The organism is Streptomyces desertarenae, assembly GCF_042681365.1.
GTDB lineage: Bacteria > Actinomycetota > Actinomycetes > Streptomycetales > Streptomycetaceae > Streptomyces > Streptomyces desertarenae.
This window is the reverse complement of sequence record NZ_JBHUFU010000006.1, coordinates 281,400-336,722: the sequence shown is the minus strand read 5'-3', so window position 1 is coordinate 336,722 and position 55,323 is coordinate 281,400. Positions and strand designations below refer to the sequence as shown.

The 55,323-nt window shown below is 72.8% G+C and carries 55 protein-coding genes (2 of these 55 running past the window's edge); 24 read left to right on the top strand and 31 right to left on the bottom strand.

Features of this window, described 5'->3' with window-relative positions; genetic code table 11:
* Window positions 1-440, bottom strand: the 5' portion of a protein-coding gene (trhA, locus tag ACFSJS_RS13065) for a PAQR family membrane homeostasis protein TrhA (RefSeq protein WP_380899647.1). 328 nt of this gene lie to the left of the window's left edge; 440 of the gene's 768 nt are visible here — the first part of the coding sequence; it begins with the start codon at window positions 438-440; the stop codon falls past the left edge of the window.
* Window positions 441-676: 236 nt separating this feature from the next.
* Between trhA and ACFSJS_RS13060 the strand changes: the two genes are divergently transcribed.
* The gene (locus tag ACFSJS_RS13060) at window positions 677-2,512 is read left to right on the top strand and encodes a phosphoenolpyruvate carboxykinase (GTP) (protein WP_380899645.1); all 1,836 of its coding nucleotides are present in this window, start codon (window positions 677-679) and stop codon (window positions 2,510-2,512) included.
* A gap of 72 nt (window positions 2,513-2,584) precedes the next feature.
* On the opposite strand, the gene ACFSJS_RS13055 is transcribed toward ACFSJS_RS13060, so the two are convergent.
* Together ACFSJS_RS13055 and ACFSJS_RS13050 are read right to left on the bottom strand one after the other, a co-directional pair.
* Window positions 2,585-3,010: an SCO4983 family protein gene (locus ACFSJS_RS13055; protein WP_380899643.1), complete on the bottom strand. Its 426-nt coding sequence runs from the start codon at window positions 3,008-3,010 to the stop codon at window positions 2,585-2,587.
* Window positions 3,011-3,132: 122 nt separating this feature from the next.
* Window positions 3,133-4,344, bottom strand: a complete 1,212-nt coding sequence (locus ACFSJS_RS13050) for a pyridoxal phosphate-dependent aminotransferase (RefSeq protein ID WP_380899641.1) — start codon at window positions 4,342-4,344, stop codon at window positions 3,133-3,135.
* Window positions 4,345-4,586: 242 nt separating this feature from the next.
* Between ACFSJS_RS13050 and ACFSJS_RS13045 the strand changes: the two genes are divergently transcribed.
* Window positions 4,587-5,213 (top strand): TetR/AcrR family transcriptional regulator, encoded by a 627-nt coding sequence (locus ACFSJS_RS13045; RefSeq protein ID WP_380899639.1) that lies wholly within the window; start codon window positions 4,587-4,589, stop codon window positions 5,211-5,213.
* Window positions 5,214-5,267: 54 nt separating this feature from the next.
* Here the strand turns inward: ACFSJS_RS13045 and ACFSJS_RS13040 are convergent, their stop codons facing one another.
* Together ACFSJS_RS13040 and ACFSJS_RS13035 are read right to left on the bottom strand one after the other, a co-directional pair.
* Entirely contained in the window at window positions 5,268-7,319 is a 2,052-nt protein-coding gene (locus ACFSJS_RS13040) for a thioredoxin domain-containing protein (RefSeq protein ID WP_380899637.1), read from the bottom strand.
* A 97-nt stretch (window positions 7,320-7,416) separates the two neighbouring features.
* Complete coding sequence (locus ACFSJS_RS13035; RefSeq protein WP_380899635.1) at window positions 7,417-7,992, bottom strand: MarR family winged helix-turn-helix transcriptional regulator; 576 nt, start codon at window positions 7,990-7,992, stop codon at window positions 7,417-7,419.
* Between the two features lie 239 nt (window positions 7,993-8,231).
* Here ACFSJS_RS13035 and ilvA point away from each other — a divergent pair, with 239 nt between their 5' ends.
* The 3 genes from ilvA to ACFSJS_RS13020 all read left to right on the top strand — a co-directional run bounded on the left by ilvA (window position 8,232) and on the right by ACFSJS_RS13020 (window position 11,574).
* A complete protein-coding gene (ilvA, locus tag ACFSJS_RS13030; RefSeq protein ID WP_380899633.1) occupies window positions 8,232-9,476 on the top strand; it encodes a threonine ammonia-lyase in 1,245 nt (414 codons plus the stop codon).
* Window positions 9,477-9,688: 212 nt separating this feature from the next.
* Window positions 9,689-10,714, top strand: a complete 1,026-nt coding sequence (locus ACFSJS_RS13025) for an ATP-binding cassette domain-containing protein (protein WP_380899631.1) — start codon at window positions 9,689-9,691, stop codon at window positions 10,712-10,714.
* Window positions 10,711-11,574 (top strand): ABC transporter permease, encoded by an 864-nt coding sequence (locus ACFSJS_RS13020; protein ID WP_380899629.1) that lies wholly within the window; start codon window positions 10,711-10,713, stop codon window positions 11,572-11,574. The genes ACFSJS_RS13025 and ACFSJS_RS13020 overlap by 4 nt, the downstream gene beginning before the upstream one ends.
* Window positions 11,575-11,661: 87 nt before the next feature.
* Here the strand turns inward: ACFSJS_RS13020 and greA are convergent, their stop codons facing one another.
* Window positions 11,662-12,159 carry a transcription elongation factor GreA gene (gene greA / locus ACFSJS_RS13015; protein ID WP_380899627.1) on the bottom strand — a complete coding sequence of 166 codons (498 nt, stop codon included), beginning with the start codon at window positions 12,157-12,159 and terminating at the stop codon, window positions 11,662-11,664.
* Window positions 12,160-12,299: 140 nt separating this feature from the next.
* Window positions 12,300-12,728, bottom strand: a complete 429-nt coding sequence (locus ACFSJS_RS13010) for a DUF4307 domain-containing protein (protein ID WP_380899625.1) — start codon at window positions 12,726-12,728, stop codon at window positions 12,300-12,302.
* Window positions 12,729-12,825: 97 nt separating this feature from the next.
* On the opposite strand from ACFSJS_RS13010, the gene mca reads away from it, so the two are divergent.
* Window positions 12,826-13,698 (top strand): mycothiol conjugate amidase Mca, encoded by an 873-nt coding sequence (mca, locus tag ACFSJS_RS13005; RefSeq protein ID WP_380899623.1) that lies wholly within the window; start codon window positions 12,826-12,828, stop codon window positions 13,696-13,698.
* Window positions 13,699-13,702: 4 nt separating this feature from the next.
* Window positions 13,703-13,918, top strand: coding sequence for a hypothetical protein (locus tag ACFSJS_RS13000; RefSeq protein WP_380899621.1), 216 nt, complete (start codon window positions 13,703-13,705; stop codon window positions 13,916-13,918).
* Window positions 13,919-14,041: 123 nt separating this feature from the next.
* On the opposite strand, the gene secD is transcribed toward ACFSJS_RS13000, so the two are convergent.
* The 3 genes from secD to ACFSJS_RS12985 all read right to left on the bottom strand — a co-directional run bounded on the left by secD (window position 14,042) and on the right by ACFSJS_RS12985 (window position 18,443).
* Window positions 14,042-16,393: a protein translocase subunit SecD gene (gene secD / locus ACFSJS_RS12995; RefSeq protein WP_380899619.1), complete on the bottom strand. Its 2,352-nt coding sequence runs from the start codon at window positions 16,391-16,393 to the stop codon at window positions 14,042-14,044.
* Window positions 16,394-16,517: 124 nt separating this feature from the next.
* Window positions 16,518-16,964, bottom strand: a complete 447-nt coding sequence (locus ACFSJS_RS12990) for a hypothetical protein (RefSeq protein ID WP_380899617.1) — start codon at window positions 16,962-16,964, stop codon at window positions 16,518-16,520.
* A gap of 312 nt (window positions 16,965-17,276) precedes the next feature.
* The gene (locus tag ACFSJS_RS12985) at window positions 17,277-18,443 is read right to left on the bottom strand and encodes a cystathionine gamma-synthase (protein ID WP_380899615.1); all 1,167 of its coding nucleotides are present in this window, start codon (window positions 18,441-18,443) and stop codon (window positions 17,277-17,279) included.
* 38 nt (window positions 18,444-18,481) lie between these two features.
* Here ACFSJS_RS12985 and ACFSJS_RS12980 point away from each other — a divergent pair, with 38 nt between their 5' ends.
* From ACFSJS_RS12980 to ACFSJS_RS12960, 5 genes are all read left to right on the top strand, one after another.
* The gene (locus ACFSJS_RS12980; protein WP_380899613.1) at window positions 18,482-19,702 is read left to right on the top strand and encodes a hypothetical protein; all 1,221 of its coding nucleotides are present in this window, start codon (window positions 18,482-18,484) and stop codon (window positions 19,700-19,702) included.
* A gap of 72 nt (window positions 19,703-19,774) precedes the next feature.
* Window positions 19,775-20,437 carry a peptide-methionine (S)-S-oxide reductase MsrA gene (gene msrA / locus ACFSJS_RS12975; protein WP_380899705.1) on the top strand — a complete coding sequence of 221 codons (663 nt, stop codon included), beginning with the start codon at window positions 19,775-19,777 and terminating at the stop codon, window positions 20,435-20,437.
* Between the two features lie 106 nt (window positions 20,438-20,543).
* Window positions 20,544-20,900, top strand: coding sequence for a DUF6247 family protein (locus ACFSJS_RS12970; RefSeq protein ID WP_380899611.1), 357 nt, complete (start codon window positions 20,544-20,546; stop codon window positions 20,898-20,900).
* Complete coding sequence (locus ACFSJS_RS12965; RefSeq protein WP_380899609.1) at window positions 20,897-21,169, top strand: hypothetical protein; 273 nt, start codon at window positions 20,897-20,899, stop codon at window positions 21,167-21,169. The genes ACFSJS_RS12970 and ACFSJS_RS12965 overlap by 4 nt, the downstream gene beginning before the upstream one ends.
* Window positions 21,170-21,335: 166 nt before the next feature.
* Complete coding sequence (locus ACFSJS_RS12960) at window positions 21,336-22,454, top strand: IS630 family transposase (protein ID WP_380899607.1); 1,119 nt, start codon at window positions 21,336-21,338, stop codon at window positions 22,452-22,454.
* A gap of 60 nt (window positions 22,455-22,514) precedes the next feature.
* Here ACFSJS_RS12960 and ACFSJS_RS12955 read toward each other — a convergent pair whose 3' ends face one another.
* The 3 genes from ACFSJS_RS12955 to ACFSJS_RS12945 form a co-directional block, all read right to left on the bottom strand.
* Window positions 22,515-23,147: a DUF6368 family protein gene (locus ACFSJS_RS12955; protein WP_380899605.1), complete on the bottom strand. Its 633-nt coding sequence runs from the start codon at window positions 23,145-23,147 to the stop codon at window positions 22,515-22,517.
* Between the two features lie 251 nt (window positions 23,148-23,398).
* Complete coding sequence (locus ACFSJS_RS12950; protein WP_093852345.1) at window positions 23,399-23,869, bottom strand: NUDIX domain-containing protein; 471 nt, start codon at window positions 23,867-23,869, stop codon at window positions 23,399-23,401.
* 3 nt (window positions 23,870-23,872) lie between these two features.
* Window positions 23,873-24,589 (bottom strand): XRE family transcriptional regulator, encoded by a 717-nt coding sequence (locus tag ACFSJS_RS12945; RefSeq protein ID WP_380899703.1) that lies wholly within the window; start codon window positions 24,587-24,589, stop codon window positions 23,873-23,875.
* Window positions 24,590-24,733: 144 nt separating this feature from the next.
* Here ACFSJS_RS12945 and ACFSJS_RS12940 point away from each other — a divergent pair, with 144 nt between their 5' ends.
* The 3 genes from ACFSJS_RS12940 (at window position 24,734) to ACFSJS_RS12930 (ending at window position 25,762) form a co-directional block, all read left to right on the top strand.
* Window positions 24,734-24,973 (top strand): hypothetical protein, encoded by a 240-nt coding sequence (locus ACFSJS_RS12940; RefSeq protein WP_380899603.1) that lies wholly within the window; start codon window positions 24,734-24,736, stop codon window positions 24,971-24,973.
* Entirely contained in the window at window positions 24,970-25,215 is a 246-nt protein-coding gene (locus tag ACFSJS_RS12935; RefSeq protein WP_380899601.1) for a DUF7848 domain-containing protein, read from the top strand. Before ACFSJS_RS12940 ends, ACFSJS_RS12935 begins: the two co-directional genes overlap by 4 nt.
* Before the next feature lie 256 nt (window positions 25,216-25,471).
* Entirely contained in the window at window positions 25,472-25,762 is a 291-nt protein-coding gene (locus tag ACFSJS_RS12930; protein ID WP_380899599.1) for a hypothetical protein, read from the top strand.
* A 171-nt stretch (window positions 25,763-25,933) separates the two neighbouring features.
* Here the strand turns inward: ACFSJS_RS12930 and ACFSJS_RS12925 are convergent, their stop codons facing one another.
* On the bottom strand, window positions 25,934-26,479 hold the full coding sequence (locus ACFSJS_RS12925) for a GIY-YIG nuclease family protein (RefSeq protein WP_380899597.1): 546 nt from the start codon (window positions 26,477-26,479) through the stop codon (window positions 25,934-25,936).
* A 369-nt stretch (window positions 26,480-26,848) separates the two neighbouring features.
* Between ACFSJS_RS12925 and ACFSJS_RS12920 the strand changes: the two genes are divergently transcribed.
* The 3 genes from ACFSJS_RS12920 (at window position 26,849) to ACFSJS_RS12910 (ending at window position 28,826) form a co-directional block, all read left to right on the top strand.
* A complete protein-coding gene (locus tag ACFSJS_RS12920) occupies window positions 26,849-27,376 on the top strand; it encodes a hypothetical protein (RefSeq protein WP_380899595.1) in 528 nt (175 codons plus the stop codon).
* Between the two features lie 533 nt (window positions 27,377-27,909).
* On the top strand, window positions 27,910-28,137 hold the full coding sequence (locus ACFSJS_RS12915; protein WP_380899594.1) for a hypothetical protein: 228 nt from the start codon (window positions 27,910-27,912) through the stop codon (window positions 28,135-28,137).
* A 257-nt stretch (window positions 28,138-28,394) separates the two neighbouring features.
* Entirely contained in the window at window positions 28,395-28,826 is a 432-nt protein-coding gene (locus tag ACFSJS_RS12910; protein WP_380899592.1) for a hypothetical protein, read from the top strand.
* 31 nt (window positions 28,827-28,857) lie between these two features.
* Here the strand turns inward: ACFSJS_RS12910 and ACFSJS_RS12905 are convergent, their stop codons facing one another.
* From ACFSJS_RS12905 to ACFSJS_RS12860, 10 genes are all read right to left on the bottom strand, one after another.
* On the bottom strand, window positions 28,858-29,733 hold the full coding sequence (locus ACFSJS_RS12905) for a recombinase family protein (protein ID WP_380899701.1): 876 nt from the start codon (window positions 29,731-29,733) through the stop codon (window positions 28,858-28,860).
* Window positions 29,734-29,787: 54 nt separating this feature from the next.
* On the bottom strand, window positions 29,788-30,309 hold the full coding sequence (locus ACFSJS_RS12900) for a recombinase family protein (RefSeq protein ID WP_380899590.1): 522 nt from the start codon (window positions 30,307-30,309) through the stop codon (window positions 29,788-29,790).
* Window positions 30,310-30,396: 87 nt separating this feature from the next.
* On the bottom strand, window positions 30,397-30,876 hold the full coding sequence (locus ACFSJS_RS12895; RefSeq protein ID WP_380899588.1) for a hypothetical protein: 480 nt from the start codon (window positions 30,874-30,876) through the stop codon (window positions 30,397-30,399).
* Window positions 30,877-31,021: 145 nt separating this feature from the next.
* The gene (locus ACFSJS_RS12890) at window positions 31,022-31,741 is read right to left on the bottom strand and encodes a hypothetical protein (protein ID WP_380899586.1); all 720 of its coding nucleotides are present in this window, start codon (window positions 31,739-31,741) and stop codon (window positions 31,022-31,024) included.
* 231 nt (window positions 31,742-31,972) lie between these two features.
* Window positions 31,973-32,437 (bottom strand): NUDIX domain-containing protein, encoded by a 465-nt coding sequence (locus ACFSJS_RS12885; protein ID WP_380899699.1) that lies wholly within the window; start codon window positions 32,435-32,437, stop codon window positions 31,973-31,975.
* A gap of 42 nt (window positions 32,438-32,479) precedes the next feature.
* On the bottom strand, window positions 32,480-34,540 hold the full coding sequence (locus tag ACFSJS_RS12880) for a restriction endonuclease (RefSeq protein ID WP_380899584.1): 2,061 nt from the start codon (window positions 34,538-34,540) through the stop codon (window positions 32,480-32,482).
* Window positions 34,541-34,866: 326 nt separating this feature from the next.
* Complete coding sequence (locus ACFSJS_RS12875) at window positions 34,867-35,214, bottom strand: DUF1330 domain-containing protein (protein ID WP_380899582.1); 348 nt, start codon at window positions 35,212-35,214, stop codon at window positions 34,867-34,869.
* Between the two features lie 187 nt (window positions 35,215-35,401).
* Complete coding sequence (locus ACFSJS_RS12870; RefSeq protein WP_380899697.1) at window positions 35,402-35,944, bottom strand: type 1 glutamine amidotransferase domain-containing protein; 543 nt, start codon at window positions 35,942-35,944, stop codon at window positions 35,402-35,404.
* 254 nt (window positions 35,945-36,198) lie between these two features.
* Window positions 36,199-39,486 carry a S8 family serine peptidase gene (locus ACFSJS_RS12865; RefSeq protein ID WP_380899580.1) on the bottom strand — a complete coding sequence of 1,096 codons (3,288 nt, stop codon included), beginning with the start codon at window positions 39,484-39,486 and terminating at the stop codon, window positions 36,199-36,201.
* A gap of 480 nt (window positions 39,487-39,966) precedes the next feature.
* Complete coding sequence (locus tag ACFSJS_RS12860; RefSeq protein WP_380899578.1) at window positions 39,967-41,247, bottom strand: L,D-transpeptidase; 1,281 nt, start codon at window positions 41,245-41,247, stop codon at window positions 39,967-39,969.
* A 393-nt stretch (window positions 41,248-41,640) separates the two neighbouring features.
* On the opposite strand from ACFSJS_RS12860, the gene ACFSJS_RS12855 reads away from it, so the two are divergent.
* A complete protein-coding gene (locus tag ACFSJS_RS12855; protein WP_380899576.1) occupies window positions 41,641-42,000 on the top strand; it encodes a hypothetical protein in 360 nt (119 codons plus the stop codon).
* On the opposite strand, the gene hutH is transcribed toward ACFSJS_RS12855, so the two are convergent.
* The 5 genes from hutH to ACFSJS_RS12830 form a co-directional block, all read right to left on the bottom strand.
* Window positions 41,981-43,537: a histidine ammonia-lyase gene (gene hutH / locus ACFSJS_RS12850; RefSeq protein WP_380899574.1), complete on the bottom strand. Its 1,557-nt coding sequence runs from the start codon at window positions 43,535-43,537 to the stop codon at window positions 41,981-41,983. The genes ACFSJS_RS12855 and hutH overlap by 20 nt on opposite strands.
* A 106-nt stretch (window positions 43,538-43,643) precedes the next feature.
* Entirely contained in the window at window positions 43,644-44,831 is a 1,188-nt protein-coding gene (locus tag ACFSJS_RS12845) for a GGDEF domain-containing protein (RefSeq protein WP_380899572.1), read from the bottom strand.
* A 140-nt stretch (window positions 44,832-44,971) separates the two neighbouring features.
* A complete protein-coding gene (locus ACFSJS_RS12840; protein WP_380899695.1) occupies window positions 44,972-45,823 on the bottom strand; it encodes an enoyl-CoA hydratase/isomerase family protein in 852 nt (283 codons plus the stop codon).
* Between the two features lie 158 nt (window positions 45,824-45,981).
* On the bottom strand, window positions 45,982-47,073 hold the full coding sequence (locus ACFSJS_RS12835) for an adenylate/guanylate cyclase domain-containing protein (protein ID WP_380899570.1): 1,092 nt from the start codon (window positions 47,071-47,073) through the stop codon (window positions 45,982-45,984).
* 76 nt (window positions 47,074-47,149) lie between these two features.
* A complete protein-coding gene (locus ACFSJS_RS12830) occupies window positions 47,150-48,037 on the bottom strand; it encodes a biotin--[acetyl-CoA-carboxylase] ligase (protein ID WP_380899568.1) in 888 nt (295 codons plus the stop codon).
* Between the two features lie 122 nt (window positions 48,038-48,159).
* Here ACFSJS_RS12830 and ACFSJS_RS12825 point away from each other — a divergent pair, with 122 nt between their 5' ends.
* The 5 genes from ACFSJS_RS12825 to ACFSJS_RS12805 all read left to right on the top strand — a co-directional run bounded on the left by ACFSJS_RS12825 (window position 48,160) and on the right by ACFSJS_RS12805 (window position 53,179).
* A complete protein-coding gene (locus ACFSJS_RS12825; RefSeq protein ID WP_380899566.1) occupies window positions 48,160-49,773 on the top strand; it encodes an acyl-CoA carboxylase subunit beta in 1,614 nt (537 codons plus the stop codon).
* 96 nt (window positions 49,774-49,869) lie between these two features.
* Entirely contained in the window at window positions 49,870-50,082 is a 213-nt protein-coding gene (locus tag ACFSJS_RS12820) for an acyl-CoA carboxylase subunit epsilon (RefSeq protein WP_380899693.1), read from the top strand.
* 81 nt (window positions 50,083-50,163) lie between these two features.
* Window positions 50,164-50,283 (top strand): morphogenic membrane protein MmpB, encoded by a 120-nt coding sequence (gene mmpB, locus ACFSJS_RS12815; RefSeq protein WP_380899564.1) that lies wholly within the window; start codon window positions 50,164-50,166, stop codon window positions 50,281-50,283.
* 66 nt (window positions 50,284-50,349) lie between these two features.
* Entirely contained in the window at window positions 50,350-50,991 is a 642-nt protein-coding gene (locus ACFSJS_RS12810; RefSeq protein WP_380899562.1) for a nucleoside triphosphate pyrophosphatase, read from the top strand.
* A gap of 412 nt (window positions 50,992-51,403) precedes the next feature.
* Window positions 51,404-53,179: an acetyl/propionyl/methylcrotonyl-CoA carboxylase subunit alpha gene (locus ACFSJS_RS12805; RefSeq protein ID WP_380899560.1), complete on the top strand. Its 1,776-nt coding sequence runs from the start codon at window positions 51,404-51,406 to the stop codon at window positions 53,177-53,179.
* A 98-nt stretch (window positions 53,180-53,277) separates the two neighbouring features.
* Here the strand turns inward: ACFSJS_RS12805 and ACFSJS_RS12800 are convergent, their stop codons facing one another.
* Together ACFSJS_RS12800 and ACFSJS_RS12795 are read right to left on the bottom strand one after the other, a co-directional pair.
* Window positions 53,278-54,306: a DeoR/GlpR family DNA-binding transcription regulator gene (locus ACFSJS_RS12800; RefSeq protein WP_380899691.1), complete on the bottom strand. Its 1,029-nt coding sequence runs from the start codon at window positions 54,304-54,306 to the stop codon at window positions 53,278-53,280.
* A gap of 258 nt (window positions 54,307-54,564) precedes the next feature.
* A protein-coding gene (locus ACFSJS_RS12795) for an NAD(P)H-quinone dehydrogenase (protein ID WP_380899689.1) crosses the window boundary here: on the bottom strand, window positions 54,565-55,323 show its 3' portion. It continues 690 nt past the right edge of the window; the window shows 759 of its 1,449 coding nt (coding positions 691-1,449); its start codon lies beyond the right edge, outside the window; its stop codon occupies window positions 54,565-54,567.

Genomic DNA, 55,323 nt, shown 5'->3' with positions numbered 1-55,323 from the left:
CCCCACAGCAGCACCTGGCCGCGTCCGCCGGGGACCAGCATGATCGTCAGCGGCGTGTAGGTGCCGGCGATGATCAGGAAGATGTTCGCGTGGTCCAGCCGGCGGAGCACCGCCGTGGCGCGCGGGCCCCAGTCGCCGCGGTGGTACAGGGCGCTGACGCCGAAGAGCAGACAGGCCGTCAGGGTGTAGACGGCGCAGGCGACCCGGCCGCGCGGGGTCTGCGCGAAGGCGGTCAGGAAGAGTCCGGAGACCAGCACGGCCGGGAACATCCCGGCGTGCAGCCAGCCCCGCAACCGGGGTTTGAGCGGGGCGAACTGGGCCAGCGGACCGGAAGCGGAGTGTCCGGGGGAGCCGGCGCTCACGCCCCGGCCGCCGTCGGTGCTGCCGCCGCCGCCGGCGGCGGAAACGGACCTGGGAACGTCGGGCACTGCGGCACTCATACGGTTCATCGTACCTACGTAACCGTAGGTTTCCCCCGGCGCGTGGCGCTGCTCACGGCATGGTCGTCTGGACAGAAACGCTCGAAAGGCGGAGTATCAAATGAGCGTGGTCGGCACCGGATGAGCAACGCCGCAGCATCCGGGTCGCAGCCCCCAAGGGGCCGAAGTCTGCTGTGAATACGACAGAACCGGATATTTGTGCGATATCCGGTCAACCCTCAACCTCTGGAGCGATTGTGGCGCGCAGTACTGCGGCTCCCGACAACACGACCCCGACCCGGCACCGGGAACTGATCGCCTGGGTGGACGAGATCGCCGCCCTCACCCGGCCCGACCGCGTCGTCTGGTGCGACGGCTCCGAGGCCGAGTACGAGCGGCTGTGCGGGGAACTGGTCGAGAAGGGCACCTTCCGCAGGCTCGACCCGGTCAAGCGCCCCAACTCCTACTACGCCGCCTCCGACCCGAGCGACGTGGCCCGCGTGGAGGACCGCACCTTCATCTGCTCCGAGAAGGAGGAGGACGCGGGCCCGACCAACAACTGGATGGCCCCCGCGAGGATGCGCGAGGTCTTCACCGGCACCGGCGGCGAGGGCGGCATCTTCCGCGGCTCGATGCGCGGGCGCACCATGTACGTCGTCCCCTTCTGCATGGGCCCGCTGGGCTCCCCGCTCTCCGCGCTGGGCGTGGAGATCACCGACTCCGCCTACGTCGCCGTCTCCATGCGGACCATGACCCGCATGGGCAGCGCCGTACTGGAGGAGCTGGGCGAGGACGGGACGTTCGTCAAGGCCGTCCACACCGTCGGCGCCCCGCTGGAGCCGGGCCAGGAGGACGTGCCCTGGCCGTGCAGCTCCACCAAGTACATCTCCCACTTCCCCGAGACCCGCGAGATCTGGTCCTACGGCTCGGGCTACGGCGGCAACGCCCTGCTGGGCAAGAAGTGCTACGCGCTGCGCATCGCCTCGGTGATGGCCCGCGACGAGGGCTGGCTCGCCGAGCACATGCTGGTCCTGAAGCTGACCCCGCCGCGCGGCGAGGCGAAGTACGTGGCCGCCGCCTTCCCCAGCGCCTGCGGCAAGACCAACCTGGCGATGCTGGAGCCGACCATCCCCGGCTGGACGGTCGAGACGATCGGCGACGACATCGCCTGGATGCGCTTCGGCGAGGACGGCCGCCTCTACGCGATCAACCCCGAGGCGGGTTTCTTCGGCGTGGCGCCGGGCACCGGGGAGCACACCAACGCCAACGCCATGAAGACCCTGTGGGGCAACGCGATCTTCACCAACGTCGCCCTCACCGACGACGGCGACGTGTGGTGGGAGGGCATGACCGAGGAGCCCCCGGCCCATCTGACGGACTGGCGCGGCAACGACTGGACGCCCGCGTCCGGCACCCCGGCCGCGCACCCCAACGCCCGCTTCACCGTGCCGGCGTCGCAGTGCCCGACCATCGCGCCGGAGTGGGAGGACCCCCGCGGCGTGCCGATCTCGGCGATCCTCTTCGGCGGCCGCCGGGCGAGCGCGGTGCCGCTGGTGACGGAGTCGTTCGACTGGCAGCACGGCGTCTTCCTCGGTGCCAACGTGGCCTCCGAGAAGACGGCCGCGGCCGAGGGCAGGGTCGGCGAGCTGCGCCGCGACCCGTTCGCCATGCTGCCGTTCTGCGGCTACAACATGGGCGACTACATGGGCCACTGGCTGGAGGTCGGCGCCAAGGCCGACCGGGCCAAGCTGCCGAGGATCTACTACGTCAACTGGTTCCGCAAGGACGACTCGGGCCGGTTCGTGTGGCCGGGCTTCGGCGAGAACGGCCGCGTGCTGAAGTGGATCGTCGAGCGCCTGAACGGCGAGGCGCACGGCGTCGAGACGCCCATCGGCATCGTCCCGACCCCGGACGCGCTGGACACCGACGGCCTGGAGCTGCCCGAGGAGGACCTGCGGTTCCTGCTGACGGTGGACCGGGAGGCCTGGCGCGAGGAGGCCGCCCTCATCCCCGAGCACCTGAACACCTTCGGCGACCACACCCCGAAGGCCCTGTGGGACGAGTACCGCGCCCTGGTCGAGCGGCTCGGCTGAGCCGGACGGCGGGAAGCGGCCGGGGCCCGCTCGGACGCCCGCGTCCGGGCGGGCCCCGCCTCCGTGTCCGGCTCAGCCGACCTCGGCCAGACCGAGCGCCCGGGCGTGGGCCTCCATCCGCTCGGCGGCCAGGGCGGCGGCCTCCTCGTCCGAGCGGGAGGTGGCCACGACCAGGGCCTGGCCGGCGAGGGTGTGGGCCCTCTGGTGCAGGGCCGCGGCGCGGGCCTCGTCCCAGGCGGCGGCGGACGGCGCGGCCCGCAGCGGGGCGCGCCCGGCGCGCAACCCGGTGACCTGGGCGTCCAGCCGCGCGGCGGCGTTGTCCAGTTCCGCGGCCGGGGTGAGGACGCGGAGCTCGTCGGTCACGGTCAGCAGGGCGGTCAGGTGCCCGGCGAGCCGGATGGACAGCTCCTCCTCACGGGAACGGCGTGGAACGGCCCCCTCGGCACCGGCCGGATCGGCCATGGTGTGGACCGACGGCCTGCGAATCGGTTCGTACATGGGATGGCCTCCTGGCAGCTACAGGAGTCCATCTTAACTTAGACGATGTCTAAAGTTGCGGCCGCGTCAAGGCTTCTTCCGCACCTTTCACCCCTGCCGCCCAGCCGGCCCCGGGGACCGCCTCAGTACTGCCCGTAGCCGTCCAGGAACTTCCCGATCCGCCGCACCGCGTCGGCGAGGTCCTGCGCGGCGGGCAGCGTGACGATGCGGAAGTGGTCCGGCTCGGGCCAGTTGAAGCCCGTGCCGTGCACGACCATGATCTTCTCGGCCCGCAGCAGGTCGAGGACCATCTGCCGGTCGTCCTTGATCTTGTAGACCTGCGGGTCCAGCCGCGGGAAGAGGTACAGCGCCCCCTTCGGCTTCACGCACGTCACACCGGGGATGGAGGTCAGCAGCTCGTAGGCGGCGTCGCGCTGCTCCAGCAGCCGCCCGCCCGGCAGCACCAGGTCGTTGATCGACTGCCGGCCGCCCAGCGCGGCGGCCACCGCGTACTGGGCCGGCATGTTGGCGCACAGCCGCATGTTCGCCAGGATCGTCAGGCCCTCGATGTAGCTGGCGGCGTGGGCCTTGGGGCCGCACACGGCCATCCAGCCGCAGCGGTACCCGGCCACCCGGTAGGCCTTGGACAGGCCGTTGAAGGTGACGGTCAGCAGGTCCGGGGCGATGGCGGCGGTGGGGGTGTGGGTGGCGCCGTCGTAGAGGATCTTGTCGTAGATCTCGTCGGAGTAGACGATCAGGTCGTGGCGGCGGGCGATGTCCGTCAGCCCGCGCAGCATCTCGTCGCTGTAGACGGCGCCGGTCGGGTTGTTGGGGTTGATGACGACGATCGCCCTGGTGCGGTCGGTGACCTTGCGCTCGATGTCGGCCAGGTCGGGCATCCAGTCGGACTGCTCGTCGCAGCGGTAGTGCACCGCCGTGCCGCCCGACAGGGAGACCGCGGCCGTCCACAGCGGGTAGTCCGGCGCGGGCACCAGCACCTCGTCGCCGTCGTCGAGCAGCGCCTGCATCGCCATCTGGATCAGCTCGGAGACGCCGTTGCCGATGTAGACGTCCTCGACGTCCAGGTCGACGCCCCTGGTCTGGTAGTGCTGCATCACCGCGCGCCGGGCCGCGAGCAGGCCCTTGGCGTCGCCGTAGCCGTGCGCCGACCCGACGTTGCGCAGCATGTCCTCGAGGATCTCCGGCGGGCACTCGAAGCCGAAGGGCGCCGGGTTGCCGGTGTTGAGCTTGAGGATGCGGTGGCCCGCCGCCTCAAGCCGCATGGCCTCCTCGAGAACCGGCCCCCGGATCTCGTAGCAGACATTGGCGAGCTTCGTCGACTGGATCACCTGCATACCGGTCACTGTACGGGTGCTCCGCACGGCCCGCCCCGTGTTTTTCCCCACGCGGGTGACCGGCGGCCCCCGCCGGCGCCGCGGCCGCGGGCCTTCGCCGGGTCCCTCGGGCAGGGACCCGGCAGCCGTCCGGAGCGACCGCCTCCGCCGGCGGCCCGCCGTCCGCCCCGCGCGGGCTCGGCATGCCGTCGCCATTCCCGGGGCATGGTGCCGACCGGCGCCGATGGCCGACAATGAGCTGCATGGCTCCTGCACGCACCTCCTCCGCCTCCGCCGCGCCCGCGCTCGGACTGCGGGAGCGGAAGAAGATCCGGACCCGCCGCGCGATCCGGCAGGCCGCCTACCGGCTCTTCGCCGAGCAGGGGTACGACGCCACCCCCGTCGACCGGATCGCCGAGGCCGCGGAGGTCTCCCCCAGCACCGTCTTCCGCTACTTCCCCACCAAGGAGGACATCGTCCTCACCGACGAGTACGACCCGCTCGTCGAGGAGGAGCTGCGGGCGCGCCCGGCCGGCGAGTCCCCGGTGCGGGCCCTGCGGGAGGCGCTGTGCTCGGCCCTGGCGCGGATGGCCGAGGACGGCGAGGTGCTGGCCGAGACCCACCAGCGGCTCCGGCTCGTCCTGGACGTGCCGGCCGTCCGCGCCCGCATGGGGGAGCACACCGCCGACACCTGCCGGGTGCTGACGCGGGCGATGTCGGAGCGGACGGGACGGCCGCTGGACGACCCCGAGCTGCGCGTCGTCACCGCCTCGATGCTGGCGGCCCTGACCGAGGCCCTGCTGATCTGGGCCGAGAGCGGACTGCACGGCACGCTGGAGGACGAGGTCCGCCGCGCCCTGGACGTGCTGGAGCGCGGCCTCACCCTCTGACCCCGGGCGGCCCGGCCCCCGCGGGCCGGCCCTCCGGCGTCCGGCCCCGGGCCGTCACCCTCCGGTCGGCGCCGCCGCCCCGACGGCCTCCGCCAGGCGCGCGGGATCGGCCGTGGGGGCCTCGCAGGTGAAGTGCCGGCACACGTACGCCGCCGGGCGGCCGTCCAGCAGCGGCCGGTCGCGCAGCAGCGGCCCGGCCCCCTCCGCCCCCGGCTCCCCGACGGCCACCACCGCGCCCGGCGCGGTGGCCAGCAGGGCGGTGCGGTGGAGGACGGCGGTGGCCGGGTCGCCCGGCGGTCCGACCACCGCGATCTCGCGCGGCCCGTCCAGGGCGGCCTCGGCGGCCGCCAGCCCCCAGCCGGTGAAGCGCGGGACGCGCGGGGCCAGCGCCCGCACCACGCCCAGCGCCCGCTCGGCCGCCTCGCGGTGGCGGGCGCTGCCGGTGAGGGCGGCGTAGGTCAGCAGGGCCGCGGCGGCGGCCGTCCAGCCGGAGGGGGCGGCGTTGTCGGTGGGGTCCTGGGGGCGGCGGATGAGCCGCTCGGCGTCGTCGGCGGTGTCGTACAGGGTCCCGTCGTCGGCGGCGAAGCGGTCCAGGACGGTGTCCAGCAGGGTGCCGGCCAGCTCCAGCCAGCAGGTCTCGCCGGTCACCGAGTACAGGGCGAGGAAGCCCTCGGCCACGTCGCCGTGGTCCTCCAGCACTCCGGCGCCCGGGCCGGCCGTCCCGTCGCGGGAGGTGCGCGCCAGCCGCCCGTCCTCGCCGAGGTGGACGGCGAGCAGCAGGTCGGCGGCGGCGGTGGCGGCCTCGACCAGGTCGGGGCGGTCGAAGTAGGCGCCGGTCTCGGCGAGGGCGGCGATCGCCAGCCCGTTCCAGGCGGCGACGACCTTGTCGTCCCGGCCGGGGCGGGGCCGCTCCTCCCGGGCGGCCAGCAGGCGCCGCCGCACCGACTCGATCCGCTCGGCGTCCACGGGGGCGTCGGTGTCGGGGAGCCGGAGGACGGAGGCCCCCTCCTCGAAGGTGCCCTCCTCGGTCACCCCGAAGTACCCGGCGGCCAGGACGGCGTCCTCCTCGCCGAGGACCTCGCGCAGCTGCGCGGGCGTCCACACGTAGTAGGCGCCCTCCCGGTGGCGGCCGGTGCCGTCGTCGCTGTCGGCGTCCAGCGCGGAGGCGAACCCGCCCTGCGGGGTGCGCAGTTCGCGGACCATGAAGCCGGCGGTGTCCAGCGCCACCCGGCGCGCCCGCTCGCTGCCGGTGGCGCGCCACAGGTGCGCGTAGACCCGGCACAGGAGGGCGTTGTCGTAGAGCATCTTCTCGAAGTGGGGCACGCGCCACTCCCCGTCCACCGAGTAGCGCGCGAAGCCGCCGCCGAGCTGGTCGTGGATGCCGCCGCGCGCCATCGCCTCGCAGGTGGCCTCGGCCATCTGGAGCGCGCCCTCGGAGCCGGTGCGGGCGTGGTGGCGCAGCAGGAACTCCAGCACCATCGACGGCGGGAACTTCGGCGCCCCGCCGAAGCCGCCGTGCCGCGCGTCGAACTCGCGGGTCAGCGCGAGCAGCGCGGCGCCCAGCTCCTCGGGGCCGGGCGGCCGCACCGCGTCGCCGTACCCGATGCTCCGCCCCGCCAGCTCCCGCGTGATCCGGCCGGCCACCTCGTCGACCTCCTCGCGCCGGTCGGACCAGGCGGCGCGGACGCCCTCCAGGACCTGCCGGAAGGACGGCATCCCGCCGCGCGGGGCGGGCGGGAAGTAGGTGCCGAAGTAGAAGGGCTCGCCGTCGGGGGTGAGGAAGACCGTCATGGGCCAGCCGCCGTGCCCCGTGGCGGCCTGGACGGCCTCCATGTAGACGGCGTCGACGTCGGGCCGCTCCTCGCGGTCGACCTTGACGGGCAGGAAGTGCGCGTTGAGGTACTCGGCGGTGGCCTCGTCCTCGAAGGACTCCTCGGCCATCACGTGGCACCAGTGGCACGAGCTGTAACCGACGCTGAGCAGGACGGGCACGTTCCGCCTGCGCGCCTCCTCGAAGGCCTCGGGCGACCAGGGCCACCAGTCGACCGGGTTGTCGGCGTGCTGGAGCAGGTAGGGGGAGGTCTGGGCGGCGAGTCGGTTGGCCATACCTCCATCCTGCCCCTCCCCGTCCCTTTGCCCGTCCCCGGCCGCCGCGGCGACCGGGGACGGGGGCGGGCGAGCGGGGGCGGCGGACGCCGGGACGTCAGGAGCCGGACGCCTGCAGATCGGAGAGCGCCTGGTTGAAGCGGGTGAGCAGGTCGCAGAAGACGGTCTGCTCCTCCTCGCTCCACTCCCTCGTCAGCAGGGCCATCAGCTCGCGCCGCGAGGCGCGCACCTGCTCCAGGCGCGAGACGCCGCGCGGGGAGAGCTGGAGGACGACCGCGCGGCCGTCGTCGGGGTGCGAGGTCCGTTTGACCAGGCCGGACTCGACCAGCGGCGCGACCTGCCGGGTCACGGTCGAGGAGTCGATCCCCATGCCCGCCGCGAGCGCCTTGACGCCCGTCGGCCCGTCCTGGTCGAGGCGGTTGAGCAGCAGGTAGGCGGCGCGGTCCATGGAGTTGCGGGCCTGTCCGACGCCGCCGAGCCGGGTCTGCTCCGCGCGGCGGGCGAAGAGGGCCACCTGGTGCTGCATGGCGTCGAGGAGGTCTGCCGCGGGTCCCGTCCGGTCCTGGTCGCCGGGGTCCGGGCCGCCGGCTGTGGGGGGCATGCTGGCCTGCACGCTTGCGTCGCTCGTTTCGTCGTGGGGGTGGGCGGTCGTCATGTCCGGGTGCGTGGGCATGGCCGGTTGCTCGCTTCTTCGAAGTACGGGGTACGACGGGCTGAGGGTTTGCCACAGAGTACGCGCCCGGGGCCCACCGCGTACCGGTGCCGGACGAATAGACCGGACCTGCCGCGAGCAGCCCTGCGGACCCTCTCGTTCCGGTCGCGGCCGGCCGTCCGCGGCCGGGCGGGCGGGGGGCGGGGCGGCGGCGCGGTCCGCGCGGCACGGTCCCGGGGCCGTGCTGTCAGACTGGCGGCATGGTCGCCAGTACTGCCGAGCACGACGCCTCCGACGGCGTGTCCGTGCCCACCCTCGACGACGTCCGGGCCGCCCAGAAGACGCTCTCCGGGGTGGCCCGGACGACCGCGCTGGAGGGCAGCCGCCACCTCAGCGAGATGGTCGGCTCGCCGGTCCACCTCAAGTGCGAGAACCTCCAGCGCACCGGGTCGTTCAAGGTCCGCGGCGCCTATGTGCGGATCGCCGCGATGCCCCCCGGGGAGCGCGCCCGCGGCGTGGTCGCGGCCAGCGCGGGCAACCACGCGCAGGGCGTCGCGCTGGCCGCCTCCCTGCTGGGGGTGCGCTCGACGGTCTTCATGCCGGTGGGCGCGCCGCTGCCGAAGGTGGCCGCGACCCGCGACTACGGCGCCCGGGTGCGGCTGCACGGGCAGGTGGTGGACGAGACGCTGCGGGCGGCGCAGGAGTACGCGGCCGAGACGGGCGCGGTGTTCATCCACCCCTTCGACCACCCCGACGTCGTCGCCGGCCAGGGCACGGTCGGGCTGGAGATCCTGGAGCAGTGCCCGGAGGTGCGCACGATCGTCGTCGGCATCGGCGGCGGCGGACTGGCGGCCGGGCTGGCGCTGGCGGTGAAGTCGCTGCGCCCGGACGTGCGGGTGGTGGGGGTGCAGGCCGAGGGCGCGGCCGCGTACCCGCCCTCGCTGGCCGCCGGGCGCCCGGTGGCGCTGGAGTCGGTCTCGACGATGGCGGACGGCATCATGGTCGGCCGCCCGGGCGACGTGCCGTTCAAAATCGTTGGCGCACTGGTGGACGAGGTCCGTACGGTGTCCGAGGACGCGCTCTCCAGCGCTCTGCTGCTCTGCCTGGAGCGGGCCAAGCTCGTCGTGGAGCCGGCCGGCGCCAGTCCGGTGGCGGCGCTGCTGTCCGATCCGGCCGCCTTCGAGGGGCCGGTGGTGGCCGTGCTCTCCGGCGGCAACGTCGATCCCCTGGTGCTCCAGCGGACGCTGCGGCACGGCATGGCGGCCGCCGGCCGCTACCTGTCGCTGCGGCTGCGCCTGACGGACCGTCCGGGGGCGCTGGCCGCGCTCCTGAGGGAGCTGTCGGTGGCGGACGCCAACGTCCTCGACGTGAGCCACGTACGGACCGATCCCCGGCTCGGACTCACCGAGGCGGAGGTGGACCTGCACCTGGAGACCAAGGGTCCGCAGCACTGCGCGGAGGTCAAGGCGTCGCTCGTCAGGGCCGGCTACACGGTGATCGGCTGAGGTCGCGGAGACGGCGGGCGGGCGGGGCGCGGACCGGCGGACGACGCGCACAACCTCCGTGCACCGCACGGTGATTGACGCGATATATCGCGTTGCTGCATAGTACTGACCCACACCGTGCCCGCGGTGTGTCCACGGGCTCCTCCACCCCGGGGGCGCCCGGCGCGGGCACACCCTCCTTCCCGACCACCCACACCCATGGGAGAGCCTCCATGCCAGGTGCCATCTACGCCGAGGGGCTGGTCAAGACCTTCGGTGACGTCCGGGCTCTGGACGGTGTCGACCTCGACGTCCCCGAGGGCACCGTGCTGGGCCTGCTGGGGCCCAACGGCGCCGGCAAGACGACCACCGTCCGCGTGCTGACGACCCTGCTGCGGCCCGACAGCGGCCGTGCGGTCGTGGCGGGGATCGACGTCCTCGCCCAGCCCCACGAGGTGCGCCGCTCCATCGGGCTGTCGGGGCAGTTCGCCGCCGTCGACGAGTACCTGACCGGCCGCGAGAACCTCCAGATGGTCGGCCGCCTCTACCAGATGTCCGCGCGCGACGCGAAGCGGCGGGCGGACGAGCTGCTGGAGCGGTTCGACCTCACCGGGGCGGCCGACCGGACGGCCAAGACGTACTCGGGCGGCATGCGCCGCCGGCTCGACCTCGCCGCCGCGCTGGTGGTCAGCCCGCCCGTGATGTTCATGGACGAGCCGACCACCGGCCTGGACCCCCGCAACCGCCAGGCGCTGTGGGAGGTCATCGAGGAGCTGGTCGCCGGCGGCACCACGCTCCTGCTGACCACCCAGTACCTGGAGGAGGCCGACCGCCTCGCCCACGACATCGCCGTGGTCGACCACGGCCGGGTCATCGCCCGCGGCACCTCCGACGCCCTCAAGGCCCGGATCGGCGGCGAGCGCATCGAGGTGGTCGTGCACGAGCGCGACCGGATCGCCACCGCCGAGGAGGTCCTGCGCGGACTGGGCCGGGGGGCCGTCGCCGTCGAGGAGCACACCCGCAAGCTGACCGTTCCGGTCGTCGGCGGGGCCAAGCTGCTCGCCGAGGCCATCCGGGAGCTGGACTCCCGGGGCGTGGAGCTCGACGACGTCGGCCTGCGCCGCCCCACCCTGGACGACGTGTTCATCTCGCTGACCGGCCACGCCGCCGAGGGCGGCGGCCCCGGCGGGGACGGCGGGGACGCCCCGGCCGGCGCACGGACCGGCGAGACCGCCGGACGGAAGGAGAACGCCAAGTGAGCACCGCCACCAAAGTGCCGTCCGGCACCACCGCGCCCCGCTCGGGCGGCGGCGGGATCCGCCAGTCCCTGACGGACTCGCTGATCATCGCCAAGCGCAACCTGCTCAGGATGCTGCGGATCCCCGAAATGGTGATCTTCGGCCTGATCCAGCCGATCATGTTCGTGGTGCTGTTCAGCTACGTCTTCGGCGGATCGATCAACATCCCCGGCGCCGGCCTGGACGCGGACGCCTACCGGGAGTTCCTGATGGCGGGCATCTTCGCCCAGACGGTCACCTTCGCCACGGCCGGCGCCGGCGCGGGCATCGCCGAGGACATGCACAAGGGCCTCATCGACCGCTTCCGCTCCCTGCCGATGGCACGCGGCGCGGTGCTGACCGGCCGCACCCTGGCCGACCTCGTCCAGACCGCGCTGACCCTGGTGGTGCTGGCGGTCGTGGCGCTGCTCGTCGGGTGGCGGGCCCACGAGGGCGTGGTCAAGGCGCTGGCGGGCTTCGGGCTGCTGCTCCTGCTGGGCTACGCCTTCACCTGGATCGGCGCGCTGATCGGACTGTCGGTGCGCACTCCGGAGGCGGCCACCTCCGGCGGGCTGATCTGGCTGTTCCCGCTGACCTTCATCTCGATCGCCTTCGTGCCGTCCGAGAACATGCCGTCGTTCCTGCAGCACGTGGCGGAGTGGAACCCGTTCAGCGCGACCGTCCTGGCGGCGCGCGAGCTCTTCGGGAACCTCCCGGAGGGCTACCGGGCGCCCGACGCCTGGCCCATGCAGAACCCGGCCCTGGCCTCGCTGCTGTGGTCCGTGGTGATCATCGCGGTCTTCCGGACGCTGGCGGTGCGCAAGTACCGCTCGGCGGCCTGACCGGGGCCCCGGCCGAAACGGCCCCCGGCCGCCGCGGGAGCGAAGTCCCGCGGCGGCCGGGGGCCGCGCCGTGCGCCGCGCCGCGGCTCAGCCCCGGTACGGCTTGGCCGCCACGATCCGGACCATCGCCGTCTTGCCGTTGGGCAGCTCGTACTGCGCGTCGTCGCCGACCTTCTTGCCGTTCACACCGGTGCCCAGCGGAGACTGCGGGGAGTAGGTCTCGATGTCCGAGCTCGCGTACTCACGGGAGGCGAGGAGGAACGTGAGCGTGTCGTCCTCGTCACCGTCGAAGGCGACGGTGACCACCATGCCGGGCTCGACCACGCCGTCGTCCGCCGGGGCCTCGCCCACCTTGGCGTTCTCCAGCAACTGGGTGAGCTGGCGTACCCTCAGCTCCTGCTTGCCCTGCTCCTCCTTGGCCGCGTGGTAACCGCCGTTCTCACGGAGGTCGCCCTCCTCGCGGGCCGCCTCGATCTTCTTCGCGATCTCGACGCGGGCAGGACCCGACAGGTACTCCAGCTCGGCCTTGAGCTGGTCGTACGCCTCCTGGGTGAGCCAGGTGACGTTGTCGCTGGTCTGGGTCACAGGTGCTCCTCGTAGGTGCTCTCGGATATAAAGCAACGCCCTACCCGAAGGGTGCGCCTTCACGGGTGGGCGAAACCACGAGCCTAACAATTCCGGCGGAAAAGGGAAGAAGACAAAGCCGCCGGGGCCCGGGGCGGCCGTCAGTGCCCGTCCGCCGCCGTACAGCCGACCAGCCGGGCGGTGGTGGCGCGCCGGGTGGTGCGCACGGTGACGACCTCGTCGATCCGGCTGTGCGGCTGCTCGAAGGCGAAGTCGGCGCGTCCGACCCCTCCGCCGTCCTCCGCGAGCGTGCTCACGGTGCACACGCCCGTGACGTCCGCGTCCTTGCGGACCTCCAGGTGGACGGCGACCTCCCGGTCCGAGACGACGTCGAACTTGATCAGCTCCGCGCTGACCTGCGTCCCGCCGACGTAGGAGACCCCGAACCAGCCGATCACCGCCAGGAACGCCACACCCAGTACCGAGCCGATCACCGTCAGACGCCGGTTCGTGCGGGCGTCACCGGAACGCCCGTACCGCCCCGGGGGCGGCGCGCCGCTCGGGGAGGGCGCCGGAGTCGCCTCGGTCATGGGGTCACGTCCTGTCGGTCCTGTTGGGAATACAAGCGGATGCCGGTTCGGTCACTATAGAAGCCGTCTCCCGTGACCACGCAACGAGGATCGAGCCTTGACTGAACAGCTCAGACTGATGGCCGTGCACGCGCACCCCGACGACGAGTCGAGCAAGGGCGCGGCGACCATGGCGAAGTACGTGTCCGAGGGGGTGGACGTGCTGGTCGTGACCTGCACGGGAGGGGAGCGCGGCTCCATCCTCAACCCCAAGCTCCAGGGCGATGCCTACATCGAGGAGCACATCCACGAGGTCCGGGCCAAGGAGATGGCCGAGGCCCGCCAGATCCTGGGCGTGAAGCAGGAGTGGCTGGGGTTCGTCGACTCCGGCCTGCCCGAGGGCGACCCGCTGCCGCCGCTGCCGGAGGGCTGCTTCGCCCTCCAGGACGTGGACGAGGCCGCCGGGCGCCTGGTGCGGCTGATCCGCTCCTTCCGTCCGCAGGTGATCACCACCTACGACGAGAACGGCGGCTACCCGCACCCGGACCACATCATGACCCACAAGATCACGATGGTGGCCTTCGACGCCGCGGGGGACCCCGAGCGCTACCCGGAGGCGGGCGAGCCCTGGCAGCCGCTGAAGCTCTACTACAACCAGGGCTTCAACCGCCCCCGGACCCTCGCCCTGCACGAGGCGATGCTGGAGCGCGGCCTGGAGTCGCCCTACGGCGAGTGGCTCAAGCGCTGGGAGGAGTTCCAGCGGCCCGAGCGCACGCTGACGACGTACGTGCCCTGCGCCGACTTCTTCGAGGTCCGGGACAAGGCGCTGATCGCCCACGCCACCCAGATCGACCCGGACGGCGGCTGGTTCAAGGTGCCGCTGGAGGTCCAGCGGGAGGTCTGGCCGACGGAGGAGTACGAGCTGGCCAAGTCCCTGGTGGAGACCTCCCTCCCCGAGGACGACCTCTTCGCGGGCATCCGCGACAATTGATGCCATGAGCCCGACCACCGCCCTCGCCCACGCCCACACCTCCGGCCTCGTCGACCTCGCCAAGGAGTTCGACGAGACCAAGGTCTCCCCCGGGATCCTCGGCTTCCTCGTCTTCGCCGCGCTGGGGCTGGCCGTCTGGATGCTGCTGAAGTCGATGAACCGCCACATCGGGAAGGTCGACTTCGACGACCGCGCCGAAGGGGGCGCGAAGCGGCCCTGAGGCCCCGACCCCGGGCGGGCTCCCCCGCCGGCCCGCCGCACGGCTCCGCGCGGCCCGGCCGCCCGCCGTTCCGCCCCCGAGGGAGCGGCGGCGGGCGGCCGGGCCGCGCACGCGCTCAGCCCCTCACACCTGGGCGCCGGTGTCCCCGCGCCGTCCGCCGCGCGGGCGGTCGGCGCGCGCGGCCGCGGCCGCGGCGTAGGACTTCGACGAGGACGGGCGGGGCGGCGGCGCGCTGCTGCGGGCCTCCAGCTCGATGGCGACGGGCGTCGCGGTGAACATCGAGGACCAGGTGCCCACGGTGATGCCGACCAGCAGCGCCAGGGCGAAGTCGGTCAGGCTGTCGCCGCCGAGGAGGGCGAGCGCGGCCAGGATGAACAGCGCCCCCAAGCCGGTGTTCACGGTGCGCGGCACGGTCTGGACGATCGCGGTGTTGGCCACCGTCGGGAAGGGCATCTTCCGGTTGGCCCCCCACAGCTCCCTCACCCGGTCGAAGACCACCACCGAGTCGTTGACCGAGTAGCCGATCACGGTGAGCAGGGCCGCCAGGAAGACCCCGTCGATCGGCTTGCCCAGCCAGGCGAAGACGCCGACGAGGATCAGCACGTCGTGGGCCATCGCCACGACCGCCGCCGCGCCGAACGTCCAGCGGAACCGGATGGCCAGGTAGAGCATCTGGGCGGCCAGGGCGATGCCGAGGGCGATCAGGGCGCCCCGGCGCAGCTCGTCGCCGAGGCTGGGGCCGATCAGCTCGTCGCGGATCTTCTCCGTCTCCCCACCGACCTCCTCGACGGTCTCCTGCACCTCGGCCGCCTGGGCGTTGGACAGCTCGTCGACGCGCACCGAGACGTCGTCCTCGCCCGAGGACTGGACGACGGCGCGGGGGAAGCCGGCGTCGGCCAGCGCCGAGCGGACCTCCTCCGGGTCGACGGGCCGGGCCGTGGAGTACTCGATCAGCCGGCCGCCGGTGAACTCCACCCCGAAGTCCAGGCCCCTGACCGCGATGCCCGAGCCGGCCAGCACCACGGCGGCGGCGGAGACCGCCAGCCAGCGCCGCCCGTGCCGCATCAGGTCCGGCTGCCGCCGGGCGAGCCACTCGCGCACCCGGCCCTCGCGGGAGATGCCGGTGACGGCCGGGCGCGTGCGGACCGCGCGCCGGGAGACGGCGAACTCCACCAGCACCCGGGTGATGATCAGGGCGCTGATCATCGAGGCCAGCACACCGATGGAGAGCGTCACACCGAATCCGCGCACCGGTCCGGAGGCGAAGAAGAACAGCAGGCCGGCGGCGAGCAGCGTGGTGATGTTGGAGTCGGCGATGGCGCTGAAGGCGTTGCGGAAGCCCTCGGTCGCGGCGGTGCGCAGACTCCGCGCGCCCTTGCCGCGGCGGGCGGCGTACTCCTCGCGGGCCCGTTCGAAGACCAGCACGTTGGCGTCCACGGCCATGCCGATCGCCAGGACGAAACCGGCCAGGCCCGGCAGGGTGAGGGTGGCGCCCAGAGCGATCAGCGCCGCGTAGGAGATGAGCCCGTAGCAGACCAGGGCCACGGCGGCGAGACCGCCCAGGAGCCGGTAGACGACGATGATGAAGAGCGCGGTCAGCGCCGTGCCGATGACGGCGGCCCGGGCACTGGCGTCGATGGCCTCCTCGCCCAGCGTGGGGCCGACGGTCCGCTGCTCGATGATCTCCACCGGGACCGGCAGGGCGCCCCCGTCGATGAGCAGGGCCAGCTCCTTGGCCTCCTCCTGGGTGAAGCTGCCGGTGATCTGCGTGGAGCCGCCGGTGATGCCGACGTCGCAGGCGACCGAGGGATCGACCTGCGGCGCGGAGATGATCCTGTCGTCCAGGACGATCGCGACCCGACGCTTGGGGTCGCCCGCCGGCGAGCAGGCGGCCTGGCCGGTCAGCTCGGCCCAGGCGCCCTTGCCGCCGCCCCGCAGGTCCACGGTGACGTACCAGCCGCCGCCGGTCTGCTGGTCGATGGCGGCCTCGGCGTTCTCGACCCCCTCGCCGGTCAGCTCGGCCGGGCCCAGCCGCAGCCGCTGCCCGGACTCGTCGGGCAGGACGCGCTCCTCCTCCTGGGGCTTCTCCTCCTTCTCCCCCTTCTCCTGCTTCTCGGCGCCCGCGGCGCCCAGGACGGGGTGGAAGGTGAGCTGCGCGGTGCGGCCGAGCACGTCGGCGGCCTCGCGCGGATCCTGGAGGCCGGGCAGCTCGACGATGATGCGGTTGTCACCGGACCGGGCGATGTTGGGCTCGGCGACGCCGAGCGCGTCGACGCGGCGGCGCAGCACCTCCAGGGTGCGGTCGGTGGCCTCGCGGTCGGCCTGCGTGGTGGGCGAGTCGCGGGTCTCCAGCACGATCTGGGTGCCGCCGCGCAGGTCGAGGCCGAGTCTGGGCGAGGTGGTCACCGTCAGGTACACGGAGACGGCGACGACGGCGAGGGCGAGGAGCGCCCGCACCAGGTTGGCGCGTTTCAAGGGATTCCTCCGGCAGGGCACGCCGCGGCCGGGCACCGGCCGTACGGACGTCGCGCGGTGCGGTCGCGGCGTTGGTCTGTGGGCGTCGCGGCGGTGGCCGCGGTGGCGGGGGGAAACGGCGGTGTCAGCCGCCCGGCCGGAGCGGCGGCGCCCTGCCCTGCTGGAGCGCGGTGTGCCGGAGCCGGACGGCCGGGTCCGGGGGGAGGGCGGACCGGCGGGTGCCCGCGGTGGGGCGCGGCAGGAGGGCGCGCGGCGGCACGGCCGCCCCCGCCGGGTGGAGGGCGTGCCGCTCACCGGTGGCGTCCCGGTGCAGCAGCGGCGTGCGGTCGCATCCGGCCGCGCACGGCGCGCTGACCGCGTGGGGGCCGCCGCGCACGCCGGTGTGGGGAACGGGGTGCGGATGGGGGCGCGGCGAGGCGCCCGCCTGCCCGCCGGGGAGCGCGGGGGCCAGCACGCCGGCCAGGAGGGCCGCCACCGCGAGGAGCGCCCTGGCCGCCCGGCGGTTCCAGGGCGGCGGGGCGGCCGGGGGAGGATCCCGGAACGGGGGCACGGCGGCGGTCCGCTGGACCATGCCGCCTCCTCCCTCGGAGCCCGTGGCCCCCTGCGTTCCCGTGTCCCGGCGCGGCCGCGCACCCGGCGCCGGATGCGGACGGGCCTCGCCCGCACCGCGTACCGGACCGGCTCCGGCCGGTCACGCGGGCCGGACCCGTGGAGCATGGTCGCACGGTGTCCCGCGGCCGTCCCGGCGCTGCCGGACAGTGTTCCGGCGATCCCCCCGCGGGAACACCCCCGGCGGCCGCCTCCAGGTCCGGCCCGCCCCGCCGCGGCCCCGGCGCGCGGACCCCGCCCGCACCGCCCCGGCCGGCGTGCGGGCGGGCCGGGATCAGCCCAGGGCCTGCGTGAGGTCCGCCACGAGGTCGTCGACCGCCTCGATGCCGACCGACAGCCGCACCAGGTCCGAGGGCACCTCCAGGGCCGAACCGGCCGCCGAGGCGTGGGTCATCCGGCCGGGGTGCTCGATCAGGGACTCCACACCGCCCAGCGACTCGCCGAGGATGAACAGCTTCGCCCGGTTGCACACCTCGACCGCCGCCTCCTCACCCCCCGCCACCCGGAAGGAGACCATGCCGCCGAAGCCGCGCATCTGCTTGGCCGCCACCTCGTGCCCGGGGTGGGACTCCAGGCCCGGGTAGTACACCCGGGTGACCTTCGGGTGGGCCTCCAGCAGCTCGGCGATCCGGGCGGCGTTGGCGCAGTGCCGGTCCATCCGCACCGCCAGCGTCTTGATGCCGCGCATCACCAGCCAGGAGTCGAACGGGCCGGCGATGGCGCCCATCGCGTTCTGGTGGAAGGCCAGCTCCTCGCCCAGGGCGGCGTCGGAGGTGACCAGGGCGCCGCCGACCACGTCGGAGTGGCCGCCCATGTACTTCGTGGTGGAGTGGACGACGACGTCCGCGCCGAGCGCCAGCGGCTGCTGGAGGTAGGGGCTGGCGAAGGTGTTGTCGACCACCAGCCGGGCGCCCGCCGTCCGGGCCACGTCGGCGACGGCGGCGATGTCGGTGACGCCCAGCAGCGGGTTGGACGGGGTCTCCACCCACACCGCCTTGGTGCGGGGCCGCAGCGCGGCGCGCACGGCGTCCGGCGCGGAGGAGTCGGCGACCGACCACTCCACGCCCCACCGCTCGGCCACCTTCGCGAAGAGCCGGAAGGTGCCGCCGTAGGCGTCGTTGGGGATGACCACGTGGTCGCCGGGCGTCAGCAGCGTCCGCAGCAGGCAGTCCTCGGCGGCCAGCCCGGAGGCGAAGGCCAGCCCCCGCCGGCCGCCCTCCAGCGCGGCGAGGTTCTCCTCCAGTGCGGTGCGGGTCGGATTGGCGCTGCGGCTGTACTCGTAACCGCCGCGCAGGCCCCCCACCCCGTCCTGCTTGAAGGTGGACACCTGGTGGATCGGCGGCACCACCGCTCCGGTCGCGGCGTCGGGCTCCTGCCCGGCGTGGATGGCGAGGGTCTCGAAGTGCGGCGCCGCATTCTGGGCGGTGTGCTGGTCGCTCATGCCCCCGAGCGTAACGGGCGGGCCGTACCGTGGAGTCCATGGAAGCCCTGCTGTTCCTCATCGCCATCGCCGCCGTCGTCGGCCTGCTGGTCGTGCCCGCGGTCCGCCGCCGCCGGGAGCTGGACGCCGCCGGGGGGCTCGCGGCCCGGGCCGCCGACCCCGACCGCTACGGCTTCGTCCCGCCCGAACGACTCGACGTGCGGCTGCCCGGCCCCGATCCGGAACTGGTCGAGGCGCTGGAGGAGGCGCAGCGGACCCGGGACTGGCAGCCCGTCGCCCGGCTGCTCGCCCTGACCGGCGACGACTGGGAGCTGCGCTGGCAGCGCGTGCAGTCGCTGGCGGGCGCGGCCTCCGTGGAACTGGCGCAGTCGCGCACGGCCCCCGCCCCCGCACAGGGCGGCTCCGGCGTGCCGGAGGGCCGCCCGGGCGCCGCGGGCCTCTCCCTCTCCAAGGCCCCCGCGGACGCCGCCGGCCCGGCCCACCCGGAAGGCGCCCCCGAGGGCGCCCGCTGGCTGCGGGACTGGCGCTCCTCCTCCCCCCGGGACGCCGGCTGCGCCCAGGTGTACGCGCAGTTCCTGGTCTGGCAGGCGCTGGGCGCCGGGCCGGCCGAACGGCGGATCATCCTGGAGGAGGCCCGCGAGGTCGCCCGCGAGGCGATCCGGCTGGCCCCGGCCGACCCCACGGGGTACATCACCGACCTGTTCGCCGCCCGGGTCCTGGGCGTGCGCCGCGCCGACTTCGAGGAGCTGTGGCAGGAGGTGTGCAGGCGGGCCCCGCACCACATGGGCGCGCACCTGGTGGCGCTGCCGTACTGGTCGGCCGGGGGCCACGGCTCCCGGGAGGACGCCTACGCCTTCGCCCAGCGGGCGGCCGGCCAGGCTCCCGAGGGCAGCCTGCTGCCGGCGCTGCCGCTCTTCGCCGTCTACGACCACCTGCCGGAGGCCAACATGGTGCGCGGCCTCTACCGCAGCGCGGTCGTGGAGCAGGCCGTCGAGGGCGCCGGGTACGCCCTCCACCACGCCCCCGCCGGCCATCCCGTCGCCCCGCACGTGCGCCACCTGCTGCTGTGCTTCCTGGTGCGCGCCGAGCGGTACACCGAGGCCCTGGAACAGGTGCGGGCCGTCGATGGTTATGTCGGTGCGCTCCCCTGGGTCGACGGCGCCGACCCGGCGGCGGAGTACGCGGCGTACCGCGCCCTGGCGGTCGCGGGCCACGAGAGCCTGGGCGGCGGCGCGGCCCCCGCTCCGCCGGCGCACTGAAAGCACGCCGAGACGCGACATCCGGCCCGCGCGCCGCGCCGGGCCCGGCCCGCCCCGTGAGGAGAGTTGAGCATGCTGTTCGGCCACCACAGGAAGTCCCTGCCCACCGCGGAGGAGGCGCTCGCGGGCCGCCCGGAGCGCCCGTACACCGTCCCCGAGAGGCACACCGTCCTGGGCACCCCCCTGCTCGGCCCCTACCCCGAGGGCCTGGAGGTCGCCGACTTCGGCCTGGGCTGCTTCTGGGGCGCCGAGCGGAAGTTCTGGCAGACGCCGGGCGTGTGGACGACCCTGGCCGGCTACCAGGGCGGCCACACCGAGAACCCCACATACGAGGAGGTCTGCTCGGGCCTGACCGGGCACGCCGAGGTCGTCCGGGTCGTCTTCGACCCCTCCAAGGTCTCGTACGAGGAGCTGCTGAAGGTCTTCTGGGAGGCCCACGACCCCACCCAGGGCTTCCGGCAGGGCAACGACGTGGGCACCCAGTACCGCTCCGCGGTCTACACCCACTCCCCCGCCCAGCAGGCCGCGGCCGAGGCCTCGCGGCAGGCGTACCAGAAGGTCCTGGAGTCCTCGGGCTACGGGGAGATCACCACCGAGATCCTCCCGGCGGACACCCGGCCCTTCTACCCGGCCGAGCCGTACCACCAGCAGTACCTGGACAAGAACCCGGGCGGCTACTGCGGCATCGGCGGCACGGGCGTGTCCTGCCCGGTGGGCGTGGCCAGGGCGGAGTGACCGATCGGCCCGGCCGCCCGCCGCTGTCACTCGTTCGAAGGACGGCGGGCGGCCCCCGCCGGATACGCTGCCCGCAGTGAGCGGAATCCCGCCCATGGGAGACGCCGTGACCACCTCTGCCGCAGGCCGACCACTCATCCCCCAGCCGCCCGCCACCGTGGCCGCGCTGCGGCAGGCCGTCGCCCAGATCGCACCGGCGGCTCTGCCCGCCTTCACCCGGGAACTGGATCAGGCCGCCGACCAGGCACGGCAGGGCTCCGACCTCGCGCCGCTGCGGCGCTTCGTCGCCCAGTGGGCCGTCTACGTCCACATCCAGCGGCAGCCGCGCCTTGCGGAGCGACTGCGGCAACTGGAGGAACTCGCCGTCACCGGCGACGCCGACCAGGCCCGCAAGGCGGCCTCCGAGATCGGCCGCATCCTGGACGGCGCGCACGCCGCGCTCGCCGCCCCGCCCCAGCGGTGAGCGGCGCATGGCGCGGGGAGTACGACCCGGACGGCGCCCACGTCACCGGCGGCGTACCGGCCGAGATCGTCTCCGAGGTGGAGCGCCTCGCCGGCCGGCTCCCCGAACTGGCCGACGTGGGCGTCGACATCGGCGACATGGGCAACGGGCCGCGTACCGGAGGACTGCGCCGCATGGACGCGGCCGGCGGCTGGTTCTGTTTCCTGGTCTCTCCCAGGGATCACCTGGTCATCGTCGTAAGGATCGTTCCACCCTTCGACCAGCTGTGAGCGGCAGTGTGCAGGCGACCCCAGCCAGCAGCAGTACCTGGACAAGATGCCGGGCGGCTACTGCGGCATCGGCGGCAAGCTAGTGCTATGACCGCATAGGTTCACCGGGTTGGCGGTCGTAGCGGTTGGATGTGCGGTGACATCCGATCCGACCGCTGGAGGCGCGGTGGCCGAGCCCGTCCGTGTGCGCAGACTGACCGATCAGGAGGGTCAGAAGCTGCAGCAGATCGTGCGCCGAGGCAGCGCCAGTTCGGTTCGCTACCGGCGGGCGATGATGCTGCTGGCCTCGGCCGGCGGGAACCGAGTGTCGGTGATCGCCCAGCTGGTGCAGGCCGACGAGGACACCGTCAGGGATGTGATCCACGCGTTCAATGAGAAGGGCCTGGCCTGCCTGGACCCTCAGTGGGCGGGAGGCCGTCCCCGCCGCCTCAGCGATGACGACGAGGACTTCGTCATCGCGACGGCCACTACCCGCCCGGTCAACCTCGGCCAGCCGTTCACCCGCTGGTCGCTGCGCAAGGTGGTCGCCTACCTGCGCAAAGTGCACGGCCGGGTGATCCGCATCGGCCGTGAGGCGTTACGGTGCTTGCTCGCCCGCCGCGGCGTCACCTTCCAGCGCACCAAGACCTGGAAGGAGTCCCCGGACCCCGGACGGGAGGCGAAGCTGGACCGTATCGAGCAGGTCCTGGACCACTTCCCGGACCGGGTCTTCGCCTTCGACGAGTTCGGCCCACTCGGAATCCGGCCCACCGCGGGCTCGGGCTGGGCCGAACAACGGCGTCCCGACCGGCTGCCGGCCACCTGCCACCGCACCCACGGAGTCCGATACTTCCACGGCTGCTACTCGGTGGGCGACGACCGGCTGTGGGGCGTGAACCGGCGAAAGAAGGGAGCCGTGAACACGCTGGCCGCGCTGAGATCGATCCGTGCCGCCCGGCCCGACGGCGCACCGATCTACGTGATCCTGGACAACCTGTCCGCCCACAAGGGCGCCGACATCCGTCGCTGGGCGAAGAAACACAAGGTCGAGCTGTGTTTCACCCCAACCTACGCCTCGTGGGCGAACCCGATCGAAGCGCACTTCGGACCGCTGCGGCGGTTCACCACCGCCAACTCGAACCACCCCAATCACATCGTGCAGACCCGGGCCCTGCACGGCTACCTCCGCCGGCGCAATGCCAATGCCCGCCACCATGACGTCCTGGTTGCCGAACGCAAGGAACGCGCCCGTATCCGAAGCGAGAAAGGCATCCGTTGGGGCGGCCGACCCGCTCTCGCCGCATGATCAGGCGACCGGGCGAACGTTTCAGGTCACAGCACCACGTCCGCAGCGAATCTGTCTGGGCTACTTGACCAGCCGGAAGGCGGGGTGCCCAGCCCAGGCCCGCAGGAACTCCGCCGATCCCAGCGCCATCCAGTCGTCGCCCGCGATCCCCAACACCCCCGGAAAGCCAGCGACGACCGACGCCTGTCCATCCAGCAGCTCGGCTTTGGCCACGCCCCCGATGACGTCCATGACAGCGGCGGTCAGCAGGGCCGTGGTCACGTGGTCGATCTCGCGATTGCAGCCGGCGCTGACATTGACGGCATGGGTCGGTCTGAAGCCGAGGATGGCTTCCACCTCGGGCTCGTCCGCGTGCTCAGCCTCGAAGGTGCTTTCGTCGCCGACGCCCGGCCCCATCAAGTAGACCAGGAAGGGCCGACGCCAGTCCTCGCGCTGCGGATTGAATCCCACCAAGGCTGTGAACTCCTCGTCTGCGGAGGTGTTGCCGAGGAGTGGCAGCGGGAACGGCTTTCGCCAGTCCTTCTCTCGCCTGTCCTCGACGCCCAGTCGCTCTGCGGGCACGTTGACGTCGAAGAACCCGGGCCGCTTCTCGTCGAAGTGGGAGGAGAGCTCCACCATCAACGCGCGGAACTCCCGCAGCGCAGCCGGGGGGAGCGGCTCCGCCAACTCGATCACCAACGTCGGACCAGACATGCTGGGAGCCTAGTTTGATCGGCTCCGCGACCGCTCGCATTGTTCCCACACCGAGTCCAGCCGGTCCGAGCACCGACGCCGCCAACCCGGCGAACCTATGCGGTCAGAGCACTAGATGCTCCGTCCGAGACGAACCGGGGCCGCTCCTGCCCGACCGGCATCGCCCCGGTCGACGGCTGATCCGGCCCTGCCACCCCGGTGCCCCCGGCCTGCTCGCACAGGACCGGGGGCATCGTCGTCTCGCTGGTGGGTCAGCCGAGGTAGGGCCGGTCGCGGTGCTCCAGGAAGTGCCGGAGCCTGAGCCGCTGGGTGTGGTGCATCGGCAGGGAGTCGATCTCTCCGGGCGGGACGAACCGCAGCTCGGTGGACTCGTCCGAGATCGCCGGCTCGCCTCCGGTGACGCGGGCGGTGAAGCAGACGTTGAACTGCCGCCTGACCTCGCCGTCGCTGTAGGCGATGACGTGGCGGGGGTCGGTGTAGGTGCCGACCAGGCCGGTGATCTCCACGTCGAGTCCGGTCTCCTCCTTCACCTCGCGCACGGCCGTGCCCGGCAGGGAGTCGGTCATCTCCATACCGCCGCCGGGCAGGGCCCACAGGTCGTTGTCGCGGCGGCGCTGGAGCAGGATGCGGCCCTCCTCGTCGGTCACGACGGCGGAGGCGGCGACGACCAGACTGTTGGGCTCGGGGGCGTCGGGGTCGTCGTAGTACTCGGTCCGTGCCATGCCTCACTCTTCCCGTACCGGTGTCGCCGTTGCCCAGACGGCGTCGAAGCTCTGCGCGTAGGTGTCGAAGATCCTGCCGCTGTCGTGGCGGCGCAGGTGCCACACGGGTGCCCCGTAGGCGTTGACACCCCACACGTGGGTGTTGACCAACATCTGGTCGTCCGCCCGGTAGAGGGAGTTGTAGAGCGTGGTCCCGTGTGTGCGGATCTCGATGCCCGGCACACCGACCAGGGGCCGGTAGTGCATGAGCGCGAGTCGGCAGCGGGACTCGATGCCGTGGCCGAACTTCTCCTCCCGTCCTCGCTGCTGGACGTTCTCGCTGTCGGCGTCACCGATGGCGATGCGCACACCGCACCCCTCGGCCGCCCGCTCCCGCAGCAGGTCGTTGAGGCGGGGGTACGCCTCGTGCAGGAAGACGGCCGCGTAGACCAGTACGTCGATGTGCTCGCGGGCCCGGGCGAGCATGTCCGTGATCACCGATACGGGAACGTCCGCGCGCTGGTCGTACAGGGCCATCAGTTCGGGACTTATGGCTCGTGCGCTGCGGGCCTGGCGCAAGGCCGGCCAGAGTGCGTGCACGTCTTCTCCTAAGGCTTCGGCAGCCAGCATCGCCGTCATACGGCGCGGGGTGCGGCCGAGATTGACCCACCGCTCAACGGACTTGGGGTCCACCTCCGCCTTCGCCGCGAGAGTGGCGTAGGTCCACCCACCGGCTGCCATGGCGGCTCGTAGTCGCTCGTTCTGCACCGAGTCTCTCCCTGGTTGTGGGGACGTAGCCAGGGACGTTCTACCAACTCCGGGACGTCCCCAAATGGGTTTTGGGGGAGGTATCAACGTCCGTGGTACCGGCGTGATCCTCACTGCATGAGCGACAAGGGAGCCCTCGACGTGGGCACGCTGGCGCTGGACGAACGGACGGGGTGCGTGGGCCGGGTGATGGACCACCTCGGCTCGCACGTACAGCTCAGACCGCCCGGCGGCGGTCTGGAGTGGGACGCGGACCCGGGCCATGTACGGCCCGTCACCCTGAAGGAGCGGCTGACGGCGCGGCTGGCCGAGGTCAACGCCTACAGCAGGAACCCGTACGGCAAGGACGCCCTGTGACGCGCTCGGTCTTCCGCTACATCACGTGGACGATGGCGCCGCACGTCACTGCGGACGCCCCCGAGATGCTGCACGAGCTGGAGTGCTCCTCGTGCCTGGCCTCCTCCGACACGGAAGCGGACTTCAACGAGGCGCGCGCCTGGGCCTTCTCCCACACGGGAAGCCACCCGTCCCACCGTACGTACCGGGAGATCGTCACCCGCAACTGGCGCATGATCCCTGCCGAGGGGGAGTACCTGTGAGGCAGCGCCTGTTCTGTGTGCTGATGGTCGTCTTCTGGGCCGCGGTGGTCATACTGCTGGCGGTAGCCGGCGATCCCTATCCACGCTGACCGGCAAGACATGTGAAGAAGTCGGACCACCCCTCGCCTGGCAGTATCCGGGTGGTCCGGCCCTGGGAGCCCTCGCGGACTCCGGTGCCTGATGGGACCGGGGCCGCCGTCATGCCTGATCGTCGGCGCGAACGGCACGGTGCCCAACCTCATTCGCAGGAAGTTCAGTGCAGCACGACCCGATAGGCCCTGCCTCCGAGAGCGGCGAACTGGACCCGGACGGCTGGCTCTGGGTGCGTGGCGTGGACTACGTGGCGGGCTGGCGAGACGCGACGAATGCGGCGGCCGACCTGGCCGACGCCCTGTCCTCCGCCGGCATCGACACCACCGAGCTGGCAACCCGCGCCGACACGGACGCCGACGGCTCAGGCATCCTCCACCTGCGCCTACCGGCCCCCGTGGCCCAGGAGGTAGCCCGCATGCTGCGAGCAACCGAACGCGTCGACGGCCTGCGGTAGCTACCCCAGGCCGTGTGCTGGCCACCGCTTTACAAGTTCGATCACCGAGCTGCACGTCCTGCCCGGCTCTCGTGTCTGACGGCTCTTGGTCCTCGTACGACCGTCCCGCTTCGCTGCTGTCCGGGGACGTTGATGTCATCTGCTGATGTCAACCGCCCGACTGCCGCCTCCTCAGAAGCCGATGGGCATTTCCCTGGCCCGCTGGCGTGCCTGGGCACGTATCTCGGTGAGTCGGGCGTGGAAGTTGTTGTGCCGGTTCTGGTCGAGATTCAGGGGCAGGTCGAGTCTGGTGATCAGGTCGGACTCCACCATCCACGGCTCCGGGTGCTCCACCCAACACACGCAGGCGTGCTCCGCCATCCACCGGGTGAGTTCGGCTTCCCCGGCCTCGCCGAAGGTCATGCGCCGGCCGCTGCCTACCCGGCGCAGCTCCAGGCCGAGCAGGCAGCCCAGGGTGAGCCGGAGCGTGGAACCCTCCGCGTTGCCCCGGAAGTGGTACCGCACTCGCGTCCGCAGGTTCTGGGTGCTTGTCCGGTTCGCCATGTGCCGCGGGGCGATACCCACGTAGAGGAGCTGTCCGGCGGGTAAGTCCGGGGAGGGAGCCTTCGTGAAGTGCCATCCGTACACGCCGGGGGCAGCGGGTACCGGGCCGGGACGTGCCAGGACCTCGTCTGCCGACCAGAGTCGAGCTGGGCTGGTGAGCGCGGCAGCGTGCATGGGACCTCCCGGAGCCGACGACGTACGCGATCGCACGCTATCCGATAGCGCTGACGGAGCGCCTGGCTTTGGAGGCCTCTTGGCTCCCGGGCGATGTAGCAGGTCACGGCATCACGCACCGTCCATCTTGGGGTGTGTCCACACGTAGTCCACAGCCCTCTGAAGGGGTCCGAGTGGCCTCTTCGTCTCAAATGGGCCTGATGGTGGAGGTTGAGCCCCGTGCGGCATGAGGGCAGGATGAGTGCGAAGCACGGGGCACCTGGGGGCGGGCTGCTGGGCACGGTGCCGCGTGCCTGATCGGCCGGGATTCCCTTGGGGGCGGGCAGCATGGTGCAGCGTGGTTACTGGCGGGAGTCCGATGGCTCTCCCATGAAGGCGGCGGAAGCCCGCGACATCTGGGCTGAAGAGGCGTATTCGCTGCTCATTGACGTCGCACGCACCTATCACGCGGTCATCACCTACAAGGAGCTCGCGGAAAAGGTCCAGAAGACCTCCGGCATCCGCACTTCGGCTCTACTCCACAACTGGATCGGTGCCGTGCTTGGCGTGGTCGTCCGTGAAGCGCACCGCCGTGGTGACCCGCCGCTGACCGCTCTGGTGGTGCACAGCGACGACGGCATGGTGGGCGAGGGGTACAAGGAAGTTCTCCGGGTTGCGGGAGAGCCCCCGCTGGAGGACGTGTTCGAGCGCGAGCATCACGCGGCCGAGGCACGGTTGGCTTGCTACCGCCGTTTCGGCGCGACGCTGCCGCCCGACGGTGGTACGGCGGCACTCGCTCCTCGATTGCAGGCAACCGTTGAGCGCCGGCGCGCACGTGAGGGCGGCCCACCCCCGCAGGTCTGTCTCACCTGCTTCGTTCAACTCCCTGTGACGGGAGTCTGTGACTCGTGCGGCTAACGCCACGTCTTGTGAACAAGTCGGTCCTGCCTTGGACTGTGAAGTAGTTGTTCTGGACATCTTCTAGCAGGCCGGCGAAGGGAGACAACCTGTCGAGGACCTGATCTCTTCCTTGTAAGCCTGGCGCCCCTCGTCAGAACGTCTTCGCTGGTTACATGCGCGGCGGTCCTGATCCTGCCTATGGCCTTCCACTCCGCTACGGACCCAAGTGATCCTGGTTGACCGGCCGTTCTGGCACGTCCGTGGCACGCGGGTCATCCCCGACACCTGCCTTGTAGGTTCGATCACTCTGCGAAACGGCGTGCCGAAACGGAGCCAGATGGTCGCTTGCCGCCGTTGACGTCAGGGCGGTGATGTCAATCCGTTGACCTGTGACGGCCCTACGCCCTCGAATCCGTCAGGCGGCCGTAAAACGCATCGTGACGGTCCTGGGTCTAGGTGAGCGGCTAGGTGTGGCGGCCTCGTCGGTCGGGGCTGTCGTCAGTACCCGTCTCTAACGTTCCAAAGGGCCCTGTTGAGTGGAGGAGGGCACCATGACCGGGGAGCCGCACAGGAAGTACGACAACGCCACCATCGCCGCGCTCATGACCTTAGCTAGGGGTGGCTGCTATGCCCCCCGCTGTGGAGCACCGACGGTGCGCATCATCGACGGCAAGCCCGTTCTCAACCTGGACATCGCCCACATCCGCGCTCTGAAGGCCGGCGGGAAGCGGTACGCCGGGGCGCTGGATCTCTCCCATGGGTGCCTCGCTGTCGGGTGAGGAATTGAGAGAGCGGGTGGCCGCGTCCCGTGCTCGGCAGGGGCTTCCGCCCGTCATCGAGGATCTGGCGGTGATAGAGCGCGTGGTGCGGATCCTCACCCTCGTGGGACCCGGGACCCGTTCCCATGCCACGGTCCCAGCCAGGGGAAATTCACGGGCCGGTAGTCTCCCTCCGTTGGAGGGCGGGCGGGGCAAGGGAGCGTGATTCCGTGAGACGTTGGCCTCCCTGGAAGGTGGGGTGCTCGGTACTGGCCACGATGGCCGCGCTGCCCTTGGTGTTCCTGGCGGCCTTCGCTCTCCTGGCCGCATTCGATCCGGAGCAGGCGCTCCTGAAGAAGGCCGATGTCGTCGGTTCCTGGCGCAGCGATGACGGCCGGGGACGGGTCGACTTCCACGCCGATGGCCGTTTCGAAATGTCCGGTATTCCTCGTAGCGCCATCGTCTTCAGTTTCAACGATCCTCCGCCCGGGAAAGGCCCGATTTCCGGGAAAGGCACCTGGGAGTTCGCATACGACGAGCCCAGCACCGGCATCCATCTCCACATCGACGCCGCCGGTTCGTTCTTCGACGCCGAGGTCGCCTCGCTTGAGTCGATCAAGGAAGACGGAAGAACGAAGATGTACTTCTCGGTCAACGTGGACAAGATGTACGGCTACGAGATCCAGCGTGTGAGCGAACAGCCACAGTGATCCGCTCACGCGCCGGTCCCGTGCCGCTCCCTCAGGCGATCCAGTCGAAGACGAACCGGTCCGGATCCCAGCGCTTGCGCGGGTTGGCGGGGGCCACCTCTATGGCTCGTACGGTCGCTGTGACGATCGCGCGGCGCTGGGATTCGTTCATCTTCTCCCGGCGTTCCCGCATGTCCTCGTAGCTGCCCACTAAGGCCAGCAGGACGGCCGTCCTCGATGTCTTCGCCGGCTTCGCCCGGTTGCGCGCCAACCGCTCCTCGACCGGCTGGCGGGCGATCATCCATTCCTTGCGGCTGATCTTGCGGTTGCCGAAGTCCCTGGCAAGCTCCTCCAACTCCTCCTCGTCGGCCCGGATCTCCGCGTAGGGGCCGTTGCCCTCGTCGTCCGGGCGCTGGAGCCGCTTCCGGAGCGCGGGCGAGTCCAGCGCGGTCAGGATCACGTCGCGTACGTGTTCGTCCGTCTTCCCGGCGTTGGTCGCTGTCCCTCCACGCCCGTCGGTGCCGCGGGTGTTGGGGCAGACGTAGCGCGGTACGCCTGAGCGGGGCCTGCCGACCATGCCGTGTCCGCACGGCGTACCGTCCGCCTTCGGCTTCACGCACCGCAGGACGCCGGAGAGCAGGTAGCTCCGCCTGGTGGTGCCCTCGACCCTGCGGCGCCGCTCGGGGTCGGACAGCAGCGCCCGGAGACGGTCGGACTCCTCACGGCTGATGATCCCGGGCCATACGGTGTCGGCCACGATCTCACCGAGCAGGGAGCGGGTCTTCTCCCAGGAGCTTCGCGGGGTGTGCTCGCGTCGGCCGCTGATCCGTGCGGATGCCAGCATGCGGCGCAGCGCGCTGGGCTTCCACGGAATGCCCGCCACGGTGGTGATGCCGCGCTCCTGCCAGTCGCGGCAGATGCTCGACAGACTCTCGCCTGCCAGTACGCGACGGGCACCTTCACGGATGACCTCGGCCTCGTCCTAGCGCACGGTGGTCCGGTCATCCTCGTACCCGAAGGGGCGCTTTCCGCCTCCGGCAATCCTCCCCGCCTCGGCGGCCTGGCGGCGCTGGCGCTGCTGCCGCTCGGCCTTGTGCTCCGCCTCGTGGCGGGTGGCGGCGCCGAGCATACGCGTGATCATGCGGCCGGTCGGCGTCGCGAGGTCGATTTCCCCGCTGACCGTGGCCAGCTCAAGGCCGTACCGGTCGGCGAGATCGATCACGTCCTCCAGCTCGCGCGGGGAGCGTGTCAGCCAGTCCGCGTGCCAGCACACGATGGCGTCCACAGTCCCGTTGCGCACGTCCTCCATGAGGTCCTGCCACGCCGGGCGCGGCGCTCCGGAGTATGCGCTGACATCATTGTCGGTATGGACGGCTATGACGTCCCAGCCCTTGCGGGCGCTCAGGGCCCGGCAGTCCTCCTCCTGGCGGGCGACTCCAAGACCCGCGCCGCCCCGGTCCTGGTGATCCGGCAGTGGATCGCTGCTCGTCGCTTCATGGGTCACATAGCTATGCCCTCGTAGGCACGGGCGTGTCCTGCCCGGTGGGCGTGGCCAGGGCCGAGTGACCGGGCAGCGCAGGACCGCGGATCGTCACTCGGCGATTCGGTCCGGAACTCCGAGGTCCCTGCGCATCGTCCGGCGCAGATCGGCTATGGCGGCGTCGTAGGCGTCCTCCAGCCGCGCATAGGCCGGACTCGCCGCATCGGCTCCTTCGAGGATGCGGTCCCTGGTGTCCCGAAGGAGCCTGAACGCGGCACCGGAGGCGTTGACGATGTCCTCCGGCGCGAGGATGGCCAGCTGATGGCGGAGCTCGTACGCGCCGGGTGCCAGGAACAGTTCCCGCACCCGGCGCTTCCGTTCCTCCCCCGACAGGGAAGCATCGTTGGCGGCCTCGTTGAGGGCGGACCTGATGCGCGAGAGTGCGGCGGAGTACTCCGCATACAACTGCCGACGTGTCTCCAGCGCCCGGTCCGCCCGCTCACGCCGCCACCGGAGCCGGTCGGCGAGCAGTGTCGCCCCGACACCGATCACCGCGCCCAGAGCCGTGCTGACAGGTGCTATCCACTCCACAGCGAAGGAGCCTAGGGTGCCTTCCCGGCTCAGGTGCGGGAAACGAGCATTCTTGGCTTCTGTATGTCCCTGGTCGGCCCGGAGCCCTCCCCTGCCTCAGGGGAGTCACGGCTCAGTCGGCACGACACCTGGGCCGCCGAAGTACTCAGGTATGGAGATCCGCTGTCGTCAGGGGATCAATGAACACGGCCAGGTAGCGGAACTCCCCCCCGGTCCCGTCCTGCTGCGAGTACGGCTGCCAGTCGAGGGGGTACGCCCCCCGTAGGTTGCACGTGTTCGGCTCGTAAGTTCCCTCGGCCCACAGCAGCGTGCCGCTGAGCACCACCCCTTGGTGGATCCTGAACTCATGATCCCTTGTGCGCCTGCTTTGAGGCCGTGGCGGTGTCCACAGCAACGGCTCATTGGTCAGGATGAGCGCCAAGCCGTTCTGGTCGCGTTGAGTGCAGAAGCGCTCCAACCTGGCTATGTCCCGAACGAAGTGCAGTCGAGCGAGATCGGCAGCCCCATGTGACCTCAGCGCGTATTCCTCTCCAAGAGGGCCAGCCTCGCCTGTCCACTCCCGGGTGACGTATTTGAACTCGACAGCAGTGGAAGCCGAAGATCCGATGCACAGGAGGTCCAGATATTCGGGCCTTCCTGACGAGCGCTGAGGCACCTCAAGCCTGGAGCGCACGCCAGGTGCCAACTCCCACAGGACCCGAGCGAAGCTGTGCTGGAGGTCCGCCTCGGAGTGGAACACCGGCCTGTCCCGGCGAAGCCGCGCCATGACGTCATCGAGTGACGCCTGCCCGGCGATGTTCGCGCTGCCATCCATCGATTCCATGTTCACGGCGCCATTGAAGTCCCATGCGAGCAGAACCCTCAAGCCGTACAACCGCCTTCCGGCGACGATTGAAGTCTTTCAGAACACGGGATGGGTCACATAGGAGCACACCCTCGTAGGCACGGGCGTCAAGCTAGATGCCCCGTCCGAGACGAACCGGGGCCGCTCCTGCCCGACCGGCATCGCCCCGGTCGACGGCTGATCCGGCCCTGCCACCCCGGTGCCCCCGGCCTGCTCGCACAGGACCGGGGGCATCGTCGTCTCGCTGGTGGGTCAGCCGAGGTAGGGCCGGTCGCGGTGCTCCAGGAAGTGCCGGAGCCTGAGCCGCTGGGTGTGGTGCATCGGCAGGGAGTCGAGCTCTCCGGGCGGGACGAACCGCAGCTCGGTGGACTCGTCCGAGATCGCCGGCTCGCCTCCGGTGACGCGGGCAGTGAAGCAGACGTTGAACTGCCGCCTGACCTCGCCGTCGCTGTAGGCGATGACGTGGCGGGGGTCGGTGTAGGTGCCGACCAGGCCGGTGATCTCCACGTCGAGTCCGGTCTCCTCCTTCACCTCGCGCACGGCCGTGCCCGGCAGGGAGTCGGTCATCTCCATGCCGCCGCCGGGCAGGGCCCACAGGTCGTTGTCGCGGCGGCGCTGGAGCAGGATGCGGCCCTCCTCGTCGGTCACGACGGCAAAGGCGGCGGCTACCAGACTGTTGGACTCGGGGCGGCGTGGGTCGTCAAGCCGCGTTCGCAGACCCCGGCCGGCGCAGCGGGACCAAGGCCCTGAGCCCTGGTCCTACCCCACCTCGATGCCGAAGTCCTGAACGAGCTCCCCCAGGCCGCCCGTGTAGCCCTTGCCGCCCAGGACGAAGTCCCAGTCCCCGGTCGGCCTGCGGCGGAAGGAGCCGAGCACCAACGAGGTCTCGCGCGGCCGGCCGTCGGAGACCTCCAGGCGCCCCAGCTCGGCCAGCCCGGGGTCGAGCAGGCGGATGCACGCTTCCGTGAAGCCCGAGAGGTCGGCGTCCGGGTCGGCCTCCGGGTCGATGGCGGCCACGAGCACGAACCGGTCGGCCTCGTCCGGCAACGCGTCGAAGGAGACGCAGAGCGCAGCCCTGTCGGGTGCGGTGGCGGGAAGGACGCGCACGGAGCCGTCCGGCGTCTGCGGGTTGTTGTAGAAGACGAAGTGGTCGTCGCTGAGGACGCGGTTGCCGCGGCAGACGAGGGCGCACACGTCCAAGGCGACGCTTCCGGTCCACGACATGCCCAGGACGTTGTAGTCGTCGGGCAGGCGGGCGTCCGGGACCGCCGGCGCCGGCTGCGCCGCGGACCGGCGGGCACCGTCGCCCAGGCGTCGGCGGAGCCCGTGACGATGCAGCAGGTCGACGAGTTCGGTTCCCGAGATCAGTTCCAGCGGCTTGCCGTTGGCGAAGGTGTGCGAGCCGGGGCCGAACCGCGAGGTCGTCACGAGGACGCCCTTGTTGGCACCGGTGTCCTGCACGGTCCCGTACAGGTCGCGTACGGCGGTGGGCGGCACGGTGTTGCGGTAGCGCTTCACCTGCACGACGATCTTGCCGCCTCGGATCGGTGCCGGATCGAGTGCGTCGACGTCCACCCCGCCGTCGTTCGAGCGCTGGGTGGTGACGGCCTGCATTCCCATGGCCCGGAAGAGATCGGCGACGAGGTTCTCGAAGGCGATCGGATCCATCTCGTACAGGTCGGGTTCCTCGTCACTGCCGTGCGTGACGACATGGTTCCCGACCTCCTGCGGTCGGCGGCCCGGCCGTACCGGAGCGAGCTGGTCGGGGCGGGCCGAGAGCTGCCCGCGCAGTGCATCGGCCAGGCAGCTGCAGGCATCCACCTGCGCCAGGTGCAGAGCGCGGAACGTCGAGCGCGGAGCCATGACGGTCGCCAGGTGGATGTGGCCCGGCCGGCCCGTCGTGGGGTCGTGCCCCTCCACGAATCCGTTCAGGGCCACCGATTCGAGTGCGCCCGGTTCGTCCGCGGCGAAGAGTTCGTGCAGGACGAGCAGCATGCACTGCGCGAGAACCTCCCGGTAGAGGGCTCGGCGCTGAGTCACCGGCCGGGTGCTCTCCTTGAACTGGTCGGCCGCCTGCATGTACCGAACGGATCTGGCCTCGGGGACGATGCTGTAGGCGGGCAGCTCCCAGTCCAGCACCAGCTGCCCGGCTGCGGCGTCGTAGGCCGCTGCCACCTGACGCGGGAAGCCCTCCGGCCACGCGGTCGACGCGTAGAGAGCGGCGGAGAAGTACTCGACCACGGCCTCGGGATCCCGGCGCCCCACCCCCTCGGTCAGCTCGATGACGCCGGCGTTGTGCCGCCGCACCTCGGCCAACTGGGCGTCAGCCCACTGCCGGTACTCCCGCTGGTACGCCGCCAGCTGCTGCTGTCGCTGCGCCTCGGCCGCCTGGGCCGCGTGCCAGTCCCGCTCGAAGCGCGCCCGGGCTTCGGCGTGCGCCTGTGCTCGGCGACTGGCAGTCCATCCGCTCTGCACCTGGTAATGGTCGAAGTTCGGCATGGGCACGGGCTGCGCCAGCGGCCCCGGGGCGAACGGCTGGACCTCCTCGGGGCGCATGAGGGAGGAGGCCCTGAAAGCCGGGGCCCGGCACCCCGAGGCGAGAAGACCTTGCAGCGACGCGACCTGTGCGTCCAGTTCCTCCGTGCGGCGCAGTGCCTCCGCCTGCATGTACTCGCGGTGGCTCTGGGCGGCTCGCCGCTGGTAGGCCCGTGCTTGCTGCGTTTCCTGTCTCTGCCGCCTGGCGTCGGCCTCCATCTGGCGCAGCTGCTGCCTTTGCATCTCAGCCCAGACGCCGACCAAGCCCTGAGAACGACGACCCATGTGCTGCATGCCCTCCCCGTGGTGCCCCGGCTGTCCCCACAACCAGGTGTAACGAGGCGACTCTATCCAGCGATGACGATCCCGCCTATCCGCTCGGCAGGAAGGACCTGCTCCGTGGTCCCCGGAGGCCGATGCGGCCGGGGAGCGGCCGGCACGTCCCGTCAGTGGTGAACCGATGGCCCGCCTGCGCTCGTGACCGGGCGCGCCCGCCGGGCGAGCGGCTGCCGCCGATGGGTCGCATGGCGGCGGACACTCGGCGGCACAGCCGTGTGCCCTGCCCGGTGGGCGCGGCCCGGGCCGCGTGACCGGTCGGCCGGGGCGGTGGGTCAGGCGTCCGCCGCCCGGCGCATCGCCTCGGCCTTCCGCCGGGGGTGGTAGTCGGGGCCGACGCCCTCGACGAGGAAGGCCGTGCTGTCGATGTGGTCGGTGCGCAGCGGCAGGATCTCCTGGTACGCCTCCGAGTCGTACCAGGCGCGGGCCTGCTCCATCGCCGGGAACTCGATCACCACCACGCTTCCGGGCCACTCGCCCTCCCGCATCTCCATCGGGCCGCCGTGGACGCGGAAGCGGCCGGAGAAGGGCTCCAGGGTGTCCTGGATGCGCTCCAGGTAGGCGATCACGTCCGGGTGGGGACCGGGGTGGTTGCGGAGGTGGGCGATGGCGTAGGCGGTCATGTCTCCTCCTGAGGTACGGACCGGGCCGGTGCGGACGGCGGCGATCCTTCCGCGTCGCGCGGCCGGAGTCGATGACCTGCCGGGTCATGCCGGGTCCCGGCCGCCGGCCGGGAGCGTGCGGAGGGACCGCCCGCGGGGGCGGTCCCTCCGTGCGCGCACCGCCCGGCGGAGCCCGCCGGGCCGCCGGTCAGGCGGAGACGGTCTGGAACTCCCTGAGGAACGCCTCGTCGAAGGCCTTGAGGTCGTCCGGCTTGCGGCTGGTGATCAGGGTGTTCGGGCCCTCCGTGCAGACGACGACCTGCTCGTCCACCCAGGTGCCGCCCGCGTTGGCGATGTCCGTGCGCAGGCTGGGGAACGAGGTGAGCTTCCGCCCGCGCACCACGTCGGCCTCGACGAGCGTCCACGGCCCGTGGCAGATCGCGGCGACGGGCTTGCCGGTCTGGCAGAACTCCCGGACGAAGGCGACGGCCTTCTCGTCCATGCGCAGGAAGTCGGGGTTGGCCACGCCGCCGGGCAGGACCAGGCCGTCGTACTCCTCGACCTCGGCGTCGGCGACCTGCCGGTCCACTTCGAAGGTGTCGGCCTTGTCGAGGTGGTTGAACGCCTGGACCGGTCCGCCGCCGGTGGACAGCAGGGTCGGGGTGCCGCCCGCGTCCTTCACCGCCTGCCACGGGTCGGTCAGCTCGATCTGCTCCACGCCCTCGGGGGCGACGAGAAAGGCGACCTTCACTTCTGCCACGTCCTTTCGGCGGTTCGGGTCCTCGTACGTGCTCGTGTGCTCCCCCGCATCCGTTCGGGTCCCCGCTGGGACGGACCTTATGCACCGTTCGGGTGATCCGTCCCCGCATTCCCGCCGCACGGAGGCGGCAGCGGGGACGCGGACGGCCCGCCGGAGCGGTGCTCCGGCGGGCCGTCGCCCGTGTCCCGCGGCACGGAGGCGGTGCCCGGCGCGCCACCGGGTCACCGGGTCACCACGTCACGGCGTCACCGGGTGCGGTAGGCGTCGATGATCGTCTGGGTCAGGGCGTTGCCCTTGGTGTCCTTCACCGCCGCGGTGAAGGACACCGTCCTGCCCTTGCCCGGATTCCGGACCGTGACCCGGCCCTTCACCACGGAGAGCTTCCGCCACGTCCTGCCGCCGTCGTAGGAGGCGGACACACTCAGCGACCGCAGGTTCCCGCCCGCCGCCGCGCCCTGGACCCGCACCGGCACCGTCACCGTCGCCCCCGCCTCGGCGGTGCCGTCCAGGGCCAGTCTCGGCGCGAAGCGCACCGCCGAGGCCGGGATCTCGGTCTCCTCCGAGGTGCGGCTCGAGGTGAAGGTGTAGGCGGCGCTCACCTTGCGGCTCAGCCGGGAGAGGCCGCTGCGTTCGACGGTGGTGACCAGCTTGTACGTCGCCCTGCCCGCCGGCAGGGTGAACTCGGCGAAGTCCAGGGACTCGTCCCTCGTGGCGTACTTCTTCCCGTTGCGGTACAGGACCGTGGTGGCCTTGTCGTAGGTGCTGCCGCCCAGGTGCCCGGAGCCGTCCGAGAAGGGGTTCACCGTCCCGTGCAGGGAGTCGCCGTCGCGGAAGATCCCCCTGTACTCCGTCCCCAGGGCGGGGCCGAAGACGCCGTTGTTGAAGGCGTGGTGGTAGCTCCGGCCGGCCTGGTAGTCGCGCTCCTCGCCGTAGTAGTCGGCCTCCCACTCGCCGTCCCCGTTCCACTGCAGGAAGCTCTGGGACCAGCGGGTGCCCTGGGTCCTGACGTACACGATCGTGGTGCGCGGGATGCTGCGCTCGGTGCCGGAGGACCACTCGACGCTGTCGGCCGTGGTCGTCAGCACACCGGTGCGGCCGGGTGCCGTGGCGGCCTGGGAGACGATGAGCCTGGCCATCTCCGACTTCCTGGTGTGCAGGGTGAGGCCGGTGTAGAGGCTCCCCTTGCGGCTGTGGGCGGCGTGGTACTCGGTGCCGCCGTTGGTCCAGGCGGTGGAGGCGTCGGCCTCGATCTCGGTGCCCGCCCCCGCCGCGCCGACCTGTGCGGTGCGGAAGCCCCGGGCGAGGCCGGGCGCGGACAGGGCGATGCTGACGTAGCCGTCCTCGGAGGAGAGGTCGGCCGCGACGGTCAGGTCGGTCTGCCGGGCCCCGCGGTCCGGTGCCGTCATCGTGACGGGTCTGGCCCGGCGGGCGTCGAGGGTGATCGTGGTGTCCTTCGTGAGCTTCACCGTGGGGGCGACGAGCCAGTCCAGGCCGGCGATCCCGTCCTCCTCCCCGCCCGGCACGGCGATCTCGCCGGAGAGGGTGTAGACGCCCTTGGGCATCCGGACGGCGGCGGTGCCGCCCTCGCTCCGGATGTCGGTGTACGCCCCGTCGTCGTGCCTGGTCAGGGAGGCCTGCCAGTCGCCGGCCGGTCCGCCGTCGCGGCCGAGGACCCGCACCGTCAGGTCGTAGGACTCCGCCTCGCGGCCGACGGCTCCCGCGGTGCGGACGGTGCGGCCGTCCCCGGCCGCGGTGACCACCACCCCGTAGGCGCCGTCGCGGCTGCCGCCGAGCCGGGTGTCGGCGGTGACGTCGACCGAGGCCGTGCCGCCCGCGGGGACGGTGACCCGGCCGGCGGAGAGGGTGAACAGGCCCGCGGGCGCGGCCCCGCCGTGCGGGCCGGTGCCGTCCGCGGTGAGTTTCAGGGTGACGTCGCGGTCGCCGAGGTTCCGGTAGGTGACGGTCCGGGTGACCGGTTCGTCGTCGTGGTGCGGCCACCGGACGGTGCCGAAGGAGAGCGAGGCCGGTTCGGCGACGACCGTCTGCTCCAGCGCCGCGGCCGCGTCCACCCGCCCCGAGCCCTGCTGGAAGGGGGTGTACCCCCGGGCGGGGCGGGCGGAGGCGGTCAGCGCGGCCTTGATGCGCTCGCCGGTCCAGTCGGGGTGCCGCTGGGCCAGCAGGGCGGCGGCGCCCGCGACGTGCGGGGCGGCCATGGAGGTGCCGGAGATGGCGACGTAGCCGTCGGCGACCGGGGTGCCCTCCTCGGCCACGGTGCTGCCCTCGGCCGCCGCGGCCCCGATGTCCACGCCGGGTGCGGTCAGGTCGGGCTTGACCGCGCCGTCCCCGGTGCGGGGGCCGATCGAGGAGAAGTCGGCGAGCTTGTCGTCCTTGTCCACGGCGCCGACGGTCAGCGCGGCGTCCGCGCTGCCCGGGGTGCCGATGGTGGAGGCGCCGGGGCCCTCGTTGCCCGCCGAGACCACGAAGAGGGCGCCGGTCTGCTCCGACAGCCGGTTGACGGCCTCCTCCATCGGGTCGATCTCGGGGGTGTCGGTGTCGCCGAGGCTGAGGTTGACGACCCGGGCGCCCTGCGCCACGGCCCACTCCATGCCCGCGATGATCTCCGAGTCGCTGCCGTAGCCGTCGTCGTCGAGGACCTTGGCGTTGAGCAGTCTCGCCCCGGGGGCGACCCCCTTGTGGGTGCCGCCGGACCGCGCGCCGGTGCCGGCCGCGATCGAGGCGACGTGGGTGCCGTGCCCGTAGCGGTCCCCGGCGTCCCCGGCGGCGGAGAAGTTCTTCTCCGCCACGACCCGTCCGGCGAGGTCGCCGTGGCCGGTGTCGATGCCGGTGTCGAGGACCGCGATGGTGACGCCCGTGCCGTCGTAGCCGGCCTTCCACGCGGTGGGGGCGCCGATGCGGGCGGTGCTCCGGTCGAGGGCGGCGCGGTGGAGTCCGTCGAGCGAGACGGTGGCGATCCCGGGGGCCGCGGTGAGCTGCCCGGCCTCGGAGGACGGCCGGGTCAGGGCCGTCCAGGCGTCCGCGGCGGTGTCCTCGGAGACGGTCAGCGCCTCGCCGCCGACGGAGCGGAGGACGGCGCGCACGAGCGGGTCGGCCTCGGCGTGCAGTTCGGCCTTCGCCGCGGGGCGGGCGCCCTCGTAGGTGACGATGACCGGGACGCCGCTCCCGGTCCTGGCGCGGTGCTGCTCGCGGCTGAGCTCGGTGACGTCGAACAGCCGCCGGTCGAGCCTGCGTTCGCGGATGAGGCGGAGCGCGTCCCGGGGGACCACGTGGGTGTGGCCCCCGGCGCGCAGGATCTGGACGGGGACGTCCTCGCGCCCCTTCGCCCGGACCATTCCGACGACCTCGCCGCCGTGGTCGAGCAGTACGCGGTCGCCGGTGATGAGGGTGAGGGTGCGATGGGCGTGGGTCTTCCGGGGCGCGTGGCCGGTTCCCGTCCGGTCGCCGGATCCGGCCGGCGGCGTCCCGGGTGCGGCGGACGACGGGGTGGTCAGCCCCATCGTCAGGGCGACGGCCACGGCTGCGGCTATCGCGCCGACGCGCGCTCTCTTCCGTTGTGTCAACTTTCCCCCTGGTGAGGTGTTCACCATGCGCGGGGGACCCGGGCGGCCCCCCGCGCGCTCAGTCTGCGGGAGGCCGGTGCGCCGGCACCACACGGCGGGTCGGGGGACAGGCGTTCTAGCCCGGCCCCCCACGGGTCGGTGTCCGCTCCCGGCGGGAACGGGGTGCCGCCACTCGGCCGGCTCTCGCAGGGGTCAGGACGCTCCCCGGGGTCTTCCGGTTCACCTCCGCGCCGGTCTTCCCGCGCTCCGCCCCCAAGGCCGCCTCTTTTCCGCCACGCCCGTTCCCGCGCCCGTCCTCCTTCCGCCTTCCGTCCTCCGGCGCGGTGGGCCGGGAACGCCGCGGGCGGCGGACGCCGCGCGCTGTGCGCCGCGTCCGCCGCCCGGCGGAGGATGTCGGTGTGCGCCCGGAGGGGGCGGAGCGGTCCTGTCGGACCGTCAGAGGGCCGAGCCGGCCTTCCACTCCTCCCAGGGCATGTTCCAGCCGTTGAGGCCGTTGTCCGGGGCTATGTGCTTGTCCGGCGAGTTCTTCACCACGACGACGTCGCCGAGGAGGGAGTTGTCGTAGAACCAGGCGCCGTCCTGCCCGGGGTCGTTCGCGCCCTTGACGTCGTTCAGGCCCACGCAGCCGTGGCTGGTGTTGACGTTGCCGAAGACCGAGTCGGCTCCCCAGTAGTTGCCGTGGATGAAGGTGCCGGAGGTCGACAGGCGCATGGCGTGCGGCACGTCCGGGATGTCGTACTCGCCCTTGCCGTCGTCGTCGGTGAAGCCGACCGTGGCACCGTTCATCCGGGTCTCCTTGAACTTCTCGGAGATCACCATCTGGCCGTTGTAGGTCGGGGTCGCGGGCGCGCCCGCGGATATCTTGAAGGTCTTGACGGTCTTGCCGTCCCGGACGACCTCCATCGTCTTGGTCTTCACGTCCACGGTGCTGATCTGGGAGCGGCCGACGGTGAAGCTGAAGCTCTTGTCCTGGACGCCGGTGATGCCCTCGGCGCCCTCGACCCCGTCGAGGTTGAGGTCGACGGTGACCTTGGAGCCGGCCTTCCAGTAGTCCTTCGGGCGGAAGTCCAGGCGGGTGTCGCCGAACCAGTGGCCGACGATCTCCTGGCCGCTGGTGGAGTTGACCTCGATCGCGGACTGGACGGCCTTCTTGTCGGTGATCCCCTTGTCGAAGTTGATCGACACGGGCATGCCGACGCCCACGGTCGAGCCGTCCTCGGGCGTGAAGTAGCCGATGAAGCTGTTGTCGGGCGAGACCGTGGTGAAGGTCGAGTTCTCGTGGACCGCGCGGCCGTCCGCGTCCTCGGCCTTGGCGGAGATCGTGTACTGGGTGGCGCGCTCGAGCTGGCCGTTCGGCTTCCAGCTGGTGCCGTCGGCCGCCAGGGTGCCCTCCACCTCCTCTCCCGTGGCCGCGGCCTTCATGGTCACCGAGGTGAGCTTGCCGCCCTTCACCGAGACCCGGGCCGCGTGGATGCTGGTGTTGTCCTCGCCGTCCTTGGGGGTGATGACTATTCGGGCGTCCGAGGCCTCCTCGGCCGCCGCCCGGTCCACCTGGGCCTGGCCCTTCTCCGGCTTCTTGCCCGCGCCGGCCTCGGAGTCGCCGCCACCACCGCCGTCGCCGCCGCACGCCGTCAGTGCGAGTACCCCGCTGAGCAACGCGGCCGCCGCCACGACACTCCTGCGGCGCTTGCCGTCCGTCATCACACGCTTCTCCATCCGCTTACGAACCTCTGGCTCCCGTGCCGCGTCCCACGCCGTCCGGTGAGAGTAAAGCGGGACATCCACCCCACAGCCGCACACACGAGAACGCAAGGGAGCTGTGACCCGTTCCACCCAGGGTAAGACTGTGGGGTAAGACACCTTCGCAGCGCCAGGGGTTCCCGCCGCGAGCAGGGAAATGCCTCACGCCCACGGGGACGGCCCGCCCCGGCTCCCCGTTGACGGAGGGTCAGATCGAGCACCTTTGAGGAGCTCGATGGAGATATGATGCATTATGGCCGTTTTGCGACGCGAGGAGCCGCCGCATCACGGTCCGCACTTCACTCGGCGCGCCGCCGTGACTAGCATCGGTCACCGCACCTCCCATCCGCTGCATCGAGGGGGCTCTTCGTGCGAGCACACCGCCGACCGCTGGTGACCGCCGTCCTGGCGGGCGGCCTGCTGTGCGGCATGTGGTTCGTCCCGTCCGCGAACGCCACCGGTGACGGCGCTCCCGCACGGCCCGCCACCACGTCGCAGGCCCGGGTCCAGGAACAGGCCCAGCCCCAGGAGCAGGACGCCGTACGGACCCAGGCCGGGACGGGCGCCCCCGGCGCCTTCGGGGAGGGGGCCAGGCTGGCCGACACCGGAAGCCTGGACATCACGCCCTACTTCCTCGGCGGCCTGGGCTTCCTCGGCGCGGGCGCGGCCCTGCTGGCCCACGCCCGCATCCGCTCCGGCCGCGAGGGCCTCACGCCAGCGGTCCGGTGACGGCCTCGGCCGCCGCCACCAGCCCTCCACCGCGCACGAACGCCTCCGCGGCCGCCAGCTCCGGCGCCAGGAAGCGGTCCTGCCCCGGCCCCGCCATGCCCGCCCCGCGCGCGGCGGCCACCACGGCCGAGGCGGCGGGCGAGGGGGTCAGGCCCCCGGCGGCGCGCAGTTCGACCGCGCGGGCGGCGGCGTAGAGCTCGACGGCCACCACGCGGGCCAGGTTGTCCACGGAGGTGCGCAGCTTGCGGGCCGCCGACCAGCCCATCGAGACGTGGTCCTCCTGCATCGCCGAGGAGGGGATGGAGTCCGTCGAGGCCGGGACGGCCAGCCGCTTCATCTCGCCGACCAGCGCGGCCTGCGTGTACTGGGCGATCATCAGCCCCGAGTCGACGCCCGCGTCGCCCGCCAGGAAGGGCGGCAGCCCGTGGCTGCGGTTGCGGTCCAGCAGCCGGTCGGTGCGGCGCTCGGTGATCGAGGCCAGGTCGGCGGCGGCGATGGCGAGGAAGTCGAGCACGTAGGCGACGGGGGCGCCGTGGAAGTTCCCGTTGGACTCCACCCGGCCCTCCCCCGGCAGCACGACCGGGTTGTCCACGGCCGCCGCCAGCTCCCGCTCGGCGACGGTGCGGGCGTGCGCCAGGGTGTCGCGGCCCGCGCCGGCGACCTGGGGGGCGCAGCGCACCGAGTAGGCGTCCTGCACGCGCGGGGCGTCGTCCTGGTGGTGGCCGGTGAGCCCGGAGCCCTCCAGGACCTTCAGCATGTTGGCGGCGGAGGCGGCCTGGCCGGGGTGGGGGCGGACGGCGTGCAGCTCGGGCGCGAGCACCCGCTCGGTGCCCAGCAGCGCCTCCAGGGACAGGGCGGCGGTGATGTCGGCGCACGTGAACAACCGGGCGAGGTCGGCGCAGGCCAGCACCAGCATGCCCAGCATGCCGTCGGTGCCGTTGAGCAGCGCCAGGCCCTCCTTCTCCCGCAGCTCCACGGGGGCCAGGCCGTGCTCGGCCAGCAGCTCGGCCGCCGGGTGCACCCGCCCGTCGGGCCCCTCGGCCTCTCCCTCGCCCATCAGGGCCAGCGCGCAGTGGGACAGCGGCGCCAGGTCTCCCGAGCAGCCGAGCGAGCCGTACTCGTGGACCACGGGCGTGATCCCCGCGTTGAGCAGCCCGGCCAGGGCGCGGGCCACCTCGGGCCGCACCCCGGTGTGGCCCGAGGCCAGGGTCTTCAGCCGCAGGAACATCAGGGCCCGCACCACCTCGCGCTCCACGCGCGGTCCCATCCCGGCGGCGTGCGAGCGGACGATGTTGCGCTGGAGCTGCACGCGCAGGTCGGCGGGGATGTGCCGGACGGCGAGGGCTCCGAAGCCGGTGGAGACGCCGTAGACGGGATCGGGCTTGGCCGCCAGGTCGTCGACGACCCGGCGGGCGGCGGCCAGGGCGGCGAGCGCCTCCTCGGACAGTTCGACGTGCGCCAGGCCCCGGGCGACGGCGACGACGTCCTCGGCGGTGGTGCCGGAGGGACCGACCACGACGCGGTTCTGCATATCCATATTCAGGAACCCTAAAGAGTGAATCGGGTTCTGTCACGACCCGGCCGCGACGGTGTGCGCCGCAGCCTCCGCCCCGCTCCCCCGCCCCCGCGGGCGCCTCCGCCGGTCACACGTCCAGTCCGCGGAAGGTGCGGCGGTCCCCGGACCCGAGCGCGCCCCGCTCGGCCCGGTCCGCGAGGCGGACGACCGCGTCCCCGCCCGCCCGGCCGGCCCCCGTCCCCTCGCGCCCGGCCACCACCGGCTTGTCCGTGCGGGCGGCCTTGGCGCGGTACTGGGCGGCGTCCGCCAGGCGGAAGAGCCGGCGGGCCGAGCGGACCGGGCCTATCGGATCACCGGTCGAGGCGACCCCGCAGGCCACGCCCTGCCCCGTCTCCAGCTCCGCCGCCCGGCGGCACACCTCGTCCGCCATCCGGACCACCTCGTCCGCCGACGGCCCCACGGCCAGCAGGCAGAACTCGTCCCCGCCCAGCCGGGCGGCCAGGGTGTCCGGGAGCATCGCCCCGCACAGCGACAGCACCGAGGCGAATCGTTCCAGCAGGCGGTCGCCGGCCTCGTGCCCCAGCTCGTCGTTGACCGACTTGAGCCCGTTGACGTCGCAGACCAGCAGGCTCACCACCGTGCCGTCCGTGCGGTGCCGCTCCAGCGCCTCGTCCAGCCGCACGTCCACCGCCCGCCGGTTGGCCAGCCCGGTCAGCGGGTCGGTGAAGGCCAGCCGGCGCACCTCCTCCAGCCGCTCCGTCTGGGCGATCGCGGCGGCGATCACCGACGCCAGCACCGCGGCGAACTCGGCGTCCGGGGGACCGAAGACCGGTTCCCCCGGCTCCCGCGCCACGTACAGCTCGCCCCACGCCCGGCCGTGCAGCACGATCGGGGCCACCACACAGCAGCCCCGGCCCCGGCGGCGCAGCTCCTCGGCCCGGCGGGCGTCCGGCGGGCGGGACCCGTAGCGCCGCGCGTCCCGGCCGTCCGAGGCGGTCTCCACCCAGGCGCGCGGCCCGTCCCCGGGGCCGTCCGGCCCGCCGGCGTGCGGGAAGCCGGTGATCTCGGGGAAGTCGTGCAGGGGGTACCACTCGTCCTCGGGGAACTCCCGCTCGTCCCCCCGCAGCTCGCCGGAGTTCACCAGCACCCGGATCCGGCCGCGCTCGCGCTCCCAGACGGACAGCGCCGCGAAGGAGCCGCCCATCGCGGTCCGGGCGCCCTCGGCGGCGGCACGGGAGACGTCGCGCAGGGTGTGGACGGCGGCCATCGCCTGCGCCAGCTCCACCACGGCCCGCAGCCGCGCGTCGTCACCCATGCCGCACCCGATTCATGTGACCCAGGTTATGGGCCTTCACTCCGGGGCGCCGACCGGTCCGCACCGGCTCGTCCCGGCTCACCGGTCGGGTGCCCGCTCACGCCGGGCTCACTCCCGGTGCGCCCGGGGCGGTGCGGACCTCACTCACCCGGCCAGCGGGGGGCGCGCCGCTCGTTGAAGGCCGCCACCCCCTCGGCGCGGTCCCCGGAGAACGCCACCGTGCGCCAGGCGGCGTCCTCGACCTCCAGGCCGGCGCGCAGCTCCATGCCCCAGCCGGTGCGCAGCGCCCGCTTGGCCGCCCGCAGGCCCACCGGGGAGTTGACGGCGATCCTCCGGGCCAGCGCCAGCGCCTCGGCACGGTCCTCGCCCTCGGCCGCCAGGTGGTCCACCAGCCCCAGCTCGCGGGCCTCGGCCGCCTCCACCCGCCGTGCGGTGAAGATCAGCTCGGCGGCGCGGGCCGCGCCCACCCGGCGCGGCAGCAGCTGGGTGCCGCCCCCGCCGGGGATCACTCCGACGGACACCTCCGGCAGGCCCACCACGGCGGTGGGGTCGGCGACGATCAGGTCGCAGGAGAGGGCCAGCTCGAAGCCGCCGCCGAGCGCGAAGCCATGCACGGCCGCCACGGTGGGCATCGGCAGCTCCAGCACCCCGGTGTAGGCGGCGCGGGCGTAGGGCCGCTGCCGCGCCAGGTCGGCGTCGGTGAAGGAGTTGCGCTCCTTCAGGTCCGCGCCCACGCAGAACGCCCGCTCGTGGGTGGAGGTGAGCACCACGGCCCGCACCCGCCGGTCGGCGGCGAGCGCCGCACACGCCTCCCCGATGCACCGGGCCATCTCGGTGGAGACCGCGTTCATCGCCTTCGGGCGGTCCAGCACCAGCTCGGCGACGTGGCCGTCCGGCTCCCGCCTGACGGCGACCCACTCGCCGAACCGCTCCTGTGCGCCCTCGCCCGTGCCGTTGCCCGCACCGCCGGCTCCGTCGTTCACGCCGCCCACGCCGTCCACACAGCCCTCCCGGTTAACGATCGCTCACTGGCCTACGGGCGCATCATGCCATCCGCCGGCCCCGCGGGGCAGGGGCGAGCGGACCGCCGGGGCGGCGGCCCGGACCGGGAGGGGGAGGAGGGGCGCGGCGCCCCGGGCGGAGGCGCGGCTCAGGAGGAGGCGCGGCGGCTCAGCAGCCACGGCTCGACGACGCCCAGACCGCGCACCGGGCGCTGGTAGAGGGGCTGGAGCGCGAAGCGGTACGCCGTGGCGTCCTCGGCGTCCTTCTCCGACTCCGGCGCCTGGCCGGAGGCGACCAGCTCGGCGCGGAGCGCCTCGTCCACCAGCACCGTGTCCTTGGGCGCTATGGAGGTCAGCCGGCTGGCCAGGTTCACCGTGTTGCCGAAGACGTCCCCCATCCGGGTGGTGACCGTGCCCAGGGCCATGCCCACCCGCAGCTCCGGCATCGTCGCGTCGTTGGCGAGGGTCTCGATCAGCCGCAGGCCGATCTCGGCGGCCGTGCCCGCGTCGTCGGCGACGTAGAGCACCTCGTCGCCGAGGGTCTTGATCAGCCGGCCGCCGTGCGCGGCGACCAGGTCGGCGGCGGTGGTCTCGAACGCCTCGACCAGCTCGCCCAGCTCCTCCTCCTCCAGCCGCCGGGTCAGCCGGGTGAAGCCCACCAGGTCGGCGAAGGCCACCGCGAGGCGGCGGTCCACCATCTCCTCGTCGTCGACCGCCTGCACCACCCGGCCGGTCGCGGCCGCGAGCTGCCGCCGCCAGACGTACACCAGGAACTCCTGCAGCTCGGGCAGGAGCAGCTCCACCAGCGGATAGGCCACCTCGGTGCGGGTCATGCCGGGCTCGGGCGGCTCGGTGAGGCCCTCCAGGAAGGAGTCGATCTGCCACTCGGCCAGCCGCGCCGTCGTCTGCCCGGTGGAGCGGGCCACCTGGACGGCCATGGCCTCGCTGAGCAGCCCCGCCTCCACCAGACCGGCCAGCCGGCGCAGCGCGATCACGTCCGTCTCGGTGAGCGCCCTGGCCTGGCCGATGTCGGCGAACCCCATCGCGCGCCAGAAGCGGGCCGCCAGCTCCATCGAGACGTCGGCGGCCCGGGCCGCCTGGAAGGGCGTGTACTGCCGCGGGGCCCCCAGGATCAGCTGCTCGATGCGGAGCGCGAGGGGATCCTCCCCGTCGTGGCCCGCATCGCCGGCCTCCTCACCGTCCGTCGCCGGCCCTTCGGCTGGGGTGCCCGAGTCGTCCACTGCCCTTCCGATCCACTCACTGCCGCCGCGCCCGCCGCGCTGGGTCGAGTCAACGATACGGCAGGTGTGCCCTGGCTCACTCTCCCGGCGACTCCTCCCGGGCGGGACGCAGGTGCACCACGTCACCCGCCTCCACCGGCTGCTGGACCCCCTCGGCCCCGGCGAGCACCAGGCGGCCCTCACCGTCCACCGCGACCGCCTCGCCCACCAGCTCCCGGTCGCCGGGGAGCAGGGCGCGCACCCGGCGGCCGAGGGTGGCGCAGGAGACGGTGTAGGCCCGGTGCAGCCCGCTGGCCTCCGGGTCGCCCCCGGCCCCGCACCACAGGCCGTACCACTCCTCCAGCGAGCGCAGCACCGCCCGCAGCAGCGGGTCGCGGTCGGTGGTGCGCGCGCCGGCCAGGGCCAGCGAGCCGGCCGCGGGCACCGGCAGCTCGTCCTCGCGCAGCGAGACGTTGATCCCGACGCCCAGCACCACCGAGGCCGCCCCGCCGGGGCCGGCGACCCGTTCGGCGAGGATGCCGCCGGTCTTCCGCTCCTGGCCGCCAAAGCGCACCAGGAGGTCGTTGGGCCACTTCAGCGCGGTGTCCGCGCCCGCGGTGCGGGTCAGGGCGGCGGACGCGGCGACCCCGGCGAGCAGCGGCAGCCAGCCCCACCTCCGTACGGGCACGTCCGGGGTGAGCAGCACGGAGAAGAAGAGGCCCGAGCGGGCGGGCGCCGTCCAGGAGCGCTCCAGCCGCCCGCGTCCGGCGGTCTGCCGCTCGGCCGCCAGCACCGTCCCGGCGGCGGCCGCGCCCCGCGCCGCCCGGGCGGCCAGGTCGGTGTTGGTGGAGCCGGTCTCGGGAACCACCTCCACCGAGGTCCACAGGGAGCCCGGGCGCACCAGGGCGCGGCGCAGCACGGCGGCGTTCAGCGGGGGCCTGTCCAGGTCCGACCAGGGATGGTCCGAGGGGTCCTTGGGCGTCATGCAAGACAGCGTAGGTGTGGCAAACACCGCACCGACGGACCACCCCGCCGCCGATACGCTACGAATCGGTAGCCGGACGGTGACCAGACATCCCCCGAAGCCACGACGAGGAGCCGCAGCCCGTGTCCGAGCAGCAGAGCCCAGCCGCCCCCGCCGAGGACCAGGATCTCCACACCACCGCGGGCAGGATCGCGGACCTGCGGCGGCGCATCGAGGAGGCCGCGCACGCGGGTTCGGCCCGGGCGGTGGAGAAGCAGCACGCCAAGGGGAAGCTGACGGCGCGCGAGCGGATCGAGCTGCTGCTGGACGAGGGGTCGTTCACCGAGCTGGACGAGTTCGCCCGGCACCGCTCCACCAACTTCGGCCTGGACGCCAACCGCCCCTACGGCGACGGCGTCGTCACCGGCTACGGCACGGTGGACGGGCGTCCGGTGGCCGTCTTCTCCCAGGACTTCACGGTCTTCGGCGGGGCGCTGGGCGAGGTCTTCGGCCAGAAGATCGCCAAGGTGATGGACTTCGCGCTGAAGACGGGCTGCCCGGTCATCGGCATCAACGACTCCGGCGGCGCCCGCATCCAGGAGGGCGTGGCCTCCCTCGGCGCCTACGGCGAGATCTTCCGCCGCAACACCCACGCCTCCGGGGTGATCCCGCAGATCTCGCTGGTGGTGGGCCCGTGCGCGGGCGGCGCGGTCTACTCCCCGGCGATCACCGACTTCACGGTGATGGTCGACCGGACCTCGCACATGTTCATCACCGGCCCGGACGTCATCAAGACCGTCACCGGCGAGGACGTGGGCTTCGAGGAGCTGGGGGGCGCCCGCACCCACAACGCCACCTCCGGCGTCGCGCACTACCTGGCCTCCGACGAGCAGGACGCCGTCGAGTACGTCAAGGCGCTGCTGTCGTACCTGCCGTCCAACAACCTCTCCGAGCCCCCCGCCTTCCCCGAGGAGGCGGACCTGGAGGTCTCCGACGACGACCGCGAGCTGGACGCGCTGATCCCGGACTCGGCCAACCAGCCGTACGACATGCACGAGGTGATCGAGCACGTGCTGGACGACGGCGAGTTCCTGGAGACCCAGCCGCTGTTCGCCCCGAACATCCTCACCGGCTTCGGGCGGGTGGAGGGCCGGCCGGTCGGCGTCGTCGCCAACCAGCCGATGCAGTTCGCCGGCTGCCTGGACATCGACGCCTCCGAGAAGGCCGCGCGCTTCGTGCGCACCTGCGACGCCTTCAACGTCCCGGTGCTGACCTTCGTGGACGTGCCCGGCTTCCTGCCCGGCACCGACCAGGAGTACGGCGGCATCATCCGGCGCGGCGCCAAGCTGATCTACGCCTACGCCGAGGCGACGGTGCCGCTGATCACCGTCATCACGCGCAAGGCGTTCGGCGGCGCGTACGACGTGATGGGCTCCAAGCACCTGGGCGCGGACCTCAACTTCGCCTGGCCGACGGCCCAGATCGCGGTGATGGGCGCCCAGGGCGCGGTCAACATCCTGCACCGCAAGACCCTGGCGGCGGCGGGTTCGGACGAGGAGCGCGAGGAGCTGCGGGCGAAGCTCACCGCCGAGTACGAGGACGCCCTCCTCAACCCCTACGTCGCGGCCGAGCGCGGTTACGTGGACGCGGTGATCGTGCCGTCCGAGACCCGCCGCCACATCGTGCGGGGCCTGCGGTCGCTGCGCACCAAGCGCGAGTCGCTGCCCCCGAGGAAGCACGGCAACATCCCGCTGTGACCCTCCGGGGAGGGCCGGGCGCGGCGCCGCCCGCCTCTCCCCGCCCCTTCGTCCCGCCCCTTCCGTCCCGTCCCCGCTCCCGAGGAGACCGTGGCAGTGATCAAGGTCGTACGCGGCAACCCCACCCCCGAGGAACTGGCCGCCGCCCTGGCCGTGGTGCGGACGCGGGCCGCCGCCCTGGCGGCGGGGTCCGCGGAGCCCGCCGCCGAGCGCGGCTCGGAGTGGTCCGATCCGGCGCGGACCGTGCCCGGCCGCCGGCTGCCGCACCCGGGGCCGCGGGCCTGGCGGACGGCGTACTGGCCGGCCTGAGGACGCGCCGCGGTGCACACCGCGGCGCGCCTGAGTACGCGTACTCAGGCGCGCCGCGGCGCCCTGACGCAGGATCGGGGCATGCTCTGGTCCGATCCGGCCGACGAACCCCCCGAGGAGCTGCGTACCACCCAGGTGATGCTCCGCCGCGCCGGCTGGCTGCTCGCCGCCGCGATGCTCGCGGTCTTCCTGCTGCTGTGATCCGCGGCCGGCCCCTCCCGCCTCTCCCGCTCCGCCCGGGGTCCGCCCGTCCCTAGGATGGGCCGCATGGCCCACGACACCACCGCCTCCGCCTCCCCCGCCGAGCCCGCGCCCGGCCGCCGGCTCGTCCTCGCCTCCCAGTCCCCCGCCCGGCTCGGGGTGCTCCGCCAGGCCGGGCTGGCCCCCGAGGTGATCGTCAGCGGGGTGGACGAGGACGCGCTCGACGCCCCCACCCCCGGCGAGCTGGCCCTGGTGCTGGCCGAGGCGAAGGCCGCCGCCGTGGCCGGGCGCCCCCGGGCCGCCGGCGCGCTGGTCGTCGGCTGCGACTCGGTGCTGGACCTGGACGGGCGGGCGCTGGGCAAGCCCGCCGACGCCGAGGAGGCCACCGCCCGCTGGAAGGCCATGCGCGGACGGTCCGGCGTGCTGCGCACCGGGCACTGCGTGATCGACACCGCCACCGGCCGCCGGGCCTCCGCGACCGCCTCCACCACCGTCCGGTTCGGCGAGCCGAGCGACGCGGAGATCGCCGCCTACGTGGCCACCGGCGAGCCGCTGCACGTGGCGGGCGCCTTCACCCTGGACGGCCGCTCCTCGCCCTTCGTGGAGGGCATCGAGGGCGACCACGGCAACGTCATCGGCATCTCGATGCCGCTGCTGCGCCGGCTGCTGGGGGAGCTGGGCGTGGGGATCACGGAGCTGTGGGCGTGAGCGGCGGCCCGTCGGCGAGCCCACCCGTCCCGCCTCCCCCGCCGCCGGCCGCGGGCGGGTGCGCCGCGGTGCGGCCCCCGTGCGGCGGCGCACATGTTACTTACGGGTAATGCGGCGTGGCAGAGCTCGCGCATCCGCAAAGATTCACCCCACCGTTCGTAGGATTCCCACAAGGAACGCTGGATCCGGCGCCGAGCGCCGAACAGTAACCTTGACCACACCGAGGATCTCCAGCCGGACGCGAGAACGCGGCGTACCGTGTACTCGCAGGGGATTTGGGCTCCACGGGACTCCCGGGGTGACGTTCCGTGTGGGAAACCTCACCCCTCAGGGCGACTCGGCGTGCGGTGTCGCCGGTACCTAAACTCACTCCGCTCACTTGTTGCGGCCCAGCGCCAAGGAGGAAGCCATCGTGCGCAAGGTGCTCATCGCCAATCGCGGTGAAATCGCTGTCCGCGTCGCCCGTGCATGCCGGGACGCCGGGATCGCGAGTGTGGCCGTCTACGCCGATCCGGACCGGGACGCGCTGCACGTCCGTGTGGCCGACGAGGCCTTCGCCCTGGGCGGTGACACGCCCGCCACCAGTTACCTGGACATGGCCAAGGTCCTCAAGGCCGCCGCGGACTCCGGTGCGGACGCGGTCCACCCCGGCTACGGCTTCCTCTCCGAGAACGCCGAGTTCGCCCAGGCCGTCCTGGACGCCGGGCTGATCTGGATCGGCCCGCCGCCGCAGGCCATCCGCGACCTGGGCGACAAGGTGGCGGCCCGTCACATCGCCCAGCGCGCCGGCGCCCCGCTGGTGGCCGGCACCCCCGACCCGGTCTCCGGCGCCGAGGAGGTCGTGGCCTTCGCGAAGGAGCACGGCCTGCCGATCGCCATCAAGGCGGCCTTCGGCGGCGGCGGGCGCGGCCTGAAGGTCGCCCGCACCCTGGAGGAGGTGCCCGAGCTGTACGAGTCGGCCGTCCGCGAGGCGGTGGCCGCCTTCGGCCGCGGCGAGTGCTTCGTCGAGCGCTACCTGGACCGCCCCCGGCACGTGGAGACCCAGTGCCTGGCCGACCAGCACGGCAACGTGGTGGTCGTCTCCACCCGCGACTGCTCCCTGCAGCGCCGCCACCAGAAGCTGGTGGAGGAGGCCCCGGCCCCGTTCCTGACCGCCGAGCAGAACGCGGAGCTGTACCGGGCGTCGAAGGCCATCCTGAAGGAGGCCGGCTACGTCGGCGCCGGCACCTGCGAGTTCCTCGTCGGCCAGGACGGCACGATCTCCTTCCTGGAGGTCAACACCCGCCTCCAGGTGGAGCACCCGGTCACCGAGGAGGTCACCGGCATCGACCTGGTGCGCGAGATGTTCCGCATCGCCGACGGCGAGGAGCTGGGCTACGACGACCCGCCGATGCGCGGGCACTCCTTCGAGTTCCGCATCAACGGCGAGGACCCGGGCCGCAACTTCCTCCCGGCCCCGGGCACGGTGACCAGGTTCGCCCCGCCGACCGGCCCCGGCGTGCGGCTGGACGCGGGGGTGGAGACCGGCTCGGTGATCGGCCCGGCCTGGGACTCGCTGCTGGCCAAGCTGATCGTCACCGGCGCCACCCGGCAGCAGGCCCTCCAGCGGGCGGCCCGCGCCCTGGCGGAGTTCGAGGTGGAGGGCATGGCCACCGCGCTCCCCTTCCACCGCGCGGTGGTGGCCGACCCGGCCTTCGCGCCCGAGGTCAACGGCCGCCCCGACGACCCGTTCACCGTCCACACCCGGTGGATCGAGACCGAGTTCGTCAACGACATCAAGCCGTTCGCCGCCCCGGGCGCCGACGCCGAGGAGGACGAGCCCGGCCGGGAGACCGTGGTGGTCGAGGTCGGCGGCAAGCGCCTGGAGGTCTCCCTGCCCGCCTCGCTGGGCATGACCCTGGCCCGCACCGCGGCGGCCGGCGGCGCCCGCCCCAAGCGCCGTGCGGCGAAGAAGTCCGGCCCGGCCGCCTCCGGCGACACCCTGACCTCACCGATGCAGGGCACCATCGTCAAGATCGCCGTCGAGGAGGGCCAGCAGGTCTCCGAGGGCGACCTGGTCGTGGTGCTGGAGGCGATGAAGATGGAGCAGCCCATCAACGCCCACCGCTCCGGCACCGTCAAGGGCCTCAGCGCCACCATCGGGGCCGGTGTCAGCGCCGGTGCCGCCATCTGCGAGATCAAGGACTGAACCCGGGCACCGAGAGGACGAGGGGGCGGGTGACAGCCGGGCCGTCACCCGCCCCCTCGGCGTTCGCACGTCCTGCCGCGGGCCCGCCCCCCGGCCGGTCAGTAGCGGCGCGGCGCCAGGTCGGCGACCCGCCCCGCCGGGCTCCCCTCGCCGGAGGTCGCCGGCACGGCGGCACGCAGCTGCGCGCCGCCGGAGCCGCCGCCCTGGATCCCCTGGGGCGCGCCCTGCGGGTGGCGGCCGCGCTGGCCCGGCAGCGGAACGTCGCGGCGCGGCGGCCGTCCCGGACCGCCCGCCGCTCCCCCGGCCTCCGGGCCGGCCGTCCCCGCGGGGCCGCCGACCGCGCCGAGGGGCCCGGCGGGCACCGCGCCCGCCGGTCCGCCGCCGGTGCTCGCGACCTCGATCCGGACGCCCTGGTCCGCCAGCGCCCGGAGCTCCGCCGCCGCCCGCTCCTCGTGGGGCGGGGGCTCGTCGGTCACCAGGCGGGTGATGGCCTCGGGCGGCACCGTCTGGAACATCGTGTCGACGCCGAGCTTGGTGTGGTCGGCCAGGACGACGACCTCGGCCGCCGCCTGGACCAGCGCCCGGTCCACGCTCGCCGAGAGCATGTTGGAGGTGGACAGGCCCCGCTCGGCCGTCAGCCCGCTGCCGGAGAGGAAGGCCCGCGAGACCCGCAGGCCCTGGAGGGACTGCTCGGCCCCGCTGCCGACCAGCGCGTAGTTGGAGCCGCGCAGCGTGCCGCCGGTCATCACCACTTCCACCCGGTTGGCGTGCGCCAGGGCCTGGGCCACCAGCAGGGAGTTGGTGACCACGGTCAGGCCGGGGACGCGCGCCAGCCGGCGGGCCAGCTCCTGGGTGGTCGTGCCGGCGCCGACGACGACGGCCTCGCCCTCCTCGACGAGCCCGGCGGCCAGGTCGGCGATGGCCGTCTTCTCCGCCGTCGCCAGGTGGGCCTTCTGCGGGAAGCCGGACTCGCGGGTGAAGCCGCCGGGCAGCACGGCGCCGCCGTGGCGGCGGTCGAGCAGGCCCTCGGCCTCCAGCGCCCTGACGTCGCGGCGCACGGTCACTTCGGAGGTCTGGACGACGCGGGCGAGCTCGCGGAGCGACACGGCCCCGTTGGCGCGCACCATTTCGAGGATCAGTTGACGACGTTCTGCAGCGAACACGAAACTGACAGTAACGCGATCGACCGTCTGCTTTCAGCTGTTTCCGCTGAATAACGGAAATTGTTCGTAGTGACGTTTCCGCCGTGGTATACGTGGGCTCCCGGCGACGCGGGGGCCGCGCCGGGCGCGCACCGGCCGGCCGCGGCCGCCGTCCGGCCCGCGGCAACTCCGCCCCGCCGCCGGGGCGTTGGCGTCCGCGCCGGCCCCGGCGGGCCGGACGGCTCAGCTCCCCTCGGCGGTCTTCCGGGTGTGCAGCTGCCGCGCCACCTCGGCCAGCGACCCCGACAGCGAGGGGTACACGGTGAACGTGTTCGCGATCTGCTCGACCGTCAGGTTGTTGTCCACCGCTATCGAGATCGGGTGGATCAGCTCGCTGGCGCGCGGGGCCACGACCACGCCGCCGACGACGATCCCCGTGCCCGGGCGGCAGAACAGCTTCACGAAGCCGTCCCGGATGCCCTGCATCTTCGCCCGGGGGTTGCGCAGCAGCGGCAGCTTGACGGCTCGGGCGTCGATCCGCCCGGCGTCCACGTCGGCCTGCGAGTAGCCGACGGTGGCGATCTCCGGGTCGGTGAAGACGTTCGCCGACACCGTCTTCAGGTCCAGCGGCGCCACCGTCTCGCCCAGGAAGTGGTACATCGCGATCCGGCCCTGCATGGCCGCGACCGAGGCGAGCGCGAAGACGCCCGTGCAGTCGCCGGCCGCGTAGACGCCGGGGGCCGTGGTGCGCGAGACCCGGTCGGCGCGGATGTGGCCGGACTCCTTCAGCATGACCCCGGCCTCCTCCAGGCCGATGCCGGAGGTGTTGGGGACGGCGCCGACGGCCATCAGGCAGTGGCTGCCGGTGATGACCCGGCCGTCCGCGAGGGTGACCTCCACCCGGTCCCCGACGCGCTTGGCCGAGGCGGCCCGGGAGCGGGACATCACGTTCATGCCGCGGCGGCGGAAGACGTCCTCCAGCACGGCCGCCGCGTCCGGGTC

Coding starts and splice junctions, on each gene's coding strand:
- ACFSJS_RS13055 (WP_380899643.1), bottom strand. CDS start 3,010: ATGTACGAACCGATTCGCAGGCCGTCGGTCCACACCATGGCCGATCCG.
- ACFSJS_RS13050 (WP_380899641.1), bottom strand. CDS start 4,344: ATGCAGGTGATCCAGTCGACGAAGCTCGCCAATGTCTGCTACGAGATC.
- ACFSJS_RS13045 (WP_380899639.1), top strand. CDS start 4,587: ATGGCTCCTGCACGCACCTCCTCCGCCTCCGCCGCGCCCGCGCTCGGA.
- ACFSJS_RS13040 (WP_380899637.1), bottom strand. CDS start 7,319: ATGGCCAACCGACTCGCCGCCCAGACCTCCCCCTACCTGCTCCAGCAC.
- ACFSJS_RS13035 (WP_380899635.1), bottom strand. CDS start 7,992: ATGCCCACGCACCCGGACATGACGACCGCCCACCCCCACGACGAAACG.
- ilvA (WP_380899633.1), top strand. CDS start 8,232: ATGGTCGCCAGTACTGCCGAGCACGACGCCTCCGACGGCGTGTCCGTG.
- ACFSJS_RS13025 (WP_380899631.1), top strand. CDS start 9,689: ATGCCAGGTGCCATCTACGCCGAGGGGCTGGTCAAGACCTTCGGTGAC.
- ACFSJS_RS13010 (WP_380899625.1), bottom strand. CDS start 12,728: ATGACCGAGGCGACTCCGGCGCCCTCCCCGAGCGGCGCGCCGCCCCCG.
- ACFSJS_RS13000 (WP_380899621.1), top strand. CDS start 13,703: ATGAGCCCGACCACCGCCCTCGCCCACGCCCACACCTCCGGCCTCGTC.
- ACFSJS_RS12990 (WP_380899617.1), bottom strand. CDS start 16,964: ATGGTCCAGCGGACCGCCGCCGTGCCCCCGTTCCGGGATCCTCCCCCG.
- ACFSJS_RS12985 (WP_380899615.1), bottom strand. CDS start 18,443: ATGAGCGACCAGCACACCGCCCAGAATGCGGCGCCGCACTTCGAGACC.
- ACFSJS_RS12980 (WP_380899613.1), top strand. CDS start 18,482: ATGGAAGCCCTGCTGTTCCTCATCGCCATCGCCGCCGTCGTCGGCCTG.
- msrA (WP_380899705.1), top strand. CDS start 19,775: ATGCTGTTCGGCCACCACAGGAAGTCCCTGCCCACCGCGGAGGAGGCG.
- ACFSJS_RS12955 (WP_380899605.1), bottom strand. CDS start 23,147: ATGTCTGGTCCGACGTTGGTGATCGAGTTGGCGGAGCCGCTCCCCCCG.
- ACFSJS_RS12950 (WP_093852345.1), bottom strand. CDS start 23,869: ATGGCACGGACCGAGTACTACGACGACCCCGACGCCCCCGAGCCCAAC.
- ACFSJS_RS12945 (WP_380899703.1), bottom strand. CDS start 24,589: ATGGCAGCCGGTGGGTGGACCTACGCCACTCTCGCGGCGAAGGCGGAG.
- ACFSJS_RS12940 (WP_380899603.1), top strand. CDS start 24,734: ATGAGCGACAAGGGAGCCCTCGACGTGGGCACGCTGGCGCTGGACGAA.
- ACFSJS_RS12925 (WP_380899597.1), bottom strand. CDS start 26,479: ATGCACGCTGCCGCGCTCACCAGCCCAGCTCGACTCTGGTCGGCAGAC.
- ACFSJS_RS12920 (WP_380899595.1), top strand. CDS start 26,849: ATGAAGGCGGCGGAAGCCCGCGACATCTGGGCTGAAGAGGCGTATTCG.
- ACFSJS_RS12915 (WP_380899594.1), top strand. CDS start 27,910: ATGACCGGGGAGCCGCACAGGAAGTACGACAACGCCACCATCGCCGCG.
- ACFSJS_RS12910 (WP_380899592.1), top strand. CDS start 28,395: ATGGCCGCGCTGCCCTTGGTGTTCCTGGCGGCCTTCGCTCTCCTGGCC.
- ACFSJS_RS12880 (WP_380899584.1), bottom strand. CDS start 34,540: ATGGGTCGTCGTTCTCAGGGCTTGGTCGGCGTCTGGGCTGAGATGCAA.
- ACFSJS_RS12875 (WP_380899582.1), bottom strand. CDS start 35,214: ATGACCGCCTACGCCATCGCCCACCTCCGCAACCACCCCGGTCCCCAC.
- ACFSJS_RS12860 (WP_380899578.1), bottom strand. CDS start 41,247: ATGGAGAAGCGTGTGATGACGGACGGCAAGCGCCGCAGGAGTGTCGTG.
- hutH (WP_380899574.1), bottom strand. CDS start 43,537: ATGGATATGCAGAACCGCGTCGTGGTCGGTCCCTCCGGCACCACCGCC.
- ACFSJS_RS12845 (WP_380899572.1), bottom strand. CDS start 44,831: ATGGGTGACGACGCGCGGCTGCGGGCCGTGGTGGAGCTGGCGCAGGCG.
- ACFSJS_RS12830 (WP_380899568.1), bottom strand. CDS start 48,037: ATGACGCCCAAGGACCCCTCGGACCATCCCTGGTCGGACCTGGACAGG.
- mmpB (WP_380899564.1), top strand. CDS start 50,164: ATGCTCTGGTCCGATCCGGCCGACGAACCCCCCGAGGAGCTGCGTACC.
- ACFSJS_RS12810 (WP_380899562.1), top strand. CDS start 50,350: ATGGCCCACGACACCACCGCCTCCGCCTCCCCCGCCGAGCCCGCGCCC.
- ACFSJS_RS12800 (WP_380899691.1), bottom strand. CDS start 54,306: ATGGTGCGCGCCAACGGGGCCGTGTCGCTCCGCGAGCTCGCCCGCGTC.